We start from the raw sequence: 57,671 nt of genomic DNA on the forward strand, positions 1-57,671 counted from the left end.
TTATAACAGCGAACTGGCTGACAAAATCCATCAAGGGAAAGATGGAATCCAGTATCTGGACTATAAGGTCTTGGTGCAGATACTTGTTGATATGGGTGGTTAAGCCATCTTGGAGATAATCTCTGCGAATCCGTCATTGTCCGCCATGGCAATTTCGGAAAGAATGTCGGAAAAGGTGTCGGATAGCACGCTCGGGTACCTGAGCCCGGTAGAGTATAGGTTGAAAAGGCTGGCCGCGTAAGGAGCCTGCTTAGGCTAGACTTCGAGTTGAGTCAGTTTCCCGTTTTCCTGTTCCGCCTTGAATATGTCGTAGACATAGGGAGAACTTTCAAGGTAAAGTCCGGTTTCCAGGTCAACCAACTTGGCGAATGTTTCAGAAGCGTAGAACCTACGCATAGCCTTGAACTGTTGCGTTTTTACAAGAGTGTAAAAATGTATTATCGTTTCCATTGTGTGGCCTAAAAAAGGGAGATTCACAATGGCAAATGTGAGATACACTCAGGAAAAGCGCATCCAGGTAGCGGAGTATGTCCTAGATGGAAGATATTCCGCCTCGGTCGCCTCGAAAGTTTTCGGGATAGGTGTCAATACTGTCTGTAGGTGGGTGAATAGGCTCTGCGAAAAGCGGGGCCTTCCTTGTTATAGGGCCGAGCGGAAGGGCCGGAGAAGGGAATCGACGCGGGCTCGGCTGAAAGAGTTGGTTCGCCGCAACCGTCGGCTAGAAAAGCAACTTGCCCATGCGAGGGAGACTGCGGAGATTCTCAAGGCCATCCCGGTTCATCTATAATCCACGACCCGGTTCAAGTGCGAGGCCATTCATGAAAAACGGGACTGCTTCCCTGTTTCAAGGATGTGCGAGGCGCTTGGTGTCAGGCTGGCCTCGTATTACCAGTGGATTCGTGCGGAGGCCCGTCGAGCCGAGCGCCGCGAGCGAGAAAGGGCCCTTGCCGATGTGGTTATTCGTGTGTTCGAGGAAAACCGCAGGACATACGGTTGCCGCAGGATGAAGGTCGCCCTTGCAAACGAGGGGGTGGATGTCAGCGAGTACAGGATTCGTCGCATTATGCACGAGAACGGGCTGTATCCTGTGGCCCGAAGGCGGTGGCGGCCCTACCGCAAGGGAACCTGCGACAGCATGTACAGCGAAAATATTTTGCAGCGCGAGTTCTTGCCCGATGCGTTGAACAAGGTCTGGGCGGGAGACATTACCTACATCGCGACGAGCTTCGGCTGGCTTTACCTGGCCGTTGTCATCGACCTGTGCAACAAGGAGATTGTAGGTTATAGGCTGTCGCGCAATATTGAATCTGAGATTGTTGTGGAGGCGCTTGGTTGCGCATTTGCACGGCGTGGCGTTCATGAGGGGCTAGTGTTCCACTCGGACCGAGGGCCGCAATACAGTAGCAGACGGTACCGGACAATGCTTGCCGAGAACAAGGCCGTGCCTTCAATGAGTGCCCCGGGCTGTCCATACGACAATGCTTGCGTGGAGAGCTTTTTCGCTTGCCTGAAAACGGAACTGCTTTACAGGAGAAAGTATTCCTGCATGGAGGAGGTGGAGTCGGACATATTCGACTATATTGAGGCGTTCTATAACCGCAGGAGGTTGCATAGCACGCTCGGGTACCTGAGCCCGGTAGAGTATAGGTTGAAAAGGCTGGCTGCGTAGTTGTCGAGAGTGATTTACTTGTTCTCGCCGAAGAATCCGTGTTCCGAATGCTGAGACCACATTTCGAACATTGTCAAGTAGTTGTTCTTGATGTATTTCTGGATGGTCAGAAGATCCTTGTCGGAAAGAGTACCGCGTTTCTGGACAACGGTGTCGCCGTTTGATTTGATGAAAAGTTTTGCGGAACCGGCTTCAGTCAATTTTGAGTCGCTCGCGTGCGCGTGGATGCATTCGACTATGCAGGCCATGGTAAAATACAGATAGTAGCCGGCGATCTTGAATGGAAAATATTTCGGCATTAGTCGTTCCCGATCAAATCTTTGTTTTTCAGGTAGTAGGCCTGGACGAGGGCTAACTGTGCGTCGCACATGGAAGACTTGATCATGTCTCCATCCTTGTTCAGGACGCAGGCTTGCTCCGGGTTGCTCAAATAGAGAATCTTGACATCGCCGTTGTCCGTAACGGTGAAACTGTAGTTGGCGATAATCATGTCGGCCTTGTCGGCGATTTCATTAAGCTGTTGCTCGGACATTGTCCACCTCGACAGATGTTATCGGTTGCAAGAAAATTTTCGGGTCGATGTAAAGGTCTTCAAGGATAGGGACCAGGTCGATATAGTCCTCGACGAGCTTGTCCTTGTTCTGACTATATACGGCATCGACCACCAGGTAGCCGTTGTCCCATTCCTTCACCTTTGCAATCTTGACAAGGCTATACGGCCCCTTGAACCGTATAGTCCGCCCGTTAAAGGAGAAGGATATGTAACATCCGTCATTTGACAGGATTGCCTTAGAATTGACCATATTTGAAATATAATTTAATTGGCGGGCTTAGTCAATAGCCTTAGGGGTCTGACTAAATGCTCGCTTGCACGATTCCTGTAAAAAAGGTATATTCAATGGTAAAAAGAGGTATATTCTGACCGGGTTTGAAAAATATTTGAAGGATTATTTTGATCGAAAGGAAGCGCTTGCTTACCGTTCAAAGATTATACAGCGTACAGAAAACCTGTTTGAACGAAACGCTTTGTTGGAAGAGTATTATCCATTGTGGGTTCGGTTTATCAGCGATTTTGAGAAAATTAATCGGAACTCTACGGTGCGTGTCGAATGTAAAAGACGATATGGAGAAAAATGCGTAAGGGGGCCGGACATAATAGAGATGTGGGAAAGATATTTTAAGGAAAAATATGTGGCTGTACCAAAGTTGAAAAGATGATTGTAAAGACGCTTAAAATAGAGAATTTTCGAAGAATTCGGAACCTTGAATTGGATTTTGGTGAGTCTAGGATGGTTGCCTTTACCGGGCTAGATTCGGCAGCCAAGTCTGCGGTGCTTACAGCCATGCGGTATCTGCTTTCGTGGTATGTTGCCCGACTGATGAGTCCCATGGGGCGCGGCATACAGATTGAATTGGATGATATTGACGGTGGCGAGGGGTTCGGCTACCTCGAAATGACGGTACAAATACCTGAATTCGAAAATCGAATGGTTCGGTGGTCGCTTTTGAAAAAGCGATCCTCTTGTGACAAAAAGATTGGTAGGTCTGCGAACCGGGGCGAATTGAACGATTTCGTAGATAGCCTGTTGAGGCGTCGAACGGATGGTTCGGAACAGGATTTATCCTTGGTGGCCTTCTATCCTGCCGATCGTGTTGTGAAGGATGTTCCGCTACAAATTCATGACAGCGAAGCGTTGGACCCATTGGATGCCTTTGATGGTTTTAGGCGCGGAACGGAAAATTTCCATTCGCTATTCAGATGGCTTCGCGAACGTGAAGACCTGGAAAACGAGAAACGTCGGGATGCGGGCGAAGGCTTTATGGGGGATGTTCAACTGAATGCATTCCGTACTGCAATTGAAGTACTCCTGCCCGGTTACAGGAATTTTCGTGTAAAGCGGGATACGCTCTCTTTGATGGTTGAAAAGAACGGAACTTTACTGTCATTTGACCTGCTGCTGGAAGAAGAAATGAACTATGTGGCATTGATGAGCGACATTGCTCGAAGATTGACGATGGCGAATCCTGAGGCTTCAAGTCTGTTTGACAAGACCGCGATTGTCATGATAGACGAAATTGAGCTAAACACAAATCCTGAATTGCAATCGGGTTTGGTATCGCGCCTCAAGAAGGCTTTCCCGCAGGTTCAGTTCTTTTTGACTACGCAATCCCCGCGCATAGCAAAGGATTTGGACTGTTGTAGGGATTCTTTGCTTTTTAATCTGGACGGAAAATGTTGAGAAAAATCGTAATTGAAAATCTGGGTGTGTTTACTTTTGGTTGAATTGTTGCCGATAATGTAGATTATGTAAACTAAATATTGAGAATTTAATCAGGGAACGGAGGCTAGCCGCTTCTTGCCACCATTCCCCAGTGAATGTTGAGGATCCAGGCTCAATGGCGGCGTTTTATTTTGAAACCCTCATTTTTTCATACCAACCTTATCGTTTCGAGCTCTTTGAGAAGCAATTTTTTGTCTTTTAAGGCTGATTTTACATATCAAAATGTCTTTTTCCTTCATTTAGTATGTAAAGTCAAAAAAGCCTGCGTTTTCCCCAGGAATCCCCTGCTTTAAATTGGCATAAAATTTGCTAAATTTGGGTCGAAAATGTAAAACAGATGTCCCGTGGGCAATATTCCGGCGGACAATTAAATAGGAACGTATTGAAATGGCAGAAGATTTGAATCAGCAGGAACCGACCGCAGAAGAAAAGGCAAAATTCGAACAGGACGTGCTCAAGGCCGCCGAAGACGCTATGAAGATGGAGGCCGAGGCGAACAAGGCTGGCGCATCTGACCAGGGTGCTGGCGATGCACAGGAACAGCCGGCCGAGAATGCCGACGCTGCCGCCGAACAGCCCGCAGACGTTGCTGAACAGCCCGCGGAACCCGCTGCCGAACAGCCGGCCGAACCTGCCGCGGCTCCGGACCCGACTGCAGCCCTCAAGGCCGCCCTTGCCGATGCAAACGACCGCAACTTGCGTCTGATGGCCGAATTCGACAACTACCGCCGCCGCACCGCCAAGGAACAGCTCGAACTCATCGAGACCGCGAACGGCAAGCTCTTGGAGAAGCTCTCCGAAGTGCAGGACAATTTCGAGCGCGCCTTCGCGAGCGAAAACAAGGCCCAGGACCTGGAAGCCTTCGAAAAAGGCATGCAGATGATTTACAACCAGTTCGCGAAGATTTTGACCGACGCGGGCCTCGAACAGATTGACCCGACCGGCGCGGAATTCGACCCGAACATGCACGAAGCCCTGATGCAGCAGCCTAGCGAGACTGTGCCCGAAGGCCACGTGGTCACCGTGTTCCAGAAGGGCTACAAGCTCAAGAACAAGATTCTCAAGACCGCGAAGGTGATCGTTTCGTCCGGAAAATAAGCCCGCGCGAGACACCCCCGCCCCCTTTGTAAAAATGTCAATGATAAGTTAACCCCGTGGTATTCCGCGGGGCTTTTTTCGATATATCTTTATCTCTGGTGTAAAAAATGTTTGGAGATTAAGATGAAAAATATCTTATTAGTTTCTTCCGTATTGGCCTTGGCTTGTACGGGTTTCGCTCAGAAAATTGTAATCACGACGAACTATACGGCTGACCCGGCGCCCTATGTCCATGGGGATACGGTTTACCTGTACACGACCCACGACGAGGACAATGCCGACGGGTTCATGATGTACGACTGGCTGTTGCACACTTCCACGGACATGGTCAACTGGACCAGCCACGGAGCCGTAGCGAGCCTGGGCGACATCAAGTGGACCTCTAAAACCAACGGGGCCTGGGCAGAACAGGTCATCGAGCGCGACGGCAAGTGGTTCATGTACGTCCCCATTCACGGCAACGGCATTTCCGTCTTGGTGGCGGACAACCCTTACGGCCCTTTCAAGGAACCTTTGAATAAGGCGCTGGTCTGGCAGCGCGAGCACTGGAACGATATCGACCCTACCGTCTGGATTGACGACGACGGACAGGCCTACATGTACTGGGGCAACCCCGAATTGTACATGATCAAGTTGAACAAGGACATGATTAGTACTCAGGGTTCTATTGTCACCTACCCCAAGATCAAGGATTACCAGGAAGGCCCCTGGGTCTATAAGCACGGCAACAATTACTACATGACTTTCGCATCGACCTGCTGTGCCGAAGGTATCGGGTATGCCATGAGCGACAAGATTACGGGCCCCTGGACCTACAAGGGCGACATTATGCCGCATTCTTCGCGCAGTAACGGAAACCACCCGGGTATCATCGATTTCAAGGGGAAATCCTACGTTTTCGGCCTGAATTACGAACTTTGGCGTTACAAGTCCGAGAAGATGGGCCAGAAATACCAACACAAGGAGCGTCGTTCTGTCGGCCTTTCCGAAATGAAGTATAACGCCGACGGTACGATTCAAAAGATTGACTATTGGCCGGACAATGGCGTGGCCCAGCTGGAAGATTTTGACCCGTACAAGCGCGTGGAAGCGGAAACCATGTCCTGGGGCGAAGAAGTGAGGGTCCGTAAGAGCGGTACCGCCGGCAATACGGTCATCACCAATCTTTCCGAAGGAAAATACACCAAGATTAGCGGCGTGGAATTCGGCGACGCGGGTGCGGAAAGCTTCTCGGCATCCGTTCTGAGCGTCAAGAAGGCGTCGAGCATCACCGTGCGCCTGGACAAGGTGGATGGCGAAATCGTCGGCAAGGCGGAATTTAGCGCCGACGGCCTGGTGACGGTGCCGCTGACCGGTGCGGTCGGCAAGCACGACGTGTTCTTCGTGTTCGCGGGCGATTTCGAGGCGGACTACTGGGAATTCGAGGACAGCAAGACTTCCATTCCGCAGGGCCCGTTCTGCAAGGCGAAACTCGGCGACCCCGAGGCAAAATGCGATTTGCCGGTCGTGGGCGCGAAGGTCGAGGGGGCTGCGAACTTCATCGACTTCGAAAACTACGACGTGGGCGGTGCGGGCAAGGCCTACTACGACATGGATACCAAGAACCAGGGCGGCGAATACCGCGAAGACCGCGTGGACATCGTGAAAAACGGCGACGGATTTGCCGTGGGCTACACGCAGAAGGGCGAATGGCTGGAATACACCGTGAACGTGCAGGCGGGCGGGAAACTCCCCTTCGAACTCAGCTACGCCAGCGGCATGGACAACACGAGCGTGCAGCTCTTTATGGACGACGAGCCGATTACCGACACGCTCGCACTCGCAGGCACCGGGGAATTCGACACCTATGAGACCTTCAAGGGCACGACCACCAAGGAACTCACCACGGGCGAGCACGTGCTCAAGGTGCTGGTGACAAGCGACTACGTGAACCTCGACTGGATTGCGTTTGGAGAGAGCGAAGGCAGCGCTGAGGACATCCGCAACGGGAAAACGGGCATTGTGCCGAAAATCGCCCTAAACGGCACCGGAGCCGCGGGCATGGCAAACGCTTTCGCGAGGGCCGCGGGCAGCTACAGGGTATTCGACCTGATGGGCTCCGAGCTCGGGAACATCCGCCTGAACGCCGGCGCGACGCTCACGGATCTCAAGGCCGGACTCAAGACCGCCGGCTTCGGGAGCGGCGTCTACGTCGTCCGCAACCCCGCCGGAAAGACCCTGCGGATTAATTTGGGGAGGTAAGTCCGCGAGACGTTCCCGCGCATCTTAAACCGCGCGGAACTCCCCCATACTTTAAAATACCCCGACCTCTCGTAACGAAGGCCGGGGTTTTTATTATATTCAAATGGAAGCCCCCAAAAAAAGAGGATATCATGGCTAAACTGAAGGAATATTACGGCAAGACGCTGCTTGAAATAGAAGGCGGCAAAATCAAGGAATACTATGGTAAGACTCTTTACGAAATTGATGGCGACAAGGTGAAAGAATATTACGGCAAAAACATTTTCGAGATAGACGGGGATAAAATAAAGGAATATTGCGGAAAGACCCTGCTGGAATTCGACGGGGAAAAACTAAAACGTTATTGCGGCCCCACGATATACGAAGTGGACGGCAACAAAATAAAAGAGTACTGCGGAAAGAACCTGTATGAAGTAGAGGGCTTTTTATCTCGCCGCGAGTGGATGGCCCTGCTGGCGATACTTTTCGCATCCTAGACAAAAGTGGATGCCTCTCCCTCCCCTCATATACGGAGCGTTTTAATATGAAACACGCCTTTTTTGCCCCGGTTTAGGGGCTTTTCTTGTTTCAGAACGAAACAAAATGGGCGTTTTTTGCTTTTGGCACGGGTTTTGCTTATGTATGGGCGTAAAAAATCGCCCCGTTCAGATTGATTCGCGGGCGGCAAGAATTTAAAAATAGGAGACTCATTATGAGCAAGATTATCGGTATTGACTTGGGAACGACCAACAGCTGCGTGTCCGTGATGGAAGGCGGCAAGCCGGTCGTGATCGCTAACGCGGAAGGTTTCCGCACCACCCCGTCCATTGTCGCTTTCGGCAAGAACGGCGAACGTCTGGTGGGCCACGTGGCAAAGCGTCAGGCCATCACCAACCCCGAAAAGACGATTTACTCCATCAAGCGTTTCATGGGTCGCACTGCCGGTGAATGCTCCGCTGCCGAAAAGAACATGCCCTACAAGCTGGTGGGCACGGGTTCTGACCCGGTGCGCGTGCAGGTGGACGACAAGCAGTTCGCTCCTCCCGAGATTTCGGCCATGGTGCTCCAGACCATGAAGAAGATTGCCGAAGACTATCTGGGCCAGCCGGTGACGCAGGCCGTGATTACGGTCCCCGCCTACTTTAACGACTCCCAGCGTCAGGCTACGAAGGATGCGGGCAAGATCGCTGGCCTCGAAGTGCTGCGTATCGTGAACGAACCGACGGCTGCTGCCCTTGCCTACGGTCTTGACTCCAAGAAGAGCGAAAAGGTCGCCGTGTATGACCTCGGTGGCGGTACGTTCGATATCTCCATCCTGGAAATCGACGACGGCATGTTCAGCGTGAAGGCCACCAACGGCGATACGATGCTTGGCGGTGACAACTTCGACGAAGTGATTATCGACTGGATCAACGACGAATTCAAGAAGGACAATCCGGGCATCGACCTGAAGAAGGACAAGATGGCCCTGCAGCGTTTGAAGGACGCCGCTGAAAAGGCGAAGATCGACCTTTCTGCAACGACTTCCACGAACATCAACCTCCCCTTCATCACTGCCGACGCTTCGGGCCCGAAACACTTGGACCTCACGCTCAGCCGTGCAAAGTTTGACCAGCTGACCGCCCACCTGGTGGAACGCTCCATGGAACCGTGCCGCAAGGCTATCGCCGACTCCGGCCTCTCCCTGAGCGAAATCGACGAGGTGATCCTGGTTGGTGGTTCTACCCGTATTCCGGCCGTTCAGGAAGCCGTGAAGAAGTTCTTCGGCAAGGAACCGAACAAGACTGTGAACCCGGACGAAGTGGTGGCTATCGGTGCCGCCGTCCAGGGTGCCGTGCTTAGCGGCGACTCCTCCGTGAAGGACGTGCTCCTCCTCGACGTGACCCCGCTTTCCTTGGGTATCGAGACCCTCGGTGGCGTGATGACCAAGCTCATCGACCGTAACACCACGATTCCGACCAAGAAGAGCCAGGTGTTCTCTACCGCCGAAGACAACCAGCCGGCCGTGACGATTCACGTGCTGCAGGGCGAACGCGAATTTGCCCGCGACAACCGTACGCTCGGCAAGTTCGACCTGACCGACCTCCCGAAGAAGCCGCGTGGCGTGCCGCAGATCGAAGTGACCTTCGATATCGACGCGAACGGCATTGTGCACGTGTCTGCTAAGGACAAGGAAACCGGCAAGGAACAGTCCATCAAGATTACTTCTTCCAGCGGCTTGTCTGAAGACGAAATCAACAAGATGGTGAAGGATGCCGAAGCCAACGCTGCCAAGGACAAGGAACAGCGCGAACTGGTGGACATCAGGAACCAGGCCGAACAGATGGCTTACCAGGCCGAAGGTCAGCTCAAGGAATTTGGCGACAAGTTGCCGGCCGACACCAAGAGCCAGCTGCAGGCTGCCATTGACGACATCAAGGCCAAGAAGGACAACGGCACCAAGGAAGAGATCAAGGCCGCTATGGACAAGCTCCAGGGCATGATCAGCTCCATGGCTCAGGCCGCCGGTGCAAACCAGGCTCAGCCGGGTCCGCAGCCGGGCGCTTCTGAACAGCCGAAGTCCGACAAGAAGGGCGATGGCCCGGAAGTCGTCGACGCGGAAGTGGTTGACTAATTGAATGCGCGGCGGATTCAGACCTGCCGCAAAATCAAACAGGATTCGCCTCTCAAAAGGGGGCAATCCTTTTTGCGTAAATAGAGTAGATGCTTTTTTGGTAGAGAATCGCGACGAAGTGAGCGAATTATGGCTGAAAAAAGAGATTATTACGAAGTTCTAGGCGTCGGCAAGGACGCGAGTGCTGACGAGATCAAGCACGCCTACAAGAAACTTGCCATCAAGTACCACCCGGACAAGAACCCGGGCGACAAGGAAGCCGAAGAGAAGTTCAAGGAGGCTGCCGAGGCCTACGACGTGCTCAGCAACCCCGAAAAGCGTAAACAGTACGACCAGTTCGGCTTCAACGCCCCCGGTGGCGGTTTTGGTGGCGGCGGATTCGGCGGCCAGGGATTCAGTTTCGAGGATATCTTCGCGAACTTTGGCGATATTTTCGGTGGCGGATTCGGTGGTTTTGGCGGCAGCCGTCGAGGCGGTCGCAAGGCCGGGCCTCCGCGCGGAAACGACTTGCAGATCAAGGTGGCGCTCAGCTACAAGGAAATCTTCGAAGGCTGCACCAAGAAGGTTCGCCTGAAACGCTACACGCCGTGTACGGAATGTAACGGCAAGGGCGGTCAGGACATCAAGGAATGCAGCACCTGTCATGGAACGGGTCGTGTGCGCCGCTCTACAGGCGGATTTTTCCAGATGATTACCGAGAGCGCCTGCCCCACCTGTAACGGTACGGGTGAAGTTATCGCGAAACCGTGTAGCAACTGCCATGGCGAAGGCCGTGTGCAGGAAACGGAAGAGATTTCCATCAAGATTCCGGCGGGCGTTGCCGAGGGCCAGTACCTGAACCTGCGTGGCGAAGGCAACTGCGGGCCTCGCGGCGGTGCCTGCGGCGACTTGCTGGCGGTCATTGCCGAAAAGCCCGACGACTTCTACACCCGTGAAGGCGACGATTTGCACTGCGAAATCAAGGTTCCGGTCCACAAGCTGGTGCTTGGCGGAACGCAACGAATCCCGACGCTGGACGGTGGCGAAGTGCAGATCAAGATTGCGGCCGGAACCCAGGCCGGAAGCATCTTGCGCCTGCGCGAACAGGGCCTTTACCCGCTGAACAAGCGCGGCGACCGTGGAAGCCTCTACGTGAACATCGGCGTGGAAATCCCGAAGGATTTGAGCCGCGAAGAGAAGGAACTCTACCAGAAACTCGCGGAACTCCGGCACGACAAGGAAACCGCACAGGAAGAATCCTTCCTCGAGAAGATGAAGAACCTGTTTAAATAGACCCTATCGCCCCCCCCCAATGGGGGCGCTTCAAGGTGACATTAATACTCCCGGGCAGCGATGTCCGGGATTTTTATATTATTTTTAAAATGACATTTGAAGTTTTATATGAAAAAAGTCCTTATTATAGCCCTACTCTTTTTGACGACATCCGCTTTTTGCGATGAATATGGGGTTTATTTATCAGGTGGTTATTCGCAGACATTGACAGGGACCACTCCCGTTGGCGATTTAAGTTACGGATGGCATTCCCAACCATTTGAAAATTATGGTATGGAAGTGGGGATAGATATCTTTCGTTTTCAAATTGGATTCACAGATCGCTTTCAAACTATCTCAGACGAATCCATATTCCAATTACCGTTTTTAGTCCTTGCACTCCCTTTTGCAACTTTAGCAAGAGACTCCTCCTGTACTTCGAAGTGTGGGCTCAATGAGATTGATCTGTACCTACGAATTATAGAAGTGATTGGATTTATATTACATGGGTCGCTTTATTTTCCGGTAGTGCCCAACAATTATTTTGGCTTTGTAAATAAGCATCGTCTTATAACCGAAATGATTACCAAGGGAATCCACAAGGAAAGCTTTACATTCCAAGACGACATTGGTATCCGTCTTCAAATTCACCCCGAAGGCCATTATGGATTTTTCATTGATGGCGGATTCCGATTCGAGAAAAACTTCGACCGTGATTTTGAAAAGAAATGGTTCGTGCAAGCCGCTCTGATCACTACTAATTCTTTTATTTATTTAAGAAAATAAGTAATTAGAAATACACGCCATAATTGGGGCGCGATTTCGGGCTGCGACGCCCGGGATTTTTGTTTTATAGGGTTTCGTTAAAGAATAATCGGGAATCCTTCGCGGTATTCCTTGATAATGTACGGATGCGCTTTGGCGTATTCAAGGATTTTTTCGCCGAGGCCATTCTTTACAAGTTCAATCAGCTCGGGCCGGGGTGTCGCGCCGATGCTTGGGCACGTGGGAGTGAGCGCGATGACGAGTTCGCCATCTTTATTCATAATGCGGAGCGGCCAGATGCTGCAGTCAAAGGGCTTGTCTTCGGGATTTAAAATGCACCCTTTGTGCGGATCCAGGAAGGTGCAGGGAACTTCTTCTTCGGGATCGGCGGTTTTGTATCCACCAAGAATAACTTGACCGTCGCGGAACTCCCCCACCACACCGTATTCGTTGGGCTTGCTGAGTTTTTCGGCGACTTCAGGCGGGAAAAGCGGGGTTTCCCAGAGGCTCTGACGCCGGAAGGAGCAGCAGAACTTGCAGGCGGCGCATTGTTTTTTTGAGAGGATGGAGGAAAGCATCACACCCCCACTCGAACATGCATTTTGTCGAGAATCGTTTGCGGGTAGTACGAGAGCTTTGCCTTGCGGAGGCCTTCGATGTTGATATCCTCTTCGCGGTTGATGAATTTTGCTCCGGCAGCCACGAGGCGCTCGGCGAAAAGCTTGTTTATAATCGCGTACCCGCCATTTTCGGCGTATTCGTCGATGACTTTTTCAAAATGGATATCCCATGCGCCGGGAACTATTTCAGAAGCCATTGTCATGCCGACAGGCTTGCCTTCGACATAGAGCACTGCGCCATTCAAGCCGAGTTTATCGAAGTTTTCCAGCGCCTCCACAATGGCGCAGTATTCTGCCATACGGGATTTTTCATCTTCGGAGCGTTCGGCCCAGGCGGCTTCGCGACATTCACAGGTGCATTCACAGTCGGAATCGCCGGATTCGCCTAAAGATTCCACTTTGAGCCAGCTCTTTTCGACCGCAAGCGCGTCATCAAAGTTCGAAGGCGTAAGCGGGCGGATTTCATAGTCTAAGTAAGTCCTATTGAATCGCGAAATGTGATTGCGTTTTTTGCGGTATTGGTTGCCCGCGAGCGTCGCGAGACCTTCTGCGGAGTAAATGTAATCGCTGTCGCCGCGGTTTTCTTCGAAATGGAGGGCCGTTTCATCGATGTTCGCCCCAGCGCTTGCAAAATATTCCCGCAAAATCTGTGCCCGCGGCTCATCCACCAGGCAAAATTCCAGCGGACGGCCCGATTTGCGGGCATCTTCGACAATCAACTTCAAGGCAGCCTGCGGCTCCCCTGTCCCTAGCGGGAAAGCATAGCCCCGGCGACTCCCCTGCCCATTGTAATAGCGGAACAGGAACCCGTCTTGCATGGCAATCTGTGTGCCATACTTTTGCCGTAACAGGAAAATGTTCGCGAAGCTCGCATCGCTGCCGGTATAACCCGAATCGGCCACGGCATTTGCCGCTGCAGCCCGATCAGAAAGTTCTGGAGCCTTAAGGTTTATCATCTCCCAGAAAATACAATTTTTTACGGCTTAAGGTGCGGATTCATGCTTCCTGCTGCAGCTGCGGGATAATTTCTGCGGACCATTCTTCGAAATCGCCGGCTTCGATGTGGTCGCGGGCCTGTTGCATCAAGTGCAGGTAAAAATGCAGGTTATGGAGCGTCGAGAGCGTCCAGCCGAGGGGTTCCTTGGTCTTGAAAAGGTGACGCACGTAGGCGCGTGTGTAGTTCCTGCAGCAATGGCAGTCACATTCCGGGTCTAGCGGGCGGTTGTCATCGGCGAACTTGGCGTTCTTGTAACGGAGTACTCCCCTGCTGGTGTAAACGAGGCCGTCCTGCGCGTTCTTGGCAGGCAAAATGCAGTCGAACATGTCGACCCCGCGCTTGATGAGTTCCAGCAGGTTCCAGGGCGTGCCCACTCCCATCACGTAGCGGGCGCGGTCGGCAGGCAGCGAATTCGTGCAGAAATCCGCAATCTCGTACATGGTTTCTACGGGTTCGCCAACGGAAAGGCCTCCCATCGCGTAGCCGTCGGGGGCGATTTCCTTGAGGGCGTCGATGGACTTTTGCCGGAGTTCCTTGTGCATGCCGCCCTGCACGATTCCGAAGAAATATTGCGGGTAATCGTGGACCGGCGGATTTTCGCGAAGCCAATCCACTGCGCGGCGGGTCCATTTGAGCGTGTAGTCGAGCGAGTGCGAAGCTTCTTCGACGGTGCTCGGGTAAGGCGTGCATTCGTCGAAGGCCATGATGATGTCGGCCCCGATTTCGCGCTGGGCCTTCATCACCGATTCCGGAGTGAACATGTGGCGCGAGCCGTCCAGATGGCTCTGGAATTCCACTCCCTCTTCGGTAATGTGGCGCAGGTCCTTGAGACTCCAGACCTGGAATCCACCGCTGTCCGTGAGCATCGGGCCGTTCCAGCCCATAAATTTTTGAACGCCGCCCATTTTTGCCACGAGTTCCGTACCCGGACGCAAATACAGGTGGTATGTGTTCGCGAGGATGATCTGCGCCTGCATTTCGTGCAGGTCACGAGAAGAAAGCCCCTTCACGCTCGCAAGGGTGCCCACCGGCATAAAAATCGGTGTTTCCACGACGCCATGCGCCGTGTGGAGCCGGCCACGGCGGGCCTTGCTGTGTTCACTTGTCTTTAAAAGTTCGAAGGGATTGTTGTTCACGGCCATCTAAGATAAAAAATTATATATATTTCATGAGAAACACGGATTGGTGACTTACGATGAAATTGGCTCTCAAAATAGTCTCCCTGCTCATAATTGTATGTGCAACGGTGGTCACGACCGTTTTTGTCATCAAGAAACTGGATGCCCCTGAAAACAAGGGAACGAAAATTACCAGCGCATTCGTGGAACAGCAAATAAACGAAATTTCTGAACTGGCTACCCTACACCATCATTACCGCAAGAATGCGAACTACCAGGATGCGAAAAAGCTCCTGAAGTACATGCCCGAATGGCGGATCAATCAGTCTGTCAAGCAGTTCATGCTGGTATACCAGGGCGACGTGAAGCTCGGCTATGACCTGAAGGACATCAAGATTAATGTCGAACCTCTCTCGAGGACGATATTCATTTACCTTCCCGAGCCGAAAATCTTGAGTCACAGTATCAATTTCGAAAGTATCGATGTCCTATGGGAAAAGAGTGGCTGGCTCAACAACATCAAGTTCGAGGATTTCAAGCAGTTTTTCATTGCTGAACAGAAAAGGTACGAGGAAGAAAATATTGACGAACTGAAACGTAGGGCCCGAGAGCATGCCATGCGTATTATCTTGCTCTATCTTGGTTCCGCAGTCAAGTTGGCCGAACCGGTCGAAGACTCCAAGAAATCGTTCATCAGAAGCTGGCTGCATCCCGACGATGGGTACCACATAAAGCTGGAATCGATGTGATTTTTTTGCATTGCTAGCGCATCCGTCGTTTCAAATCGGATGTTTTACTGCACAAATTGTCACTCTTTGACAAAAATATTTGTTATATTAGGGGCAAAGGGCGGACCGGAGCCGCGAGTCCGGGCAGGTACCGCCAAAAATTCCGCAAATTTTCTTAAAATTGGCGAAAAAAGGCAGTTTTTTAGTTTTGAAAAGGTAAGAAATGGCTGTAAAGTACGACAAGGACAGCATCAAGACTCTAGATTGGTACGAACACATTAGGCTCCGCCCCGGTATGTACATCGGCAAGCTGGGCGACGGACAGAGCCCCGACGACGGCATCTACGTGCTCGCGAAGGAAGTTATCGACAACTCCATCGACGAGTTCGCCATGGGCGCGGGCAAGAAGATTGAAATCGACATGGAAGACCACAGCTGCCGCGTGCGCGACTACGGCCGCGGCATCCCGCTCGAGAAGGTCATCGACTGCGTGTCGAAAATGAATACGGGCGGCAAGTACGACTCCGAAGCCTTCCAGAAGTCGGTGGGCATGAACGGCGTGGGTACCAAGGCGGTGAACGCGCTCTCTACAAAGTTTATCGTACAAAGTTTCCGTGACGGCAAGGTCAAGCGCGCCGAATTCAGCAAGGGCATTCTGGTGAAGGACTTCAAGATTACCTCCACCACCGAGAAAAACGGCACCGAAATCTACTTCGAGCCCGATAACGACCTGTTCAAGAACTTCCGGTTCCTCCCCGCCTACATGGAAGAGAAGATCTGGAACTACGCCTACCTGAACAACGGGCTCACGCTGGTGATGAACGGCAAGGATTACAACAGCCCGAACGGGCTCTTGGACCTGCTCCACAGCCGCACCGACGACACCATCCGCTACCCGGTCATCCACTGCAAGGGCAAGGATATCGAGTTCGCCATCACCCACTCGAACCAGGAAGGCGAACACTACTTCAGCTTCGTGAACGGCCAGCACACCACCCAGGGCGGTACCCACCAGGCGGCATTCCGCGAGGGCTTGGTGAAGGGCGTGCGCGACCATTTCAAGAAGGAATACGACGCTTCCGACGTGCGCAACTGCATCGTGGGAGCCGTTTCCGTGCGCATCCAGGAACCGGTTTTCGAATCCCAGACCAAGACAAAGCTCGGTTCCACCACCACGGCCCCGAACGGCCCCGCACTCCGTACCTGGATTGTGGATTTTGTGGCCCGCGAACTGGACAATTACCTCCACAAGAACGAGGATACGGCCAAGAAGCTCCTGGAACGCATCAACCAGAACGAAAAGCTCCGCAAGGAACTGGCCGGCGTCAAGAAGTTGGCCAACGAGCGCGCCAAGAAGGCGAACCTCAACAACAAGAAGCTCCGTGACTGCAGCGTGCACCTCACCGATGCCAAAAACCCGCTCAAGAGCGAGACCATGATATTCATTACCGAGGGTAATTCCGCCTCCGGTACCATCACTACGGCACGTAACCCCAAGACCCAGGCGGTGTTCAGCCTGCGCGGCAAGCCGAAGAACAGCTACGGCCTCTCCAAGAAGATCGTGTACGAGAACGAGGAATGGAATCTGCTCCAGGCCGCCCTCAACATCGAAAACGGGCTCGAGGACCTGCGCTACGACAAGGTGATTATCGCGACCGATGCCGACGTGGACGGCATGCACATCCGCCTCCTGGTGATGACGTTCTTCTTGCAGTACTTCCCGGAACTCGTGCAGGAGAAGCACCTCTACATATTGCAGGCGCCGCTCTTCCGCGTGCGCAACCGCAAAGACAAGAAGAAGACCTTCTACTGCTACGACGAAGAAGAACGCGACAAGGCCGCGAAGGAAATCAACAAGAAGGATTTGGAAATCACGCGCTTCAAAGGCCTCGGCGAAATGGACTCCGAGGACTTCAAGCTGCTTATCGGCGAAAACATGCACCTGGAGACCGTCACCATGCCGAACGACGCCTCTCTCGGCAAGTTGCTGGAATACTACATGGGCAAGAACACGCAGGCACGCCAGGACTACATCGTAGAAAACCTGCGCACCGAAGCGGTGGAAGAACTTTAATAGGCGCGACAAGGCTAGATCATGGACGAAGAACAGAAAACTTTAGGACTTTCGAACGTAAACCACCTGGAAAAGCTGTACAACGGCTGGTTCCTGGACTACGCGAGCTATACGATTCTCGATCGCGCCGTGCCCTACTTCGAGGACGGCCTCAAGCCGGTGCAGCGCCGCATTCTGCATACCATGTACGAGATGCACGACGGCAGTTTCCACAAGGTGGCGGGTATCGTGGGCGACACCATGCACTACCACCCGCATGGCGACGCTTCCATCTACACGGCGCTCGTGAACATGGGCCAGAAGAACCTGCTTATCGAGCCGCAAGGTAACTGGGGTAACCCGCTTACGGGAGACGAGGCAGCCGCCCCGCGTTACATCGAAGGCAAGCTCAGCGAATTTGCGCTCGACGTGATGTTCAACCCCGAGACCACCGACTGGATTCCGAACTACGACGGGCGTTCCAAGGAACCGGTGACGCTCCCCGCGAAGTTCCCGATTCTCTTGGCCCAGGGCGTGGATGGCATCGCGGTGGGCCTTTCCACCACTATCCTCCCCCACAACTTCAAGGAGCTGTGCCAGGCGAGCATCGACTACCTACGCGGCCGCAAGTTCACGCTGTACCCGGACTTCTACACGGGCGGCATCATTGACGTGAGCGAATACAACGACGGCGAACGCGGCGGACGTCTCAAGGTCCGTGCAAAAATCGAGAAACTCGACAACAAGACGCTCGTCATCCGCGAAATTCCCTTCGGCACCACCACCGACAGCCTTATCGACTCCATCGTGGCGGCCAATGACAAGGGCAAAATCAAGATCAAGCAGATTGTGGACCACACCACCGAAAACGTGGAAATCCAGATCCACCTGCAGGCAGGTTCCGACCCGCAAGTCGTGATGGACGCACTCTACGCGTTTACCGACTGCCAGACGACACTTGCCGCGAACAGCTGCGTGATTATAGACAAGAAGCCGCGTTTCAGCAACACGACCGAACTCCTGAAGCTCAGCACCGACCACACCGTGCACCTCCTGGACTGGGAACTCGACAACGAGCTCAAGCACCTGCAGGACCAGTGGCACATGACGAGCCTCGAGAAGATCTTCATCGAGAAGGAAGTCTACGAGGTCATCAAGAAGGCAAAGACCCACGACGAGATGGTCCAGCTGATTGACGAAGGCTTGAAGCCCTATGTGCGCAAGCTCCGTCGCGAAGTGACCCGCGAGGAAATCCTCAAACTCGCCGAAATCCCGGTGCGCCGCATCAGCCGCTTTGACCGCAAGAAGGCCGACGAATTCCTCGAAGAACTCGACAAGAAAATCGAGGAAGTGAACTACAACAAGGAACACCTCACCGACTACGCCGTGAACTACTTCAAGAACATTTTGAAGAAGTACGGCGAAGGTCGCGACCGCAAGACGGAAATCGCGGAATTCGGCCAGGTGAGCGCCGTGCACGTGGCTCTTGCGAACCAGAAGCTCTACGTGAACCGCAAGGAAGGCTTCCTCGGCACGGGCATGAAGAAGGAAGAATACCTCTTCGACGTCTCCGAGTACGACGACCTCATCGTGTTCAAGGCCGACGGCAGCTTCAAGGTCGTGAAGGTCTCCGACAAGGACTTCGTGGGCAAGAACATCGTGCTCGTGGAAAAGTTCAACAAGGACGACGAACGCCATATCTACAACGTCATCCACCAGGACGGCAAGGAAGGCACGGCCTACATCAAGCGCTTCAACGTGGGCGGCGTGACCCGCGACAAGGACTACTTCATGGGCAAGAACAAGCCCGGTAGCCGCCTGCTTTACCTCTCCAGCAACATGAACGGCGAGGCCGAAGTCGTGGAAGTGACGCTCAAGCCGCGCCCACGCACCAAGCTCAACTTCGAAGTGGACTTCAGCACCATCGAGGTGAAGGGCCGCGGTGCCATGGGCAACATCGTCACGAAGTACCCGGTCAAGAGCGTCAAGCGCATCCGCAAGGGCGTAAGCACCCTCGGGGCGCGCGTGCTCTACTTCGATGCCCCCAGCGGCCTCATCAGCACGCAGAAGAAGGGTGACCGCATCGGCGAATTCGGCGAGAAGGACAAGATCCTTATCGTGAAGGAGAACGGTACGGCCCGCGTGCACGACATGGCAGACCCGATTCTCGTGGGTACTGGCGTGAAATACGTCCACAAGTTCGACCCCGCGCAGGTATTTACCGTGCTCTACTTCGAGGGCGGGAACTTCAACTACATGGTGAAGCGCTTCAACCTGGAAGGCTGCCCCATGACGACGGAATTCAGCCTCATCAGCGACCACAAGGATTCGCAGATGATTGAATTCTTCGCCACCGAGGACGCACGCCAGCTCATGGAATACCAGGTGGGCCGCGAAGTCCAGAAGGAAGAACTGGACCTCACGGAAGTCGCCGACATCAAGAGCTACAAGGCGCTCGGCAGCAAGTTCACCGCCAAGAAGGTCAAGCGCACGAGCCGCATCACTCCGCCGGATACTTTCGACGACGGCACGAGCGACGACGCTGGCGGCGAGCCCGAAGACCCGACGCTGTTTTAGGAGTATAAAAGCAATCCCCGCAGGCATAACCCGCGGGGATTCTCTATCTCTAGTCAATGATTGCGCCGGCACATGGCCGCGCAACTATTATTACACGCCGTAGCGGGAGAACGCTTCGTTCTCGTCGACGACCTTGAAATTCACGATGTACTGTTTCTTCGAAACAGGGTTGTTGTATTCCGTAACTTCAATAACCCAGGCGTTCTTTTCGCACTGGATAAGGAACCCGGTGCGTTCGAGCGTACCAACGGTCTTTGTGCCGAGAATCTCGAAGCCCACAGGCTTGCCATACTGCGCAGAGATGTTCTGGAACACCGTAGCGTATTGCATCTTGAGGTTAGACACGTTAACGTTACCCTTGAGGAAGGGGCTGTCGTCCAAAACCGCATCAAAAGCCTTGTCGTATTTTTCAGCCTTCAGGTGATCGACCATGGCCTTGACGCATTCACTGGAATGCGGGCCAGCAAATGCAAACGAACAGAGCAACAGGGTAAGGATTATCGACTTGATTTTCATGGGGTTCTCCTTATTATTTCTTTTCATAAAACTTGAAAACGTCATCTTCCGTGAATACGCCAAACTCCCAGAAATTGCTTTTGCCTTCTGGTGTAACATATTCCCTAATCATTACGAGCCATGCGGACTTGGCGCAATTAATCTGGTAAACGGTCTCGTCGTGGTTCTTGGCTAGGCGGCGCGTACGTAGTTTTGTATGGTTCAGTACTTTGCCGTGCTGCTTAATGAAGGTGCTGAAATGCCCGGCATATTGTGTAATATCCACATTTCTCTGTTCTTCACCCATCTCCATATAATTCAGCAAGGCGGCTGCAGCCTCTTTGTACTTGGCCTTCTTGAGAGACTTTGTAAAAATGTCCATCTGCTTGTCGGCAAATTCACCGGCATGGCAAACGATAGCCATCAACAAAACATATAAGAAAGAACGCAGGAATTTCATATATAAATTAATATAGTAATTTTTGGCAGTTTGATTATGCAAGGCGGGGCTTACCCGTCCAGCCTAACTTTTCGCGGAGAGCACCTACAAAACCGGTATGGCGCATGCGGATAAACGTCGTCACTGCCTTGCTTTCGCTCAGCACGACCTTCTCACCCACCTTCATTTCGTAGGCAGTACGGCCATCGAACACGAGGTCCAGCGGGCGCTCCACCGCAGAGACAATTTCAAGCTTCTTGTGGGTCAGCGAGAGCACGAGCGGGCGCACCGAGAGGCTGCTCGGGGCCACGGGAGTGAGAACGACCGCAGGAGTGGACGGATGGATAATCGGGCCACCGGCCGCGAGGTTGTATGCAGTAGAACCCGTCGGGGTCGAAATCAGCAGGGAATCTGCCCAATATTCGGTCAAATCGGTGCCGTTGTAAGCCACATTCACGTTCACCATGCGTTCGGGAGCATGCGCACGGATATGTACTTCATTCAATACTGTATGACGCATGACGCACTTTTTGCCGCGAAATACGGAGGCGTCAATCATCATGCGTTCGCGCGTAGAGAAATCACCGGCAATTAAATCGTCAAGCGTTTTCGAAAGGCCCTCTACCCTACTTTCGGCAAGGAACCCCACGCGACCAGCGTTCACGCCCAATATCGGAATCTTGTGCCCAAGCGCGATGTGTGCCGCAGAAAGTACGGTTCCATCTCCACCGATAGCAAGCAACAAGTCCATACTGCGAAGGCCAGCTTCTTTTACCACGCGGATAGGCTTCTGCACAAGCCCGGATAAACTATCGAGCGCAAAGAACTTTACCTGCGGGTGGGCAATCGCCCAGAGTGCAATCTGGTTCAACGCGCATGCCAGATCCGCGCTCTTGTCCTTGAAACCGACAATCCCGATTTTCTTGAAAGTGCTTTTCATATTCCGCCTGCGACGTTGTTCACTTTAAAAATATACTTTATAGCAAATAAACTAGCCTTCAGATTCGGCCTTTTCTGCAACCAAGACTTGCTTCAGTTTCTCGACAATGCCCGGGAACGTGCGTTCCACGCCTTCGATATTGGCAACAGGTTCATCATTTTGGAGCGCAAGCGAGAGAACGCTCAACGCAAGGCCCGCCTGTGCAGAATCTCCGCCGTCAAAATCGCTACCATTCACGATGGTTTCCATTCCGCGGATAACGAGCCCGTCGTCGTACACGCCGACTTCTACGCCGGTCTTGCGCAGGTTTTCGGCCAGGAATTCATTCTTGGTGCGCATTTCCTTGCGGTATTCCTTGGGCACGCGGAGGATTGTTTCCCCTTCGGCGTAGCATGCCGCAACTGCGAGAAGCGGGAATTCGTCCATCGCTGTTGCAATAGTATCTTCGCTAAAGCGGCGGCCCTGCAGGCGTTTGCCCGCGGCGAGCGGGTAAATTTCCACATCGCCATAGACATCGCCGAACTTTTCACGGCGCGTAACGTTTTCGATGTTTGCACCCATGCGCTTGAGGCACGTGAGCGCACCCGCTCGCGTACTGTTCAGGTCCACGTTCAGGAGCCGCACGACGTTTTCTTTAGGCATGTTGCCTATGGTCGCAAGCAAAGCAAATGCCGTTGCCTCGGTCGTGTCGCCGGGCACATAATATTCGCGGCCAGTAATCACGCGGGTCTCGGAGAGTTCGGTAAACTGCGTGCGTTCAATCTTCTTGCCTTGCGCAATCATGAGTCGGCGTTCGAATTCGCTCAACTGCTCCATGCCACGGCCTTCGTAACGCACCGGGACGCCGAAGTACATGAGCATCTTGGTCCATTGGTCATGAACCGTAGAGCGTTCCTCGAAGCTCAGGTATTCCCCGCGCACGAGCGCACGCAACAGGAGTCGATTGCGCATTGCAAAAGGCACGTTCCCGAGGGAATCCTTCTTGAGCGCAGGTTCTTCTACGGCAAACCGGAAGACAATTTTTGCAGGAGAATCCTCTTCAATGTTCAGCTTGAAATACTTGAGCAGGCTTTCCTTGAGGGCGGCGACCTTCGCAATGCCCGCTTCGTCGGGTTCTTCGGCAATGGTAAACACGTGTTCGGGATCCTTGCTCGAAAGCGTCCACAGGAGCAAGTTCTCGTCTTCGGCAAAACCGGAAGGCAGCATTGACGGAAGCGGATACTGGAAGCCCTTGCCGTCGAGTACCAGCTGGTGGCCGTGCTGTTCGTAAACGAGCCCGAATTCAGCGAGTGCGCGGGCGAATTCTTCGGAACCGCTTGCCCATGCGAAATCTTCGAGCACGGTGCGGCCGTTCACCAGGAGCCCCATCACAAGGGTAAGCGCCATGCGTTCGCGGTCTGGATTCAGCGTAAATTCCATCTAGCGTTCCTTTACATCGTAGCCGAGGTAGCGCAAAAGTTTTACAGCGCGGGCAGCCTCGTCGGGCGTCTTGAATGCAAGCAGGAGTGTGCCCGCTACATTCTCGCGGACCTTCATCAGTTCGATGTCGCGAATGTTCAGGCCCTCTTCGGCAAGCGGCTGCATCACGCTCAGGAGAGCGCCCGGCTTGTCCTTGAGCGGCACCGTAATTTCGGAGAAGGCGGCGCCCGCATTGCGGCCAGGCGCAAACAGGCTGGCGCGGCCGTCGTTGCCCGCCTTGAAAATCTTCTCGAGAGCGTCGGAGCGGTCGGCGCATTTCCCGTCAGCAGATTTTTCGCCGGCATTGAACGAACCACCCGCAGGCTTTCCGTCCTTGACGACCTGGAGGTTATTCATTGCGTCGATGGTCTCGTTAATCCCGTCGCGGACTTCTTGCAACGCGCGGACGGTCTCGTCGCGGTTCGTGACAGCAATGTCGTGCCACATTCCCCAACCGCTCGCGGCAATGCGTGTCATGTCGCGGAAGGCGCGGCCAGCGTAATGCTGGTAATTGTGGTCCAGCAGGCGGCCCGGAATGTTCGCAGCGAGAGTGGAGCTGAGCATCTGAGGCATGTGCGAGACCCAGGCCATCGTGCGGTCGTGATGTTCCGGCGGGAACACGACAGGGGTAGCCCCGAGGAACTTCACCAGGTCGAGCAACTCCGCGTACACGTTTTCCGGAGTACCTTCGGGCGGGCACACGAACCAGTAGGCGTTTTCAAAAATTGCAGGATCGTTAAATTCACATGTGCGCTTCTCGGAACCGGCCATCGGGTGGCTACCGACAAAGCGAAACGGCGCGGGCAACTTCACGCCCGCCTTGCAGATTTCGACCTTCGTAGAACCGATATCGCTCACGAGGCACACGTTACAGGTGGCGTTCTTACCTGCAACGTCCTTGACCCAGGAAACGTGCGAAAGCGCATCGATTGTCTTCAAGATATGTAGAATCGGAGAGCAGAGCAAGATAAGGTCGCAGTCCTTGGACCACTCCTCCACTTCTCCGTATTCAAAGAATTCGTCGGCGAGTTCCAGTTCACGGGCGCGCGCAAGCGTCGCGGGCGAACTCACGGCACGGATCTTTGTCGGCCGATTCGCCTGCTTAAGGGCGGAGGCGATTGAACCGGCAAGCAGGCCAAACCCCACTAGCGCAATGCGTTTCATCTACTCCTCCACCTTGCGGGTTTCTTCCATGATAACCTTGAAAATACGGCGCACCGAATCACCGCTAAGCGGGCCTCCGGCCTTCTCTGCCTTTTCGGCAACAGCGGCGAGCACGGCCTCTTCGCGGGCCGTATCCAACACGGGCAGGCCCTTCTGCTTCTTGAGTTTTCCGATTTCAGTTGCGTAGACGGCGCGCTTGTTCAAAAGCGCGATTACCGTATCGGTAAGTTCATCTATACGTGTGCGCCAATCATCAATATCCATGCGGAAAAAGATAGTAATTGAACGGACGTCGTTTCCCCGTAGCCTGCTAATGCATCGTTTTTTCCTTGTTTTTGATACACTTGGTACAGTTTATTTATAATTTATTTTCGCCGTGTTGCGTGCCCTATAAAACGGACATATATTACAGATGTGTATGTTTAGGAGGTATAAATGAAAATCGTAAAAATTCTCTCGGCAGGAACCCTCGCGGTATTGACCATGGCAGCTTCTCTCAGCGCAAAAGACTTTAGCGGTGCTGAACTCTACACAAACAAGGAGTTCACTTACGGCAAGTTCGAAGCCCGCATGAAAATGGCCGCCGCGTTGGGCACCGTGAGCTCCATGTTCCTCTACCAGAACGGCTCCGAACAGGCCAGCGCAGAACGCTGGGTCGAAGTCGATATCGAAGTCCTGGGCAAGAGCCCGAACAGTTTCCAGTCCAACATCATTACCGGCAGGGCTGGCGCGCAAAAAACTAGCGAAAAGCACCACACGGTGAACCCGGCCGCCGACCAGGGATTCCATACCTATGGTATCGAATGGACCCCGAATTACGTCCGCTGGACTGTTGATGGAAACGAAGTCCGCAAGACAGAAAAAGGCGTGAACGACCCCAGTAACCAGGTGGCTAACCTTATCGGTACGCAGGGCCTCCGCTTCAATATCTGGTCTTCTGAAAGTGTAGAATGGGTCGGACAGTTCGACGAATCCAAGCTTCCGCTCTTCCAGTTCATCAATTGGGTTAAGGTCTACAAGTACACTCCGGGCCAGGGCGAAAACGGCAGCGATTTCACGCTTGACTGGACGGACAATTTCGACACCTTCGATTCTGGCCGCTGGAGCAAGGGCAACTGGACCTTCGACGGCAACCGCGTCGACCTGACCCCGAACAACATTTACACCAGGGACGGCATGCTGATTCTCGCCCTCACCCGCAAGGGTCAGGAAAGCTTCAACGGCCAGGTCCCTGTTGACAACGAACCGTCCCCGCAGTCTTCTAGCAGCAGTGTCACGCCGCCCTCTTCGAGCAGCGTCACCCCGCCGAGCTCTAGCAGCATTGAACTTCCGCCGCTTTCCTCCAGCAGCACGGATGCTATTCTCCAGGTTCGCAAGCCGCAACTGCAGGGCAAGGAAACCAGGACCTTCAACGCGAAGGGTGAACGTGTCAACAACGTCCGCGCGAACGATTCCCGCAACCGTTACCGCGTAAATTTCAAGATTTAAGAAAACACCCCCCAAACAACAGAGTCTACGTGGCGAATGTCGCGTAGACTTTGTTATTTTATAGCCATGCGCAAGGAACTCGCCCATATTCTGGAGAGCCTCCCCCACAAGGACGGGGACAGGCTCCCTAGCGTGCGTGAAATCATGAAGGTGTACCGCATGTCTTCGAGTACGGTGCAGGCGGCACTCCGTTCCCTTGAACGCGATGAGAAAATTTGCCGCATTCAGGGAAAGGGATGCTTTTGGACATCGAAGGGCATCGGCATGATATGCTCGAGCGATTCCGTTCCGGCGGTTCGCGAATCTGCCCTGGAAAAGATTGAGCGCCTGTTCCGTGAGGACTGGGAGCGCGGGCAGTTCAAGATAGACGAAGACCTCCCCCTCATGAAGGAACTCTCTATCCGCTACAACATTTCGCAGGCGATTATCCGGAAGTTCCTGACCCAGCAGGAAGGCCGCGGAATCCTGGAGCGAGTCGGCCGGCATTACCGCTTTACCCGCAAGGACGATAAGCCAGCAAATGCCGCCCTGAGTGAGATTATCTTTGTTACACGCTGCAACAGCTGGGGCGGTTTTACTGCCGAGAGCGAGCGCGAAATGGATTTTTTGCGCATGGTCTACAAGAAGGCAGGCGCCGAGCACTACAAGCTTATTCTGCTCGGCCTGAACGAGAAGACCGGAATGCTTATCGACCGGAGCGGCAAGCCCCGTAAGCTGACCGATTTCCGCAATGCCGTAGGCGCAGTGCTTTCTACCCTCCTCGTGATGGAACCGAAAAAACTCCTGCAACTCTTTGCGGAAGTCCCGTACCCGGTAGCCGTATGGTGGGAACATCCCGTGCAGGTGTTGCCGGAGCGATACCTCCACAAGGATAACTGGACCTTCTTCAATTCCACCTTCGGGCCTGGCCCCGGAAAAGAAATGGGCAAGTACCTACTTTCGCGCGGGGTGCACGATGTCGCCTTCTTCTCGCCCTACCACGACAGTTCATGGTCCATTGAGCGCCTTGAAGGCCTGCGGGAAGTAGGCCTGAGTGTTTTGGATTGCACCGACGATGAGTTTGCAAGCCCATGGGACTACAAGCAGATTGCCCGCGGGAAGGTGGAAAAGCATTCGGTGGAATCGTATGCCCGCGAACTCCTGAAGCGCAAGATGATCAGCATTCTGGAAAACCGCGACTACGGGCTAATCCCTATCGTTTGCGTGAACGACGACGTGGCATCGGCCTTGTTGGAACTGCATGAAGAAGGCCGCATTGGCCCGCTGGGGCCGCTCTATGCCTTCGACAATTCCGCAGAAAGTTACCTGCTGAGGCTCCCCTCCTACGATTTCAACACGCAGGCGCTTGTGGACCGCATGTTCTACAGCCTCGTGAACCGGGACGCGTTCCGCATGCAGCATCGCATACAGCAGGTACTCGGCCAAGTCGTCGAGAAATAGTTTTTTTCCAGATTACGGACTAAATACCGCCTGCATGTCATTTAGTCCGTAAAAAATGTGCGTAACGCCGCCATGAATTCCGCTTTTTACGGACTAAACGCCCACCGCATGTCATTTAGTCCGTAAAAACTGAGTGTGACGCAACTTTAAGAGCGTTATTTTACGGACTAAATCGCTGGGGGTCGCAGATTAGTCCGTAAAACTAATGCACGCACACCACGTAAAAACGAATGCAGCGCCGCCACTTAATGCTCGCGACGTTCTAAATCGCAAAAAGAAGCTCGCACGCGCAAAAATCGGTGAATCCAGCTCTACGCCTTAAAGCCAGCGCCATACTGGTACAGCTCCAGCCCGAATTCCGACATGGCCGCAATCAGGTGGTCCAGTATATCTGCCTGGATGCCTTCGAAAACCTCCCACTCGGTGGTATTCGCAAATGCGTAAATCTCGAGCGGAAGCCCCTGCGGGGTTGGCTCCAGCAGGCGCGTCATGAGCGTCATGTTCTGAGCGACAGTCTTGCGCGAACGGAGGTATGCCGTGCAGTAGGCGCGGAACGTGCCGATATTGGTGAGGTGGCGGCTATTGAGCGTGTCCGGATTCTCGGTCCCGGAGGCGACCCCCATCAATTCCGCCTTGGACTCCTCGCCCACAATTTCTTGCGCTTTTGCACTCAGGTACGGCGCAAGGATCTCAATTTTCGACAAGTTCGCAATTTCTTCGGGCGTGAGGAAGCGGACCGTCTTCAAGTCGACATACATCGCCCTCTTGATACGACGCACGCCGGAATCCTGCATGCCACGCCAGTTGCGGAACGAATTCGTGATGAGGTCGTATGCCGGGATGACCGAGATGGTGTTGTCCCAGTTACGCACCTTCACCGAAGTGAGCGTGATGTCCATGACCGTACCGTCGGTATGGTGGCGCTCGATTTCAATCCAGTCGCCTTTACGGAGCAGGTCGGAAATGTTAATCTGCACGCCCGAAACGACACCCAGAATGGAATCCTTGAAAATCAACATCAGCACGGTCGTCATCGCGCCGATTGCAGAGAAGATTATCACCGGGCTCTTGTCGGTGAGCTGGCTTACGATGAATATCGCCGCAAGGCAGAACAAGACAACCTTCACTGCCTGGAAAATACCGTGCAACGGGCGCTTCATGGTGCGTTCGTTGATGCCGTTGAAATGCTCCACTACGTCGAGGACCGAGCAGGCAACAGCAAAAGAAAGCAGTGTATACCAGATATTCGCTGCCCTCGAGCAAAGGTCATAAAGCCAGTCTTCGGTATTGAGAATGCGCGGGATTGTCGATGAAAACGCCGTCGCAGGGATAATCTGCAAAAGGCGCGATGCCACATGCCTTTCGACAAGGAGCATGTTGAAGGTGTTCGGCGTCTTTTTCGCCCAACGCTTGAGCAGTGGGACAAAGGCCGCGTAGATAGCAAGGAAAAGGAAGGCTATCGCCGAAAGCAGTAGGGCGAGATTCACGTATTCGTTGTCGATTGGCATGACCAAATTATAGAAATTAATTTGAGACGGCTATGCCTCGTTCTCGCTCAGGCTCTTGTAGTAGGCTTCCAGGTTTTCGCGGCAGGCGACAAAGCAGTCACGTAGCGACGGATCGTATTGCGAGCCCATTCCCTCGACGATGATCTCGAATGCATCGGCAAAGGACATGGCCTCCTTGTAGCATCGTTTGCTCACTAGGGCATCGTATACGTCGGCAATAGCCATGATGCGGGCCTCGAACGGAATGGCTGTCCCCTTGAGTTTCATCGGGTAGCCGCAGCCGTCGAAACGTTCGTGATGGTAACGGGCAACGTTGCACGCAATCTTCACGAATTCCGGCTCCTCGATGGAGGTTAGGAGGTTTTCGACAATCATGGCCCCCTTCTCGGGATGCGTTTTCATTTCTTCGAATTCCTGCGTGGTAAATTTGCCTGGCTTGCGCAGGATGCGGTCGTCTATTGCGATCTTGCCGAGATCGTGCATCGGCGCTGCCGAAACAAGGCTGTCGTAGAATGAGTCAGGAAAACCGAAGTTCCCCTTTGTACGCAGGTATTCCGCCAGGATAGAGACCACCTTGCTGGTCCGCTTGATATGGCTGCCCGTATTGCTATCTCGGCTTTCGACAATCTCGGCCATGTTGACAATCATCTTTTCCTGGATGAGCCTTATGTGCGAGTCGTTCTTCTTTAGCAGCAGTTCGAGGCGGACGTTGTTCGTGCCAAGCATATTGATGTACCTATGCATGGTTGTCGAGTCCTCGATTCTGAACAAGTGAATCCGGTGGCGCCGGGTGAACGGAAGCTGGCTTAGCCTTATCTTGTAGTATTTGCCGTTGAGGTCAAAACTTTTTTCTACGGGAGCGTCTTTTGCATCTGTTTTGGCATTCCACGAAAGGAGTATGTGGTTTATGGGCGTATCATCGGGCATCGCATAGTCGATACGGCACTTTTCGAAACTGGGAAAAAGCTTGCATGCCATCTCGTTACAGCCGAGGAAAATGTTGCTGGATGTCAGCATCACGTAGCCGTCGGTGTTCTGGGAATCTAGTGCCTGGGCGATAGTCTGGTCCACATTGTAGCGCTTGACGTGGAAGCAGATGTACAGAAGAGCGAACTGGTCGAATATGTAGACTGCCGGCATTACCACGGTATCGCTTTCGAGAATTCTCGAGATGAATAGCGCAGCGATGGAAGCAAGTTCAATAGAGGAAATCGCCATGAGGCTCTTGTACGAGACATTTCGCTTGCGTAGGAAGGCGTAAACGATTAGACCCACGTTTGCAGCAAAGAACCCCATGACCATGAGGTTGAACAGGTCGTGTCCTGGCCCGTAGGTGGCGACGTAATTCCCTATCCCGTTGATGTTGACGTACTCGATAGTCTTGTAATAGATGTCGCTGTAGCCGACAGTGGCTGAGAGTGCGAAAACGAAATAGACAAAAATAGCCAGGAGCGCATGCCCCCAGACGGGGAAACGAACCTTGCATACGGCAAGGCATGCGTCAAAAGTCAGGAGCGGCATGAAAATCGCTCCGATATAGTTCATCTTGTTTGCAAGGATGGCCTGGTCCAGGTTTGTTGACAGGGCTAGGAAAAGGTGACCGGTACAGGCGACAAATACTGCAAAGAATATTAACCGATAAGGGCCATCCTGCCTTGGATTAATACGAATAAGCAGCAAGTTGTTTATTGCTGCTACGATACAGACTATAGTCAAGAAAACGATGACCATACCAATCCACGTAAAATCCTAGACAACGTTATTAATATAACGTTATAAAAATAATACAATTTTGTTAAAAGTGTTACTATTTTTTTAACAAACGCATGGTCCCCTGACGATTAAATTCGGGGGAATCCTTTAAAAATGGGCTTTTTTGCTCACTTCTGAGGGTAAATAGGCCAAAATCGCCCGCATCGACCTCGGTTCCCGACTTGGAGGAAATCCCGTCGACAAAAATGGAGTCGGCGACTGCGGAAAGGATGTTACGTTGTTCGTCGGGCGTGCCGTTCTTGCGGGAAACACACAGATCCGGCAGGTTGAAAACTTCGAGGCCAAGCGTGTAGAGCAGATCTTCGCTTTCCACGAAGTTAATCCACGGGTCCATCGGGAATTCACCGTCGTCAAGTTCCTCACGGAATCCGTCTGCAGTCCATGCGGTACCCGACTGCTGCATGTAAATGCCTGCCGCACCTGCAGAAAGGAATTTCAGTATGGCGGAGTTCACCATCTTGAGGTCATCGGCGCTCTTGAGGGTGCCCAGCAAGAAGATGAGGGACTTGTGCGCATCTATGGATGCGATGTCCGATGCGGAAATTTCCTGGTGCTCAGCGAAGATTCCGGAAAGTCCAGCGACAGGTTCCTTGCGGACCACCTCGAAATTGACGGTACAGCCGGGGACGAGGAGTGTTTTCGCGTCGCCACTGACAGATACCGTATCGGTAATCTGGAAAGCCTCTGCTGCTGTAACGGGTATCGGGAATGCAAGGACAAACCGGTTCATTTTAACCTCGGATGATAAATGTTGTCAGCCAAAGCGAGTCACTACTTTCTTGACTGCTTCTTGGAGAATGTCACTACGCGGGGGCGCGGGTAGCGCCACCTTTTGGCGGAAAGCCTTTTCCAACGCGCCTGCGGAAAGGTCTTGAGCCGGAATGTGCACGGCATAGCCCGCGGAGGCAAGATTCTTTGCGAGCGCCACCTGCTCGTACTGCCCCGGAGTCGGGACGAATATGCTGCGCGCTCCTAGGTAGGCCATATCCATGACGGTACTGTAGCCTCCCCTACTTATGACCCAGTCGGCCTTTTTTACGGCCCTGGAGAATTCTTCGGTCGGCAAGTGGCTGTGGAACTCGATGTTACCCTCGGTCCAGGTGCGTACGCCTGATTGCGGTTTCCCTAGTATCATCACGTGATGGCCTGGAATCTGAGCTAGGGTTTCGCGAAGGTCTTTCTCGAAGCGGGTCCGGGCGGGTTCGACCCCCGAGACTATCGCGAGGATACTTGGGCCGCTTTCGCTAGACTTTGAAGTCTCGCTTCCGCAATCCGAAAAGGTTCTCGCATCTGAATCGGCAAACCGCGAAAGGAGTCCCACGTACTGGAGCGGAACCGGGCTTCCGTCTACGTGCGAAAGCGTTCCCGCATATCCGGGAAATTCTTCTATGTCGGGTACCCACACCTCGTCGAAATGCTTCATCAGGGATTTGTGCCAACGGATGCCTATGCCTTCTAGCGCGGCGAATGCTTGCGGGAATGCGATACGTCGTTGGTGCGTCATGTAGATGCTGTAGGCCTTTCTGGAGTAGAACCCGAAACGGTTGTCCGAGAACACGATGTCGTAGCCATGGCGTTCGACCATCTCTTCGGCGTATCGGTGCTCGTAACGGATAATGGCGTTCAGGTGAGAACTCTTCTTGAGTAGCCAGAGCGCCATGTTGAATCCGTGCTTGGGGTATACGATATTGTAGCCTGGAGCAATACGCTGACGCACTTCCGGGAACACTTCTCGGAAAAAGGCAGCATTTGCGGGTACTACCGCAAGCTCGACCTCGGCTCCGTTACGGATAAATTCCTTTACGACGGGCACGCAACGTGTCGCATGCCCTAGCCCCCAATCCAGAGGGGCTACAAGTACTTTCACCGGGCCTCCAGCCAGGCATTCGCCCAGTCGCCATGGTCGCAGTCCTTGTTGTCGCCCATCTCGATTTTCAGGTTCAGGTGGTTTACACCCTTTATATCGACATCGAGTTTCTGCTTTTCCATCGAATAGAGTTTCTTGGAACGTGCAAGTTCACGGCCATCGCCGTTTACGACAAAGTAGGCGCCGTCACCGCAGGCGCTTTCATCATCCAGGCCGACAACCGCATGGAACATGTCGAACCCGCGCAGGAGAGTGTATTCGAGACTCGAATTCGCGTGGCTGCCGATACCGTAGCGGAACGGTTCTCCGTCGAGAGTAAGCCTGTGATGTTCCACGGATTCGTTCAGCTGCGGGTCGCCCCAGTCCTGCGAGAACCTGTCTATCTTGAGTGTCGAAAGGAGTATCGCGCGGTCGGAATCCATAAAGAAATCCCTGTAGATGACTGCCGTGTCGCCATCGGGCATGGAGCAGGTAAATACCGCACGGTTCATGCCATTCCTGATTTTCTGGGAATCCAGGCGAAGCGTGTCCGCATCCACGGTCACGATGGCATCACCCTGCTTTTCGTCATTGAGCGTGTATTCGCAGGCGATTGTCTCGGGGAATCGCTTGTTCAGGATAATCGTGCCTTCCTTCTGTTCGGAGACGGTGAAGTTCTGCGCGTACTGCGAGACGCCCTTCTTCGAGAGGATCTTGTAGATGACCAGCGGGTAGCCAAATTTTTTTGCATCGACGAGCATACGCTCGTGCTTATAGCTGTCGAGAATCTTGTCAATCTGGTCGGTTGTCTTGAAACCTACCACGCGGCTATCGCGATTCACCTTGCCGTAGCCGTCCTGACCACGTACCAGATAGATGTTTCCGCCGGATTTCTGCATCCAGTCGGCAAATACGTCGGTACTCCAGCCTTCGAATGTGCGTTCGCTGAAGGCGCTGTGCCCCTGGGCCAGCATCTGCCAGGGCCTGGAGTAGATGAACACGGAATTCGCAGGGTAGCCCGCCAGTTCGTTGTTCAGGAATTCCTCTTCGCCAAGCAACTTGTTCTTGTAATAGAGCATGTTGTTGCGGTAACTCGGGGCATGGTACACCATGAGCCCGAGCGTAAGGAGGCACGCAAGCCCCATCACGATAGATGCTGCTGCATCTTCGCGTATCTTGGACTTGAACAGGCGTGAGCCCGTGAATTCGAATGCATCGTACAGGCCAAGTGCCATCAGGAGCGCAAACATCGGGAGCGCCACCAGCACGTAACGCTGGTTGATATCAATCGTGAACGTACCCGACACGTTGAACATGATGACGAAAATCTGGAGGCAGAAGAATATGCCGAGGATAAATCCGCGGATATAACGGCGGAAGACGAGCATGCGGACAAGGAGCCACACGGTCGAAGCAAGCAGGATGATGGTGAACGTCGTGTAGAACGGATTCATCATGATGCCGCCGAATGTCGGGTCTGTATCGAGATTCAACATGGTCTCGATGTTCGTCTTGAGATTGAACCACAGATTTTCGAACGAGTGCGCCGCATGCTCGCCACCCTGGAAATCGTAACCGCGATAGGCCGCCATGTTGTTGACGCTAGGCCAGCTCACTGCAATCACCGAAGCGATAAAGGCAGGCAGGCGGTAGGGTTTCTCGAGGAAATAGCGGTAGTAATATAGCGCAAACGGAATGAAAGCAAAGACCGTCTCCTGGCGGGTCTGCGCGAAGAACCCGAGCAGCGGGACCGTCAGCAAGAAGTGCTTCCAGGTCACCTTATTCGTAGGTACAAACGCGTACCACGCCATGAGGAACGTGAGCAGGCAAATGTAGAGCACCTCGGTAGAGGCGGAGCGTGCCTGCAGCAGGTATATGGGCATGCCGCCCAGGAATGCTGTTGCCGCCAGGGCGAGCTTGCTGCTCTTGAACCACTTGGATAGCGCGAGGAAGAATGCTAGCAAGCTCAGAATATAGAATGGATAGTTGACGAGTAGCGCCGTGTCACGGTCGGGTTCCATGAAGTTGAACACGAGAGAGTACACGAAACCGAGAGCCTTGCCTTTGAAGTTGTTCACTTCCGTCTTGCAGTCGAGAACGCCATCGGTCCACACGCCTTCGTTACAGATGCCGCCCGTATGCTGGAAGTACATCTGCAGCCCCATCGATTCCCAGCTAGTTTCGTCACTCAGCACGCGGTGCGTGTTGCTGATGTTTCCGAACATGAACACCGAGAAGAAAATCATCAGCAGGGCAAGCCCGCAGAAACTCTTGCCGCTCGGCAGGAATCCCTTCACGTTCTTCGCCACGAAAGGCAAGTTCACGATGATGCCAGCAATAAGCAGAATGAATGTCGACAGGATGGAGTAATAGCCCCAGTCGATATCCCAGCGCCGTGCATACGAGACAGAAAGGTTGTTGAAAATCAGGAACGCGGCAAGCATTACCACGACAGAGACCGCGGCCATGACGGCCTGCGGCTTGCCCAGGTGCAGGGAGTCAACCCACTCACGCAGGGATTCCGCCAGCGATTTCCGTTCGACTTTATTCTCAACTATATCTGTTTTTTCCTTCTTTGTGTTGCTCATAATTCAATATTGTCTAGTTATGGTTTTATTGAACGATTACCCCGTGATTCCGAGGCGTTCCATTGCAATTTTCTTGCCGGTCTGTACGTCACTCTTTCCACTGCCGAGCTTCGGGAGTACATCGACCTTCACCACTGCGCCCGGGAGCATGAGCGGCGGGAGGCCCACCTGCTTGAGCATATCCTTCACTTCGTCTTCGGACTTCTCGCCCGCATAAACGAGCACAATCTTCTCGCCCTTGCTGCCGTCGGGGACGGCAACCGCAAAGTGGTCAATCTCGTCAAACAGAGAGCATTCCGAAATCTTGAAATCGACGGACCCGAGACTAACCATCTCGCCACCGAGTTTTGCGAATCGGCTGTAGCGGTCCACAATCGTGAGGTAGCCGTCCTCGTCCACGTGGCCCTTGTCGCCCGTCTTGTACCAGCGCTTGCCGTTGATAACCGCAATCGCCTGTGCTGTGCGTTCAGGATCCTTCAGGTAACCCTTCATGATCTGTGCACCGCCAATCAGGATGAGGCCATCCTCGCCCACGGCAAGTTCTTCCATGGTGTCGGGATCTACGATGCGGATCTGCGTTCCGGGCAGCGGAGCGCCGACGGTACCGGGCTTGTTGCCCTCGATGACCGTCTTGTAGTCGTCCATGAGCACGTCCTTCGTGTTTACCGCCGCCACCGGAGTCGTCTCGGTACAGCCGAATCCCTCGAAAATCTCGAGCTTGAACTTGTTGCGGTAAAGCTGGCGTACGTCCTCGCGGATCTTCTCGGCGCCGGCGTAGATGGCTCGGACATGCGAGAACATAAGCGGGTGCACGGCGCGGTTCAGACCCCACATACGCAGGAACGTGCCCGTGGCCACCATGATGGAGACCTTGAACTGGGCGCACATGCGCGAAACGAGCCTTGCGTCCGTCGGGTCGGGGCAGGTCGCCACCGGAACGCCTTCCACGAGGCAGAGCATTGTCGTAATCGAGAAACCGAACGCATGGAATAGCGGGAGCGAACCGAGGAATACATCCTCTGCGCTCGGCAACAGAACGCTTTCGCACTGCTTGATATTGCCAATTAGGTTCTGGTGCGTGAGTTCCACACCCTTCGGGCGGCCCTCTGAACCTGAACTGAATATGATGGTAGCCACGTCGTCGAGCGTCACCTTCTTGAAGAAGCGCAGTTCCAGGTACCATGCCGGCAGGATCAGTACGCGCAAGAAGTTCTTCACGAGTGTGGACTTGTGGAGCTGCTCCTTGAGGTCTTCCATGTAGTAGACCTTGTAGTTGTCGAGCAACTTTTCCATCGGGAGGCCCTTCTGCTTGAGTTTCTCGATGAACACGCGGGCCGTAATGAGGGTCTTGACGTCGGCTACGCCGCAGCAGTAGTCCATTGTCTCGGGAGTATTCGTGTAGTTCAGGTTGTAGACCGTCTTGCCCTTGATGAGGCAGGCCATGTTCACGATTATGCCCGGGCCAGACGGCGGGATGAGTACGCCCACCTGCTTCTCGCCCTTCGTAAGTTTGTCTATGATTCCTGCGAACGAGAGGGCTGCTGTTGCAAGAGCATTTGCCGAGAGATGGTTGCCATCGGGGCTATAGACCGAGGGGCCGCTCCCCACATGCTTTACCGTGCGGATCCAGGCGGAAGCTACTGGGCGAAGCGAGCGGATATAGGTTGTCCATGCGGTAATCGAGAGTTCCTGCACGGCGCGCTTTACCATCATCGGACTGGAGTCGAGCGGCAGCTCCTCGCCGAAGGCGACCGTGACGATACGTCCACCGCTATGTACAAGGTCCTTGAAGCCGGCATCGGCCATGGAGTAGCTACTCCCCCACAGGCCCTGGACGTAGAAAGGCAGGAGTTTCACGCGGGGAACGTCCTTGATAGCCTTGGAGTAGTCGAGGCGGAAGCGGCTCATGTTGCCGGTAGATGTCATCGCGTTTTCGGGGAACATCACCACGGCTTCCCCACGCATGAGGGCCTTGCGGGCCTCCTCCATCGCGGGTCCCGGGTTTGAAATGTCGAGGTCGATCGTCTCCATCTGCGAAAGCAGGAGTTTCACGTACCATTTCTCGAAGGGCCTGCGTGTAATCACGAAGCGCATCGGGCGCGGGCTTGCCATCTGGATCATTGCCCAGTCGATATACGAGATGTGGTTACCGACTAGGAGCACTGGGCCTTCCCACGGGATATTCTGTACGCCGTTCACGAGGAACTTGTAGTGGACGGAAAGCACGGAGCGCAGCAACTGACGGAGCAGTGTCTGCGGCATCGCCCAGAGGGCCCATACCGTGCCCACAAGGCAGACGATACCGAGGATGAAGAACAGGTTCATCCGGTCGAGGGCCAGATAGCGGATGGCGACAATCGCGAGAATGTCGAACACGATAATGCTGAGGTTCTGGACCACGTTTGACAGCGAGAGCACGTGGCCTGCCGACCTAGGTTTCGTATTGTAGAGCATGGTCGCAAACATCGGGAGCGCGAAAATGCCGCCGCAGAACCCGAGAAGCGCGAATGCAATGGAATTGTATGGACGCGGAATAAACGGAATGAGGAAAATGAGTATGGAGGCACCGGCTGTCCCCATCGGGATTAGGCCAATCTCGATAAAGTTCCTGGACATGCGCATCGCAAAGAAGAACCCTGCGACAAGTCCGATGCCTGTACCGAAAATGGCATAGTTTGCGAGCGAATCCTTGTCAAAGAGCGAACCCGAACTGAACTGGTCCTGAATCACGAATACCATAAGGAATATCATGACCCAGAACATGGCCTGGCCGACAATCGACTGGCGAAGTGCCCGGTTCTTCCATGCCTTTGCCATCTTGCGGCGAGCGTACTTGGATGTCCAGTAATATTTCCAGGGGAACTTGAGTTCCTTGTCGTAGGCGCCGATGGACGGGAGCCTGAGTGCAAAGATGAAACCGAGGAGCTGCAGGGCACCGAGCGTGTAGAGCACCGGCTGGACAAGGTCCTCGCGTACGGCGAAGGCGAGCGCCACTCCGGCAAAGAACATCGCGCAGAAAGTGACGATCATGAGGGTCCCGCTTCCGCTTGCCAGGAACCTCACCCCCATGAGTTCCTTCATGAACCCGTTTTTCGCGGGACTCTGGAACGCCTGAAGGATGAAGAACAGCCCGACGCCTCCCATCATCATGTAGAGGTTTCCGAGATAGGCGCCTGCACAGAACAGCCCTACGACGGGGAGCGAGAGTAAAGTAGTCCACAGGAGTATTCGCTCCTTGGGGTACTTGTCCGACATGAACCCTGCAGGCGTGAGGAGCAGTACGCAGGGCAGCAGGAAGAGCAGGTGGAGTACATAGAACTGCCAAGAACCGGTCGGGGTGTATCCCATGCGGTTCAGGATGAGTTCCGCGTATGCGATAAGCGCGGTAGAAACAGCCACCTGGGTGAATGCCAAACCAAAAAACGAGAAAAAGCCTTTGACTTTTTTCATCTTCTTTCCTTTGTGAAACCATACGGCAGGCTTACGCCTTGCCTCATGGTAAATATAGCAAGGAGAGACATATATATAAGAACGGCTCCCCAAAGGGAGCCGTCCTAATAGGTTCTAGGCGCGATCTAGCCTAAACAGACTTACTTCACTTCGAAGTAGTAGGTCTGGACCGTCTTGCCGTCCTGGGAAAGCTGGATAATCTGCTTGCCCTTCGGGAGGTCGCCCGTGATGCGGAAGAGGTTTTCGGCAACGTAGGTGACAGTCAGGTCGGTAGACTTGCTCTTGTCGGCGAAGATGCCCTTCTTTTCGTAGGCCTCGAAGCCCTTGCAGTCCTTGTGGTTTGCAATGTTGTCTTCAATTGCGGCGAAGGATTTCGCGACGAGCGGAGAAGAAACGGAGTTTGCGTTCACGAAGAGGACGTTGATCTTGCTGTCGACGACGAGCGGAGCCTTGAGGGCGTTCATCTTTGCGGCCGGAGCAGCGGCAGGTGTCGGAGCGGCAGCCTTCTTGCCCTTCTTACCCTTCTTGCCCTTCTTGTCCTTCTTGTCGGCCTTCGGCGGGGTCGGCGGGAGCTTGGCGCCTTCGGTAACGGCAGGCATCTCGAGACGGTAGCCGGCGATAGATTCGGTGCACTGCGTAGAGAACAGCACCCATTCGTTGTTGATCTTGGTCGGGGCCTTCTCGCCCGTCTTGTACAGACCCGGGTTCACCTGGTCACTGTAGATGTAAAGCTTGACCTTGAGGTTCGGTTCGGCCTCGGAAGTCTGGATCGGGTTACGGCTCTTGATGTACTTGGAACGGCCGGCAAGGATGCGGTAGCTTCCAACGGGAACCTTCTGGAACTTGAATTCGCCCTTCTGGAGTTCTTCCTTAAACGGGTACTTTTCCTTGGTGGTCGTGTAGATAGTGGAGTCCATCCATACGGTCGGCATCGGAACCGGCTGTTCGGTGAACGGATCGAGCACAACGCCTTCGATAGTACCGGTCTTGTCGCAACCGGTCATGGCCATGGCGATGAGTGCCGTAGCGCATGCAGTAAGAATTTGTTTCTTCATCTTGTTTTCCTTGTTTTTGAAACCGAGTTGAATTTAAAAAAAAATGCCCCCCGCAACGTGGAGGGCATCGAAAATAGCCTGAAATTAAGCTTCTTCTTCGGCCTTTGCGGGTGCAGCCTTGCGGGTCTTGCGCTTTGCACCAGTGATGTTGCCGGCGAAACGCTTGTTGAAGCGGTCGATACGGCCAGCCGTATCCACGCGGTGCTGCTTACCCGTCCAGAACGGATGGGTATCAGCGGTGATTTCCAGGGAAATCACGCTATGTTCAACCCCATCGATAGTCTTCTTTTCGGCGGAAGACTTCGTGGAGCGGGTGATGTATTCTTTACCCGTATTCGCATCGACAAACACGACCGGTTGATAGTTAGGGTGGATACCTTCTTTCATTTTTCAAATCCTATTGAAGTGAATATTTGGAGTTGCAAATTTAGCAGATTTTGCGAATTTTGGCAAGATACGGGCGCTTTTTTTGTATTTTTAGGGCATGAAATCGCTGAAATGCCTACTTGCCGCTCCCCTTTTCGCGGGTCTTGCCTTTTCTCTGTATGCCTGTAACGATGAACGCCCGCAGGCAAAAATCATCGTGGTGGACCAGAAAATGCCCCTGATCGAGTGGCCCGACAGCATTTACGTGAACTCGCTCGACTCCATCCTGGCGCTCGAACCGGTCAAGAAGAAAGACCACAAGGAAGACGTGAATCTCACGTTTAATTCCAAGAATGCGCCCGTTTTCAAGCTGCCGAGTTCCGTGACCGGGAAGAAGGATTCGCCCAAACAGCCCGATAAGGCGGCAAATCTCAAGAAGCCCGCCACCGACAAGCCGGCGGGTGAATCAGGCAAATCGGCCGAAAATTTCGCCTCGAAGTTCATGAATGCGATGAGCGCGCTACAGTCTGACCCGAACAACACCTCGCTTTACCGCATGGTCGAGGTCCGCGATGGCGAAGACCTGCCCAAGTTGCTGCGCCGGACCTACGGTGCAGGTTCGCAGGCCCTCCCCGGCTTTTTTGTCAAGTCCGCCCTGCAGACAGTAAACCCCGGCAAGGATGTCGACAACCTGAACGCCGGGGATAAAGTGAAAGTGCCGAAAATCTAGGGATTAGCGGTTTATGAGGACACGCCTGAACTGGCGGCTCCCGTTTTCACGAACAACGTAAACGCCACTTTGGAAGCCAGCGGCACGCAATGACGCCTGCATATCGCCGTTGAACGCGGCGTGTCCGAGCATCTTCCCGTTCATGTCAAAGACTATCAACGTAGCCTGCGCGGAGAACAATGCCGGTGCGGAAGTGTGCGGAAGTGTCGGAACAGCCTTCACCGTACCTACCGAATCGTCCGCGACCGCATACCAGCGTGCCAAATCTAGGCTCGCCGTCGCATCCGTTGGTGGCGTCGTGAGGTTCGCGCCGTAATTTGCGTTATTCAGCATGCCGTCGTCGACCATGCCATAGAACACGCCCTTCGTAAGTTCCTTCGTGAAGTTGTTCTCGAGGTCGCCGCGAAGCTGTGCCGTGCCGGAAAGTTTCTTGCCGTTTACCGCCCACATCACGCCATAGACCTGTGCGTAGTCCGTCACGGTGGTGTTCACGATAATCGAAATCGCCCCCACCTTCGCGTGCCCGCTAATTGTGCCACTCACGAGCCAGGCGTCTTCTTCGAGCACGGCATCGTCGGAAATTGTACCCGCAGTTACGAGCGCACGCCCGCGGACAGTCGCATTCCCGCTAATCGTCCCGCCGTTAATGACCGCGAAATCCTCGATTCGCGCGTTTCCGGAAATCGTCCCGCCGTTCACGACCGCGTCGGGGCCCACGTACACGCTCGCATCGACCTTCGCCTTGCTGCTCACGAGGCCACCGCCGTTGCTATGCTGCTTGTAGCCGCTCGCATTCGCGGGCTTCCAGAAATCCTTGTTGTAGCCCTCGGGAGCGCCGTTTTCCACCTCGATCATGTACGGGTAGCGGAAAATGCTGTAGTAGAACTGGTCCCAGAGAATCGTCTGCATCTCGGTCGGCGTTGCGGTAACAGCCAGCCACAATGCCTTGTCGCTATCCTTCGTCTCGATTTCCAGGTTGAATCCCGTACCGTGCTTCATCTCGCTGTAACGCGGCGTGCCATCGCTGCCTTCCGCAACAAGGCCGACTGTCCATCCCGAAGCCGGGTTCGGCAACGCATCCGGCGCGTAGTTGCACCACCTGTACGTCTTGCCCATGTAGTAATCCGTATTGTCGCCAAAACAGGTGTAACCGTTCACGGTCGGCTTGTCCTGCACGATTCCGCGGAACTTGACCGTGACCTTCCCCGCCTTTTCGGGGTAGATGCGCACTAGGTTATAGCCCCAGCGCTGCGGAGCCCAGTAGCTTGGCGAAATGTAGCGGTCCGCGCACGCCTCGCCAGCATTCCCGCCAGCAGCCTCGCCCGTCGTACATTCCATCTTGTTCAGCATGGTCACGCGCGGGTGCCTGCGGTAATTGTCGCCCCAGCCCGAAGATTCGCGCCTCGTCGCAAATTCGTAATCGCCCCAGGACTTCTTGTACAATGTCTTTTTCGCGGGCGCATACTCGAGCGTCGCGTTCTTCATCGCGAACTTGCCGAACTGCTGGTTCAGGCTATCGAGCGACCAGCCGAAAACCTTCATCATGGCCGTAAACGGCGTCTGCTCCATGCGACCGCTTTCCCCGTCGCGGATAGATTCCATCCAGATGCGGTTCACCTCGTGCGCACCCTTGTTGCCACCGCCGAATTCTTCCTTGAGGTGCTCCAGGAATTGCCAGTTGCAGTAGCGGTCACGCGTGGAGCCGTAATACAGGTACGGGAAGTTGATGAGGTATTCCGCGCAGTGGGCATCGTTCGGATTATATTGGTGGGCCATCCAGTTCGCATGGCTCTCGGCGAACCAGCCCGAATGGCTATTGTTGCCCATCCAGCCCGCCACTCCCTGCAGGCCGTGCGCAAACTCGTGCGAAGTTCCCCAGTAATCCTTGAGGGAACCCACGCCAATCCACATGCCGGGCCCGTATTCGCCATTCAGGCCCTTCACGTAGTCCTGCCCGCCGTAGAGCGCCGCCATCACGGAGTTGTCGAACACGTAGATGTTGCTCTTGAGTTTCTTATCCGGACTGCTCGGGAACGGCAGCATCCAGCCAAGCGAATCGATGTAGAACGAAAACACCTTCTCGAGCGACTGAAGCACGCCCTGCGCATCCGCATTCGGAATCGAAACATTGTTCGCCTGCCCGTCATCCGTCGTAGGCTTCTTGCAGACCTCGAAATGCTCCGATTCGGCAATCAGCGTAAAGCCGTTGCTTGCGCACTGGTTCACCCACTCGATGGCCGCGGCGTTCGAAACCAACCCCGCCACGGCAAACCCAACCAACATCCTGTTCAATTTCATTGCGTACTCCAATTAATACTGCACAAAAATCCCGACACACCCGCATCGGCTACTAGTGAATTTATCCTTTTTTCGCAAAAAAAGAAGGGCTCCGGCATATTCCGGGCCCAAAAGCGTGTAAAATCCGTGCAGAAACCTAGCGCCCCAGTTTCTTGAAGTCGGGCGTGAGCCTTGCACAGGCGCTGTCCTTCGGGGCGCTGCGGTACAGCACGAGTTCCTTCTCGAAGATGCCCTTTGTGGAGGCGCTTACCATCCACTTGGTTCCTGCCGGGCAGTTCTCGAGCGGAACCTTTGACACAGCCGTAAAGCGGCCGCCTGTTATCTTGTATTCAAATGTACTTGTCGAGAGCGAATCGGGTATCTGTAGCGCATTCGCATTGCCGATGACCTTCCCCTTGGCGAAGAAGGCTCTCTGTGCGTTCATGTATTCTATTGCCTTCTGCTGCATCTCGTCGATGGAATCCGTTATTGACGCGGCCTTCACCTTCTCGTGGCAGCTTGAAACGGCAAAGAAGGCTACAACGATCGCGAGCACGACTGCGAACGGAACGGCAATCTTCTTGAGCGGGATGTTCCCGACTTTCGTAAGAACTTCGCGTAAGGATTCATTCGCGTCTTCCGATGCTGTATCGCCAGTCTCCCACTTGAGCAACTTGAATGCTACGAGCACATGTATGAAGGGCCGGGGCATGGCAAATCCTGCAAGAGCGATGGCGAACAGGATGATGGATATTACCAGGAAAACGGTCAGCGCTGTTTCGGCACTGGGCAGTAGGTTCTGGACTTCCTTGAGCAGGTTGAGTAACTGCTTGTCTTCGGCAAAGTTCTGCGACGCGAACCGCCCCGTAAAGTTGTTATAGCGTGCGAGGCCGAGCTTAACACCGTCCGCAGCCATGACGAGGACTGCCGAAAGTAGGCGTTCCAGGAATAGGAAAACCATACCCACCAGGGCAATCACGGAGGCGATTAGCCGAGCTGTCCTTACCGGAGTCAAGCCGTTCATTTAGAGACTCCTGCGAGTTCCTTAGCGATTTTTTTCGCTGTGGTAAAGTCGGCCTTTCCGGTACCGAGCTTCGGCACCTTCTCCACCGCAAACGCCACCGCAGGCAACATAATCGGCGGGAACCCGCTCGCGCGCAGTTCCGAAAGCACATCCTTCGGGTCCTTTTCACCCTGGTAAAGGAGCACAATCTTCTCGCCCTTCGCGGAATCCGGAATCGAGGTCACCACGTAGTCGCAACCTTCGAGCACCGGCGTGTCTTGAATCTTCTTCTCGACGGCACCGAGGCTCACCATTTCGCCGCCAAGCTTCGCAAAGCGGCTGTAGCGGTCCACAATCGTAAGGAAGCCGTCCTCGTCGAGGTAGCCCTTATCGCCCGTGCGGTAGTAGCGCTTGCCGTTAATATTTACGATGACGCTCTTGGTGCGTTCCTCGTCCTTGAGGTAGCCCACCATCACCTGGCAGCCACCGATAAGGATCATGCCCGCCTCGCCCGTAGGCAAGGGTTCGTTCGTATCGGGGTCCACAATCAGGAACTGCGAACCCGGGAGCGCCATGCCCACCGTACCCGGCTTGTTGTTCACCTGCATGGTCATGTAGTCGCTGTGCAGGTTGTTCTCGGTATTGATACTTGCCACCGGGGCCGTTTCGGTACAGCCGTAGCCTTCGTAGATTTCCTTACCAAACTTGAGGCGGAACGCAGTAGCAAGTTCGGGGCGCAGGGCTTCGGCACCGGCGATAATCAGGCGCACATACTTGAGCGCCATCGGGTGTACGTAGCGGCTAATAGTAAACGCACGCAGGAACGTCGGGGTCGCCACGAAGGCAGACACGCGGAACTCCGCACACACGCGGGCCATGGTCTTCACGTCGGTCGGGTCGGCCACGGTCACAATCGGGCAGCCTTCCGTGAGGTTCAAAAGCGTCGTCACCGTAAGGCCGAAGCTGTGGAACAGCGGGAGTTCCGAAAGCATAACGTCGGCGCGGGTCACGTTAAAGATACAGGCAAGCTGCTGGATGTTGCCCATGAGGTTCCTGTGGCTCAGCATCACGCCCTTCGGGGTTCCTTCGGAACCCGAACTGAACATGATGGCGGCAATGTCATCCAGCTTGACATGCTTGCGGAAGCAGAGCTTGATGAGCCAGCACGGTGACACGATGCAGAACACGATAAAGAACGCAATCTTTGCCTTCGGGATAACCTTCATGAAATCCTCGGCATAGAACAAGCGCAAGTTCTCGCTAGCAATCTTCGAGTAGTCGTTGCCGCGGCCCTTGAGCTTTTCGATAAACTGGCGGCTCGTTATAACGGTCTTCACGTCGGCACGGGCGGCACAGAACTTCACGTTGTCTACAGAAGAGGTGTAGTTCAGGTTCACGTTCGTCTTGCCCAGGAGCCAGAGCGCCAAGTTCACGATGACTCCCGCCGGAGAAGGCGGCAGCATTATACCCACATTCTTTTCTTCGGGGCCAAGAATTTTTTTGAGGTGCCTGCTGAACGCAATGACAGCGCCCATCAACTTGAAGCCGGAGAAGTGACCGCCGTCGGGATTGTAAATGGCAGGTCCGTGCTTCACGAACTTCTTGTAGGTGCGTATCCAGCTGTCGCCAACGGGCTTCACGAACGAAACCGCATAGTCCCAAGCCGATATCGAGATGTTGCGGATGATGGTTCGCACCTCGTTTGCGGGCGTCGTTGCGGGAATGGAGTTCCCGAAGGCAACCGTCACCGTACGTTCGGCCGAGGCTCCATACATGTTGGAACCGCTATAGCTGTAGTTCGAGCCCCAAAGTCCCTGGATGTAGAACGGCACTACCTGAGCGTCGGTGCCCTCCACCGCCTTCGAGTAGTCAATGCTGAACGGTTCCACGTGCGGGGACCTCGAAACTTCGCCCGTCGGGAAAATGACGACCGCGTGGCCTGCCATAAGGCGGTCATGAATCTTCTTCATCGCCTCTTCGGGGTGGCGATTGTCGATGCGGATGCTCCCCAGGCGCTTGAGCAACGAACGCAGGTACCACTTTTCGAAATGGTCCTTGTTGCCGGCAATGCAGAGCGGGCGCGGGCAGGCCATCTGCAGCATAGCCCAGTCTATAAAGCTGTGGTGGTTACCAACTAGGAGCACCGGTCCATCGTTCGGGATATTGCCCACGTTGAGCACGCGTATCTTGTAACGGCTGAACACCAGGCGCAACAGCGAGCGGACAAGCGCCTGCGGAAGGTTCAATATGGACCAGTAGAACACGCCCACCGAAATGACGGAAAGCCCGATGAAGTAATAGTGCGGGCGGAGGTCCGTGTACTGCATGATAATGGTATACACGAACAAGAACACCACAAGCACGAGGGCCTGGATAAGGTTCGCAAGCGCAATCACCCAGCCGGAATTGTTCGGGCGTGTGTTGTACAGCAAAAGCGCATTCACCGGCACAAGGAACATGCCGCCAAAGATACCGATAGCCGTATACAGAATAGAAAGCGGTACAGGATGCACGAAGAACGGGATAAGGAACATGCCGATAGATGCCCCTATCATGCCAAGCGGGATAAAGCCGGTCTCGATGAAGTCCTTGGAATTACGTGCAGAGATGATGGAACCGACCATGAGGCCGACAATGGTGAAAGCGAGGTAGTTCTGGAGCGTATTGACGGTCTGAGAACCGGAAACGTCCTGGAACATGAGCGTAAAAACCTGCGCCATCGCCCAGAACATCGAAAGCGTGATGATGGTCGCGCGCAGCGTGCGGTGGCGCCAGCCAAAGCTCAGACGGCGACGGGCTACGGAGAACTTCACGTTCTTGTCTTCGTACTTGACCTTCGGCACGAGGAAGCTCGCGACTGTACCCAGCACGCTCACGCCGGTCAAAATCCAAGGAATGACGACGGACTTCGAAAGCAAGAATCCCACAGCCTCGTAGCTGACAAGAGATTCGAGGTCGATTAGGTTTATGCCCACGATAGCAAGCCAGCTCGAGGCCATCACGCCGATAAGCGAGAAAATCTGCAGGAATGCGTTAGCATAGCTCAGGTTGTGCACGCCGAACATTTCGCGGATAAGCGCGTACTTGGCTGCACTGTGGACGGCAAAGCCGGAAGAAAGCCCTATGGCAAGCCAGAAGGCGACTCGCGGGCAGTTGCAGGTCACGAGAACCGCCTGCGCAATGACAAACGCCGTCATGAACAGCGAGGACCACGCCAGCACCTTGTTCTTCGAGAACCTGTTGGTGAAGAACCCCGCAGGCCAAATCATCAGCACATAGGGGGCGATGAAGAACACCTGGAGCATGAAAGTCTGCCAAATCTGACCACTGTCAGAATCGGAGAACGATCCAGAAAGAATTTTCTGGGCATAAATAAAGACGCCACACTGTACGAAAGTCGTCGCGAGAATGGACAGGAAATAACGGACGGAGCCTTTAACTTTCCACATTTATCATTCCTTGTAAAACAAGCCTACCATTAAGACTTGCGTGCAAATCTAGAAAAATAGATGCTTCTTATCCGCGCATCAATTTCTCGATTTCGGCGATTTCTTTTGGAATTTTTCTCGAAATGTTTACAAAACCGCTTTTTGTAATAAGCAGGTCGTCCTCGATGCGGATGCCGATTTTAGCCGTAATCCGTCTGCCTCCGAATATGCCCGAAAACTTGCCGTATAGGCCTGGCTCGCACGAAATGAGCATGCCCGGTTCGAGCACAACGTCGAGCGAACGCGAGCCGGGGTCGCCCTCGTGTATCTGCTCACCGATGAAGTGGCTCACCCCATGGGGGCGCCTGTCGTATAGTAACTTGTATGTGCCCCTCGCTCCCTTCACGAGGCGTTCTTCGAGGGCGGTGAGGATATAGTCCCACGGGATCTGCCCGATTTCTCGCAGCGAGACACCGGGTTTCACGGATTTCTGGTATTCCCTGCCTGCATCGAGCACTATCTGGTACAGGAGTTTCTGAAGAGGGTCGAACTTGCCATTTGCCGGGATGGTGCGCGAGATGTCGCTATGGAGCGTCCCGATGCGTATCCCGAAGTCCAGGAGCACGAGATCCCCTTTTTTAATTTGTTCATCCTTTTTCACGTAGTGCAGGCAGCAGGCGTTCTCGCCGCCGGCACATATTGTCGGGAATGCGAGGTCGCCATCGCTTCTGCGCAGCATTTCGTAGTCGAGCCGCAGCGAGAGTTCTCGCTCGTTCTTGAAGCTGTGCACTAGCGGCAATACGGTGCGGAAGGCGCGGTCTGTCACCTGTTGAGCGGTCTCGGCGTCCCTAATGCGTTCGCGTTCTAGCGGGAGGCGCAGCTTCCAGTGCAGCGAGGCAGCACTCCGCAAAGAAATTCCCGTGCCACGCAGGGCGTTGCTCATCGATCTCCTGAACCGGTCGTTGTGGTCATCCTTGAACTTCTCGAAGTAGTAGGCGTAGGCATGGGAGCCTTTCGGAAGTCTCGATGCGCGCATGGCGACTTCGTCCCAGAGTTCGCCCGCACTCCTTACGTCGGTTATACCCGTAATCCTCTTCACCTCTTCCCCATTTCCGCTGTAGCCCAGGCGCTTCCCGTTCCAGAATTCCCTGAAAGGGTCCTTGGGCTGTACGAACAGGATTTCCTCCCCCGTCTTGGGGTCGAGCAGCAGGTAGCAGCCCGCCTGGTTTATGCCCGTGAGGTAGAGGAAGGCCGGTTCCTGGACCATTTTGTTCCATATCTGCACAAAGGCCTCTTCCGTGCCCGGGTCAGCCGGCATTCCGGCGACGACACAGAACGAATCTAGCGCATCTAGCATGGCCTTGCGGCGTTTTTTGTACAAATTCTTGGAATTGTAGCGCGGGGATTCGATGAAAACCTGCGAATACGGCCTAGAAAATGCTCTTGCTGCCATTTTTTCCTCTGAAAAAGTAAAATTTCGCTATAAATTTACCATTTTCGCTATCGTTCCACATTAAAATATTATAGATTTTAGGCATCACAGACTAGAATGGAGCCTGATTAAAATGTCTCTTACAAAAAAATGGAAACTTATCCTCGCCTCTCTCTCCTTTGCATTCTTTACCGCATGTGCCGGCGGATCTAACGGCGGCAGCGACGATGCCGGCTACGCCGGTGATGACGATACGGAAGAAGTCTCTGGCGGCGGTAGCAGCAAGAAGAAGGCTTCTGCCCCGAAGGAAGTCATTGACGAGAACAAGCTGAAGAAGACTGAAGACGAAGCTATGGCTGCAAACGAAGAAAACCACAAGCTCCGTAAGGAAATCTTCGACGCCAAGAACAAGTTGGGCATTCCTGTGGAACGTCCCGACGCCGAGTAGGCAGTTTGGAACATTATTCCATCTCAGATAACCTGAAACGCATAGTTTCAGGTGAAAACGAAACGGTTTTCCGCTTATTGGAGAGCCGTTTTTGTGTTGAGATACAGACCAGACTCCCAGGACTGTCGGTGAAGACGACTGACAAGTCGGATGTCCATGGCCTGTTTTCCGTATTGGACCAGCTGAAAATTACCGCAAAGCGTGGCGGAGTGCTCAGTGCCAAGGAGGTCGAGCGCCTCCTCGGCCCGAAGGAGCCGGGTGATGTCGTTGATCTCGACGGCTTGCCGACGGCGCCCATCCTCCGCAACCGGTTCGGTATTGCCATCACGCCAAAGACCCGCTCGCAGGCCGAACTGGTCAAGGCGGTCGAAAAGAACGATATCATCTTCGCGAAGGGCCCCGCCGGCACGGGAAAGACTTTCCTTGCCGTGGCGCTTGCTGTCGCAAGCCTCGAAAACCACGAAGCCGAGCGCATCTGCCTGGTGCGCCCCGCAGTCGAGGCCGGCGAATCCCTCGGGTTCCTGCCGGGCGACCTCAAGGAAAAAATCGCTCCGTACCTGCGCCCCATCCACGACAGCCTCTCCGAACTCCTGCCGACAGAAAAACTCCGCCGCTACGAGGAGACCGGGGCCATCGAGGTGGCGCCCCTCGCCTACATGCGCGGCCGCACGCTCAAGCGTGCCTTCATCATTTTGGACGAGGCGCAGAACACCACCAGGGCGCAGATGAAGATGTTCCTCACCCGTCTCGGGCCCCACAGCAAGGCTATCATTACCGGCGACACTTCGCAGGTGGACCTCGCGAAGGGAGAGGAATCGGGCCTCAAGCATGCTATGCGCATTCTTTCGGGTATCCGCGGCATTGCGCAAATCGAATTCGACAAGACGGATGTCCTCCGCCATCACCTAGTCAAGGATATCCTACAAGCATACGAAAACAAGGAAAAGTGATATGAAGAAGAAACAGAAAAGAATCCATCTCGCCATCGGGTGGATACTTATCACGGTAATCGCCATTCTCCTTTTCCCCGACAAGAACATCGCCTTGCAGGCGGAGCACCCGCATTTGGGCCAGTTGAGCACGCGCACCATCGTGTCGACGCTCAAGTTCGATATTCCCAAGTCCAAGCAGGAAATCGAAATCGAACGCCAGCGTGCCGAAGAGAAGGTAAACGCCATCTTTGGGTACAATACCGACGAGACGAACCGCATCAGCGAGGACCTCAAGCAGTACATGCAGAAACTGGCGCAGTACGGCTACCTCCAGGCGCAGATCAGTGCGAATGGCGGTGCTTCGGCCGAAGGCAACGATTCCCTGCAGCGCAAGGTGCAGCAGGCCAGCCGCATTTATGAAACGTTGAAGCAGCGTATCTCTGTTACCGCCATTCGCCCGCTGAGCCAGAACTCCAAGGCGCGCGACTCCCTGCTCGCCACTTTCAACCGTATGCTCGAGAAGGGTGTTTCCAATACGCTTATCGCGAAGACCGAGACTGAGGTCCAGCTGTTCAGCAACAACTACAACCTGCAGAACACCAAGGCCATCATCTACAACAAGCCTACCGTTTCGCTTATCAAGGATAGCGAGGAGAACACGCTTGAGGTGAGCGAGATCCAGCCCATCCAGCGCCGCATCGAGGAGGCCTTCAGCCAGCTGCAGCGCGCGTTCCCTTCTGAACAGGGGCTCCAGAGCGCCTTCTACGAAATCCTGTACGTCTTTACGCTCCCCAACGTGTTCTATCTCGAAAAGGAGACGCTTGCCCGCAAGCAGGAAGCTCGCGACAAGGTCACCCTCATCAAGGGTATGGTCCCGCGCGGTGTTGAAATCGTGACGCAGGGAACCCCGGTGACCAAGGAAATCCTCGAGAAACTCGAGGCGTTCCAGCAGGCACAGCAGAAAGAAGAGAACGCCCGTACGCTTACGGCCCCCTATGGCCAGGCGCTCGTGTTCTTCGTCTGCATTACCATACTCTTCTGCTTCTTCGCGTTTTCCGCATCTACCAAGACCTTGCGTACCCCGCGCCAGCTTTGGAGCCTGATGGCGCTCCTCGCCCTGCAGCTCATTGCGTTCTGGCTCATGCACAACTTCTCGGATAGCCTCAACAAACTCAACGTGATGCCTCTCCCTGAGGGAATCGACATCATGTGGCTGTACCCGTTCGCCATAACGCCCGTCATTGCGATGGTGCTTTACGAACAGCGCATCGGTATTGCCTTCGAGGCCTTCTCCTCCGTATTCTTTGGCATTCTCAACGGCTACGACCTGGCTGCCATGGTGACTGTATTCGGGGTTCTCTCCGTCCTCACCTACCCGTTGGTCCGCATCCGCTACCGTATCCAGTTCGTGTGGTCCATGATGGCGGGCGTGCTCGGGCTTGCCGGTGCCATTTGCATCATGTTCCTGCTGCGCAACCGCATGGGACTCGTCCCCTTCTACCAGACGCTTATAGCGGGCTCCGTGAACATCATGATCTGTACTGCTGTCGCGTCGGTGTTCTTCATTCACCTTGTCGAGCGTATCTTCGGCATCACGACCGTCCTTACGCTCATGGAAATGTCCGACTTCAACCGCCCGGCGCTCAAGCGTATTTCCGAACTTTCTCCCGGTACCTTCCACCACAGCATTCAGGTCTCGAACCTTGCCGAGAAGGTCGCCGACAGCATCGGTGCAAACTCTCTGTTGGTGCGTGTTATGGCGCTCTATCACGATATCGGCAAGACCATGCGACCGGAATACTTTACCGAGAACCAGAAACAGGGCGTGAATCCGCACAACAACATCGATCCGGAACATTCCGTGAAGATTATCGTGGGCCATGTGGAGCAGGGCAACGTACTTGCCAAGGAATACAAGCTCCCCGACCTCGTTATTGCGGGTATCAACGAACATCATGGGACGACGCTTATCCAGTACTTCTACCACAAGGCGGTCGAGAAAGCGGCTGCCGAGGGTAAGACCGTGAACGAGGCGGATTACCGCTACAAGGGGCCGAAACCGCAGACAAAGGAAACGGCTATCCTGATGCTTGCAGACATCATCGAGGCCACGAGCCGCTCGATGACCGACCAGAACCAGGAAAACCTGGCCGACATGATCCACAATACCATCCAGGGCCGTTTCAACGAAGGGCAGTTTAGCGAGTGCGACCTTTCCATCAAGGAACTCTTCAAGCTCGAGAAGGCCTTCCTGCACAGCCTGGACGGCACGTTCCATACGCGAGTCAAGTATCCCGGCCAGAAATAATGTGGCATGCCAAACGCGCATTATTTTTCAAAAAAAAGCCGATTTCCACTTGACAGAATGCAAAAACCTTTATATATTTGGCTCGTTGACTGAGAAATCGGTCAAAACCACTCTGGGGTGGTAGCTCAATTTTGGTTAGAGCACCGGCCTGTCACGCCGGAGGTTGCGAGTTCAAGCCTCGTCTATCCCGCGAAAAAAGCCTCTCGAAAGAGAGGCTTTTTCGTTTATCGAGCGTAGCGAGATAAACCAAATGCCGCCTCTCGAAAGAGAGGCTTTTTCGTTTATCGAGCGCAGCGAATACGGAACACGTCCGCAGCGCTTCATGAGCATTGGCAAATTATTCTCGATATACATTTCTCTAGATACAGAAAAACCCGCGCCATAAAGCGCGGGTTTCAAAGTTCGCATTACTGCCTAGGGGCTACCTTTTCTTCTTTTTCTTTTTGCCCTTACGGTCTTCCTTGGCGGGCTTTTCTTCTTCCTTCGGTTCTTCAAGCTTCGGAGCCGGCTTCGGAGCGTTACCGCGCAGGTCCTTCATCTTGAAGGTGACGTTGACTTCGGCAGTCTCGACCTTGGAGTAGACTCCACCCGGGTCCTTCACCTTGAAGGTGAATTCGTCGAGGCCGGAGAATCCGCGGTTCGGCGTGTAGGTGAAGCTACCGTCGCGTTCGTTCAGGTCGATCTTGCCGTTGCGCGGGCGCTGCACGAGCTGCACGGCCACGGGCTTCTCGCCATCGGCATCGAATACGCCGGCCATCAGGCCTTCAGATGCGGGCACCTTGAGTGCTTCGCCTTCCTGGGTCATGTAGGTCTGCGACTTCGCGATCGGCGGGTCGTTCACGGGGATTACCGTGAAGGTGGCCGTCTTCTGGGCCTTGGCGCCTTCCGGGTCGGTGACCGTGAACGTGATGCGTTCCGGCTTGCCGTTCCAGTTTTCGTGCGGCTGAGAAACGGTGAGGATCCTCTTGAACTTGTCGTACTTCACCTGCAGGAACTTGTTGCCAGTCCAACTCCACTTGAGCTCTTCGGGCCTGTGGTCCTTGTCGCGGGCGTACTGATCGGTCTTGATGGTGGCGATTACGCCGTCATTGTCGTCTTCCCTGATGGTGAAGTCCTGAATGTCACGCATCACCGGAGCGGCGTTCACGTGCTTCACGACGAACTTCACGACGGTCTTGTCCATTCCGCCGGCCGGGTCCTGAGCCATGAACACGAGCGTTTCTTCGCCGAACCAGTCCTGTCTCTTGGGCTTCACGACGGCTTCGCGGCCACCGGAAATCATCACGTCGAGGTTCTTGGCTCCCGTGACCTTCCACTTGATTTCGTGCGGCTTGTGGTCGGGGTCGGATACGTACTGGTCGAGCTTGATGGGCTTGAAGGACTTGCCTTCGAGCGTTTCCTGGCCCGGGATTTCCTTCACGACCGGCGGGTCGTTCACCGGCTTCACGGTGAACTTCACGTTGACGGAGGCCTTCTCGCCTGCCGGGTCGAACACGTTCACCGTTACGGTTTCGGTACCGTACCAGTACTTGTTCGGGGTTTCGCAGGTCAGCACGCCCTTGTCGCTGATGCTGAAGATGAGTTCATGCTTCACAGGAGCGGCTTCGGGTTCGGACTTGCCCTTCTTGCCCTTCTTGCCCTTCTTGCCCTTCTTGGCAGGGGCTTCCTTTGCATCGGGCTTGTCGTTGTCAAGTGTCCACCTGAGTTCGGAGAGCTTGTTGTCCGGGTCGTTCACGACCTTGCTGAAGTCGAACGGCTGGAACTGTCTCTTTTCTTCGATGACGAACGGCTGCACCGGCTTGAGGGTCGGCGGATCGTTCACCGGGGTCACCTCGAAGGTGGCTGTCTTGGATGCAGATGCGCCGGACGGGTCCTTCACGGTGAACGTAAGGGTTTCCTTGCCGAACCAGTTCGGGTTCGGGGTCACCACCATGGCGCGGCTGCCCTTGATGTCGACCTTCAGGTCCTTGTTGCCGGAAACAGACCAGCGGAGTTCGGCGGGCTTGTTGTCCGGGTCGGTCGCAGCCTTCGAGAGGTCGATTGGTTCGAACCTTTCCTTCTCCTTGATCTTCTGGCCCGGGATGGCGTGGACGACCGGCGGGTCGTTAACCGGGGTCACTTCGAAGGTAATCTGCACGGATGCCCTAGAACCTTCCGGGTCAAATACGTCGAGTTTCACCTTTTCGGTACCGCTCCAGAACTTGTCCGGAGTCGTGACCACGAGTTCCTTCTTGCTGTTCACGGAAGCCTTCAGGGAGCGGGTAGAGCCCACTTCGAACTTGAGAGAACCGAATGCATGGTCAGGGTCAGACACGAACTGAGAAAGGTCGATCGGCTTGAAGTGTTCCTTTTCCTGGATAGACTGGATAGGAATCGGCTTGATGACCGGAGCGTCGTTAACGGATTCCACGAGGAAGTTGACCGTCTTGGAGGCCTTTGCGCCTTCGGGGTCGTTAACCGTGAAGGTCACGTTACGTTCGCCATGCCAGTACTTGTCGGCAATCTTGATATGCGCGATGTTCCTGTTGTCGATTTCCACCTGGAAGTCGTCAGCAGGTACCGGAGCCGGTTCTGCCTCTTCTTCCTTCTCTTCCTTGGCGCCCTTCTTGCCCTTCTTCGCGGGCTTCTTCTTTTCGGCCTTTTTCGGGGCCGGAGCAGCGCCGCCAGCCTTGGCGACCGTAGCCGTCCAAGTGAGCTGTTCGGCCTTGTGGTCCGGGTCACGCACGAACTTGTTCAGGTCGATTTCCTTGAACTGGCCCTTTTCCTTGATCTTTTGGTTCGGAATGTCCTTCATTTCGGGAGAGTCGTTCACGGAGGTAATCTCGAAGGTCACGGTCTGCGACGTTTCGGCACCGTCCGGGTCCTTCACGATAAGTACCATCGTTTCGGGTGCGCACCAGAAGTACTTGTCCGGAGCAGAAACGGTGAGGATGCGGCTCGGCGAGATTTCGGCCTTGAGCTGCTTGTTGCCCGAAATCGTCCAGCTGAGTTCGTTCGGCTTGTTGTCCGGGTCCTTCACGTATTCGTCGAGCTTGATCTGCTTGAAGGTTTCCTTTTCCTTGATCTTCTGGTCAGGAATCTTCTTGGCGAGCGTCGGCGGGTCATTCACGCGGGTGACTTCGAAGGTCATCTTGTGGTTGGCGGATGCGCCTTCGGGGTCGGTGACCGTGAAGGTGAGCATTTCGCGGCCGGACCACTGCGGGTCAGGCACGGCGACAATGACCGTGTTGTCCTTGCGGATATCGACCTTCAGCTGCTTGTTGCCCGAGACTGTCCACTTGAGGCTGGATGCCGGGTGGTCCGGGTCCTGAGCGAGGCTTGCGAGGTCAATCGTCTTGAAGCGGCCGCCTTCGCGGATGGTTTCACCCTGCGGCGCTCTTTCGGAAATCTTCGGCGAGTCGTTGATGGAACGCACTTCGAAGTGAGCGGTCTTCGAGACCTTCGCACCTTCCGGGTCGGTCGCCGTGAACGTGATGTTCGCTGCACCGTTCCAGAACTTGTTCGGAATCTCGATGGTCGCAACCTGGTTGCCGTCCACCTTGACCTTGAGGGTCTCGCCGGCAGGAGCTTTCTCTTCGGCCGGCTTCTTGCCCTTCTTCGGGGCGGCCTTCTCGGCACCGCCAGCCTTCGCCGGCTTCACCTCGAAGCTCCATTTGAGTTCGGAGGTCTTGTGGTCCGGGTCCTTCACGAGGTCGGCGAGCTTGATTGTCTGGAACTGCTTCTTCTCGTCGATGGACTGGTCCTTGAGTTCGCGCACGAATTCAGGAGCGTCGTTCACGGATTCCACGGTGAAGGTCACGTTCCTGCTGTCGGTAGCGCCTTCCGGGTCGGTCACAGTGAACTTGATGGTCTCGGAACCGTTCCACTGCGGGTTCGGCTGCGTGACGGTCACCTTGTGGCTGCCGTCCATCTGCACCTTGAGTTCCTTGGCGCCTTCGATCTTCCACTTGAGCTTGTTCTTCGGATGGTCGAGGTCGTCAACAAAGTTGTCGAGTTCGATAGGCTTGAACTGGCCCTTTTCCTTGATGGTCTGGCTTGCGATATCCTTCATGACCGGCGGGTCGTTGATGGATTTCACCGTGAAGGCCACCATAGTCTTGGCAGAAGCGCCTTCCGGGTCGGTCACGACGAAGGTGAGCTTCTCTGTGCCGTTCCACATCTTGTTCGGAGCCTTGACAGTAGCCTTGCCGTCCTTGGAGATGTCGACCTTCAGTTCCTTGTTGCCGGTAACTTCGATCTTCAGCTTTTCGTACGGATGGTCCGGGTCCTTGATGATAGCGGCAAGGTCGATCGGAGTGAATTCCTGCTTCTCTTCGACGGTCTGGTCGTTAATCTTGCCAATCGTCGGGGCATCGTTCACGGAGGTCACGGTGAAGAGTGCCGTGCAGGTAGCCTTGCCACCTTCCGGATCTTCGACCTTGAACGTAATTTCTTCAGCACCGTTCCAGTTCTTGTCCGGAATGATGATGCGTGCCATGCGGTTTTCGACCTTCACGGAGAGCTTCGGAGTGTAGCCCTTCGGAGCGCCCTTCGCACCCTTCACATCGAAGCTCCAGGTGAGCTGTTCGGGCTTGTGGTCCGGGTCGGTGACGATGTCAGCGAGGTTGATAATCGCAAATTCGCGCTTTTCGGGAATGGTCTGGTCCTTGATGGGCTTGGTGAACACCGGCAGGTCGTTCACGGATTCCACGGTGAACTTGACCTTGCGGGAATCGGCAGCGCCTTCCGGGTCAGTCACGGTGAACGTGACGGTTTCTTCACCATGCCAGAACTTGTTCGGAGCGGTAACGGTCACGACATGCTTGCTGTCCATCTGGACCTTTAGGTCCTTGTTGCCGGAGAACGTCCACTTGAGCTTGGAGTTGTCGTGGTCCTCGTCCTTCGCGAAGTCATCCAGCGCGATGGTCTTGAACTGTTCCTTTTCCTTGATCTTCTGGCTCGGAATGTCCTTCATGACCGGCGAGTCGTTGATGGACTTCACGGTGAACACAGCGTCGGACTTGGCAGAGGCGCCTTCCGGGTCGGTTACGGTGAAGGTCACCTTTTCGGAACCGTTCCACTTCGGGTTCGGAGTCTTGATGGTCGCCACACCGGACTTGTCGATATCGATC

Annotated in this window: 45 protein-coding genes and 1 tRNA gene (2 of these 46 only partly in view); 20 read left to right on the top strand and 26 right to left on the bottom strand. The window is 54.4% G+C overall.

All coding sequences use genetic code 11. The features are described from left to right. Positions 1 to 103: the final stretch of a hypothetical protein gene (locus B7994_RS08815; RefSeq protein WP_073054022.1), read on the top strand. It extends 113 nt beyond the left edge of the window; the window shows 103 of its 216 coding nt (coding positions 114-216); the start codon falls outside the window, past its left edge; its stop codon occupies positions 101 to 103. Between the two features lie 152 nt (positions 104 to 255). Here B7994_RS08815 and B7994_RS08820 read toward each other — a convergent pair whose 3' ends face one another. Next, the gene (locus B7994_RS08820; RefSeq protein ID WP_198957842.1) at positions 256 to 396 is read right to left on the bottom strand and encodes a hypothetical protein; all 141 of its coding nucleotides are present in this window, start codon (positions 394 to 396) and stop codon (positions 256 to 258) included. Between the two features lie 82 nt (positions 397 to 478). Between B7994_RS08820 and B7994_RS14460 the strand changes: the two genes are divergently transcribed. Together B7994_RS14460 and B7994_RS08830 are read left to right on the top strand one after the other, a co-directional pair. Beyond that, positions 479 to 787 (top strand): helix-turn-helix domain-containing protein, encoded by a 309-nt coding sequence (locus B7994_RS14460; protein ID WP_088638090.1) that lies wholly within the window; start codon positions 479 to 481, stop codon positions 785 to 787. A gap of 27 nt (positions 788 to 814) precedes the next feature. Next, positions 815 to 1,669: an IS3 family transposase gene (locus B7994_RS08830; RefSeq protein ID WP_144063817.1), complete on the top strand. Its 855-nt coding sequence runs from the start codon at positions 815 to 817 to the stop codon at positions 1,667 to 1,669. Positions 1,670 to 1,683: 14 nt separating this feature from the next. Here B7994_RS08830 and B7994_RS08835 read toward each other — a convergent pair whose 3' ends face one another. Genes B7994_RS08835 through B7994_RS08845 form a run of 3 tightly spaced genes read right to left on the bottom strand, consistent with a single transcriptional unit; the run spans position 1,684 to position 2,472 of the window. After that, entirely contained in the window at positions 1,684 to 1,968 is a 285-nt protein-coding gene (locus B7994_RS08835; RefSeq protein WP_088638092.1) for a DUF4160 domain-containing protein, read from the bottom strand. Beyond that, a complete protein-coding gene (locus B7994_RS08840; RefSeq protein ID WP_072813118.1) occupies positions 1,968 to 2,201 on the bottom strand; it encodes a hypothetical protein in 234 nt (77 codons plus the stop codon). The genes B7994_RS08835 and B7994_RS08840 overlap by 1 nt, the downstream gene beginning before the upstream one ends. Further along, positions 2,182 to 2,472 (bottom strand): hypothetical protein, encoded by a 291-nt coding sequence (locus tag B7994_RS08845; protein ID WP_072813196.1) that lies wholly within the window; start codon positions 2,470 to 2,472, stop codon positions 2,182 to 2,184. Before B7994_RS08845 ends, B7994_RS08840 begins: the two co-directional genes overlap by 20 nt. A 411-nt stretch (positions 2,473 to 2,883) precedes the next feature. Between B7994_RS08845 and B7994_RS08855 the strand changes: the two genes are divergently transcribed. The 7 genes from B7994_RS08855 to B7994_RS08885 all read left to right on the top strand — a co-directional run bounded on the left by B7994_RS08855 (position 2,884) and on the right by B7994_RS08885 (position 11,920). Then, on the top strand, positions 2,884 to 3,909 hold the full coding sequence (locus B7994_RS08855) for an AAA family ATPase (protein ID WP_088638094.1): 1,026 nt from the start codon (positions 2,884 to 2,886) through the stop codon (positions 3,907 to 3,909). A 429-nt stretch (positions 3,910 to 4,338) separates the two neighbouring features. Then, positions 4,339 to 5,049, top strand: coding sequence for a nucleotide exchange factor GrpE (gene grpE, locus B7994_RS08860; RefSeq protein ID WP_088638095.1), 711 nt, complete (start codon positions 4,339 to 4,341; stop codon positions 5,047 to 5,049). Between the two features lie 123 nt (positions 5,050 to 5,172). Beyond that, positions 5,173 to 7,290: a family 43 glycosylhydrolase gene (locus B7994_RS08865; protein ID WP_233143134.1), complete on the top strand. Its 2,118-nt coding sequence runs from the start codon at positions 5,173 to 5,175 to the stop codon at positions 7,288 to 7,290. Between the two features lie 131 nt (positions 7,291 to 7,421). Next, positions 7,422 to 7,766, top strand: coding sequence for a hypothetical protein (locus B7994_RS08870; protein WP_088638096.1), 345 nt, complete (start codon positions 7,422 to 7,424; stop codon positions 7,764 to 7,766). A gap of 215 nt (positions 7,767 to 7,981) precedes the next feature. Then, the gene (gene dnaK, locus B7994_RS08875; RefSeq protein ID WP_088638097.1) at positions 7,982 to 9,883 is read left to right on the top strand and encodes a molecular chaperone DnaK; all 1,902 of its coding nucleotides are present in this window, start codon (positions 7,982 to 7,984) and stop codon (positions 9,881 to 9,883) included. Positions 9,884 to 10,012: 129 nt separating this feature from the next. Further along, positions 10,013 to 11,155 carry a molecular chaperone DnaJ gene (gene dnaJ / locus B7994_RS08880; protein WP_088638098.1) on the top strand — a complete coding sequence of 381 codons (1,143 nt, stop codon included), beginning with the start codon at positions 10,013 to 10,015 and terminating at the stop codon, positions 11,153 to 11,155. Between the two features lie 108 nt (positions 11,156 to 11,263). Next, on the top strand, positions 11,264 to 11,920 hold the full coding sequence (locus B7994_RS08885) for a hypothetical protein (protein WP_144063818.1): 657 nt from the start codon (positions 11,264 to 11,266) through the stop codon (positions 11,918 to 11,920). Positions 11,921 to 11,997: 77 nt separating this feature from the next. On the opposite strand, the gene B7994_RS08890 is transcribed toward B7994_RS08885, so the two are convergent. The 3 genes from B7994_RS08890 to tgt are packed head-to-tail and all read right to left on the bottom strand — an operon-like array spanning position 11,998 to position 14,658. Next, the gene (locus tag B7994_RS08890; protein ID WP_088638100.1) at positions 11,998 to 12,477 is read right to left on the bottom strand and encodes a hypothetical protein; all 480 of its coding nucleotides are present in this window, start codon (positions 12,475 to 12,477) and stop codon (positions 11,998 to 12,000) included. Then, on the bottom strand, positions 12,477 to 13,475 hold the full coding sequence (locus tag B7994_RS08895) for a DUF2156 domain-containing protein (RefSeq protein WP_088638101.1): 999 nt from the start codon (positions 13,473 to 13,475) through the stop codon (positions 12,477 to 12,479). The genes B7994_RS08890 and B7994_RS08895 overlap by 1 nt, the downstream gene beginning before the upstream one ends. Positions 13,476 to 13,515: 40 nt before the next feature. Next, entirely contained in the window at positions 13,516 to 14,658 is a 1,143-nt protein-coding gene (tgt, locus tag B7994_RS08900) for a tRNA guanosine(34) transglycosylase Tgt (protein ID WP_088638102.1), read from the bottom strand. Between the two features lie 53 nt (positions 14,659 to 14,711). On the opposite strand from tgt, the gene B7994_RS08905 reads away from it, so the two are divergent. From B7994_RS08905 to B7994_RS08915, 3 genes are all read left to right on the top strand, one after another. Further along, positions 14,712 to 15,383 carry a DUF4230 domain-containing protein gene (locus tag B7994_RS08905; protein WP_088638103.1) on the top strand — a complete coding sequence of 224 codons (672 nt, stop codon included), beginning with the start codon at positions 14,712 to 14,714 and terminating at the stop codon, positions 15,381 to 15,383. A 202-nt stretch (positions 15,384 to 15,585) separates the two neighbouring features. Further along, positions 15,586 to 17,436 (top strand): DNA topoisomerase IV subunit B, encoded by a 1,851-nt coding sequence (locus B7994_RS08910; RefSeq protein ID WP_088638104.1) that lies wholly within the window; start codon positions 15,586 to 15,588, stop codon positions 17,434 to 17,436. Positions 17,437 to 17,457: 21 nt separating this feature from the next. Next, entirely contained in the window at positions 17,458 to 19,992 is a 2,535-nt protein-coding gene (locus tag B7994_RS08915; protein ID WP_088638105.1) for a DNA gyrase/topoisomerase IV subunit A, read from the top strand. A 90-nt stretch (positions 19,993 to 20,082) separates the two neighbouring features. Here the strand turns inward: B7994_RS08915 and B7994_RS08920 are convergent, their stop codons facing one another. The 6 genes from B7994_RS08920 to B7994_RS08945 all read right to left on the bottom strand — a co-directional run bounded on the left by B7994_RS08920 (position 20,083) and on the right by B7994_RS08945 (position 24,752). Further along, positions 20,083 to 20,508 (bottom strand): hypothetical protein, encoded by a 426-nt coding sequence (locus tag B7994_RS08920; protein WP_088638106.1) that lies wholly within the window; start codon positions 20,506 to 20,508, stop codon positions 20,083 to 20,085. Positions 20,509 to 20,521: 13 nt separating this feature from the next. Continuing rightward, positions 20,522 to 20,911, bottom strand: coding sequence for a hypothetical protein (locus tag B7994_RS08925; RefSeq protein WP_088638107.1), 390 nt, complete (start codon positions 20,909 to 20,911; stop codon positions 20,522 to 20,524). A gap of 70 nt (positions 20,912 to 20,981) precedes the next feature. Continuing rightward, entirely contained in the window at positions 20,982 to 21,866 is an 885-nt protein-coding gene (locus B7994_RS08930) for an NAD(+)/NADH kinase (RefSeq protein WP_088638108.1), read from the bottom strand. 51 nt (positions 21,867 to 21,917) lie between these two features. Beyond that, positions 21,918 to 23,285: a 3-phosphoshikimate 1-carboxyvinyltransferase gene (locus B7994_RS08935; protein ID WP_088638109.1), complete on the bottom strand. Its 1,368-nt coding sequence runs from the start codon at positions 23,283 to 23,285 to the stop codon at positions 21,918 to 21,920. Next, positions 23,286 to 24,488 (bottom strand): prephenate dehydrogenase/arogenate dehydrogenase family protein, encoded by a 1,203-nt coding sequence (locus B7994_RS08940; protein ID WP_088638110.1) that lies wholly within the window; start codon positions 24,486 to 24,488, stop codon positions 23,286 to 23,288. Further along, entirely contained in the window at positions 24,489 to 24,752 is a 264-nt protein-coding gene (locus B7994_RS08945; protein ID WP_088638111.1) for a chorismate mutase, read from the bottom strand. Between the two features lie 171 nt (positions 24,753 to 24,923). Here B7994_RS08945 and B7994_RS08950 point away from each other — a divergent pair, with 171 nt between their 5' ends. Both B7994_RS08950 and B7994_RS08955 read left to right on the top strand, forming a co-directional pair. After that, the gene (locus B7994_RS08950; protein ID WP_088638112.1) at positions 24,924 to 25,976 is read left to right on the top strand and encodes a family 16 glycosylhydrolase; all 1,053 of its coding nucleotides are present in this window, start codon (positions 24,924 to 24,926) and stop codon (positions 25,974 to 25,976) included. Positions 25,977 to 26,042: 66 nt separating this feature from the next. After that, positions 26,043 to 27,416, top strand: coding sequence for a GntR family transcriptional regulator (locus B7994_RS08955; protein ID WP_088638113.1), 1,374 nt, complete (start codon positions 26,043 to 26,045; stop codon positions 27,414 to 27,416). A gap of 311 nt (positions 27,417 to 27,727) precedes the next feature. Here B7994_RS08955 and B7994_RS08960 read toward each other — a convergent pair whose 3' ends face one another. From B7994_RS08960 to B7994_RS08995, 8 genes are all read right to left on the bottom strand, one after another. Continuing rightward, a complete protein-coding gene (locus B7994_RS08960; protein ID WP_088638114.1) occupies positions 27,728 to 28,924 on the bottom strand; it encodes a mechanosensitive ion channel family protein in 1,197 nt (398 codons plus the stop codon). A 30-nt stretch (positions 28,925 to 28,954) separates the two neighbouring features. Beyond that, entirely contained in the window at positions 28,955 to 30,655 is a 1,701-nt protein-coding gene (locus B7994_RS08965; protein WP_088638115.1) for an HD domain-containing phosphohydrolase, read from the bottom strand. 76 nt (positions 30,656 to 30,731) lie between these two features. After that, on the bottom strand, positions 30,732 to 31,427 hold the full coding sequence (locus B7994_RS08970) for a hypothetical protein (protein ID WP_088638116.1): 696 nt from the start codon (positions 31,425 to 31,427) through the stop codon (positions 30,732 to 30,734). A 24-nt stretch (positions 31,428 to 31,451) separates the two neighbouring features. Then, the gene (locus B7994_RS08975; RefSeq protein WP_088638117.1) at positions 31,452 to 32,564 is read right to left on the bottom strand and encodes a glycosyltransferase; all 1,113 of its coding nucleotides are present in this window, start codon (positions 32,562 to 32,564) and stop codon (positions 31,452 to 31,454) included. Beyond that, positions 32,561 to 35,131: an NPCBM/NEW2 domain-containing protein gene (locus B7994_RS08980; RefSeq protein WP_088638118.1), complete on the bottom strand. Its 2,571-nt coding sequence runs from the start codon at positions 35,129 to 35,131 to the stop codon at positions 32,561 to 32,563. The genes B7994_RS08975 and B7994_RS08980 overlap by 4 nt, the downstream gene beginning before the upstream one ends. Before the next feature lie 36 nt (positions 35,132 to 35,167). Beyond that, complete coding sequence (locus tag B7994_RS08985) at positions 35,168 to 38,581, bottom strand: MFS transporter (RefSeq protein ID WP_088638119.1); 3,414 nt, start codon at positions 38,579 to 38,581, stop codon at positions 35,168 to 35,170. A gap of 140 nt (positions 38,582 to 38,721) precedes the next feature. Further along, on the bottom strand, positions 38,722 to 39,636 hold the full coding sequence (locus B7994_RS08990) for a hypothetical protein (RefSeq protein WP_088638120.1): 915 nt from the start codon (positions 39,634 to 39,636) through the stop codon (positions 38,722 to 38,724). An 84-nt stretch (positions 39,637 to 39,720) separates the two neighbouring features. Continuing rightward, positions 39,721 to 40,023: a type B 50S ribosomal protein L31 gene (locus tag B7994_RS08995; protein ID WP_072811229.1), complete on the bottom strand. Its 303-nt coding sequence runs from the start codon at positions 40,021 to 40,023 to the stop codon at positions 39,721 to 39,723. 97 nt (positions 40,024 to 40,120) lie between these two features. On the opposite strand from B7994_RS08995, the gene B7994_RS09000 reads away from it, so the two are divergent. After that, positions 40,121 to 40,732: a hypothetical protein gene (locus B7994_RS09000; RefSeq protein ID WP_088638121.1), complete on the top strand. Its 612-nt coding sequence runs from the start codon at positions 40,121 to 40,123 to the stop codon at positions 40,730 to 40,732. Between the two features lie 3 nt (positions 40,733 to 40,735). Here B7994_RS09000 and B7994_RS09005 read toward each other — a convergent pair whose 3' ends face one another. The 4 genes from B7994_RS09005 to B7994_RS09020 form a co-directional block, all read right to left on the bottom strand. Continuing rightward, entirely contained in the window at positions 40,736 to 43,030 is a 2,295-nt protein-coding gene (locus B7994_RS09005) for a DUF6055 domain-containing protein (RefSeq protein WP_088638122.1), read from the bottom strand. A 136-nt stretch (positions 43,031 to 43,166) separates the two neighbouring features. Then, positions 43,167 to 44,033, bottom strand: a complete 867-nt coding sequence (locus B7994_RS09010; RefSeq protein ID WP_088638123.1) for a hypothetical protein — start codon at positions 44,031 to 44,033, stop codon at positions 43,167 to 43,169. Continuing rightward, the gene (locus B7994_RS09015) at positions 44,030 to 47,461 is read right to left on the bottom strand and encodes an MFS transporter (RefSeq protein ID WP_088638124.1); all 3,432 of its coding nucleotides are present in this window, start codon (positions 47,459 to 47,461) and stop codon (positions 44,030 to 44,032) included. Before B7994_RS09015 ends, B7994_RS09010 begins: the two co-directional genes overlap by 4 nt. Positions 47,462 to 47,528: 67 nt before the next feature. Further along, the gene (locus tag B7994_RS09020; RefSeq protein WP_088638125.1) at positions 47,529 to 48,893 is read right to left on the bottom strand and encodes an aminopeptidase P family protein; all 1,365 of its coding nucleotides are present in this window, start codon (positions 48,891 to 48,893) and stop codon (positions 47,529 to 47,531) included. A gap of 112 nt (positions 48,894 to 49,005) precedes the next feature. Between B7994_RS09020 and B7994_RS09025 the strand changes: the two genes are divergently transcribed. From B7994_RS09025 to B7994_RS09040, 4 genes are all read left to right on the top strand, one after another. Then, a complete protein-coding gene (locus B7994_RS09025; protein ID WP_088638126.1) occupies positions 49,006 to 49,320 on the top strand; it encodes a hypothetical protein in 315 nt (104 codons plus the stop codon). 128 nt (positions 49,321 to 49,448) lie between these two features. Further along, positions 49,449 to 50,270, top strand: coding sequence for a PhoH family protein (locus B7994_RS09030; RefSeq protein ID WP_233143135.1), 822 nt, complete (start codon positions 49,449 to 49,451; stop codon positions 50,268 to 50,270). Position 50,271: 1 nt separating this feature from the next. Continuing rightward, positions 50,272 to 52,560, top strand: a complete 2,289-nt coding sequence (locus B7994_RS09035) for an HD family phosphohydrolase (RefSeq protein WP_088638128.1) — start codon at positions 50,272 to 50,274, stop codon at positions 52,558 to 52,560. A 114-nt stretch (positions 52,561 to 52,674) separates the two neighbouring features. Then, positions 52,675 to 52,750, top strand: a tRNA-Asp gene (locus B7994_RS09040). Positions 52,751 to 52,981: 231 nt separating this feature from the next. Here the strand turns inward: B7994_RS09040 and B7994_RS09045 are convergent. Beyond that, positions 52,982 to 57,671 carry the 3' portion of a tandem-95 repeat protein gene (locus B7994_RS09045; protein WP_233143136.1) on the bottom strand. The gene runs 2,660 nt beyond the window's last position, so only the last 4,690 of its 7,350 coding nucleotides appear in the window; the start codon falls outside the window, past its right edge; its stop codon occupies positions 52,982 to 52,984.

It is taken from the genome of Fibrobacter sp. UWR2, assembly GCF_002210285.1.
Classification (GTDB): domain Bacteria; phylum Fibrobacterota; class Fibrobacteria; order Fibrobacterales; family Fibrobacteraceae; genus Fibrobacter.

Excerpts from the sequence above, each read along its gene's own strand:
- B7994_RS08820 (WP_198957842.1), bottom strand. The coding sequence starts at position 396 with ATGCGTAGGTTCTACGCTTCTGAAACATTCGCCAAGTTGGTTGACCTG.
- B7994_RS14460 (WP_088638090.1), top strand. The coding sequence starts at position 479 with ATGGCAAATGTGAGATACACTCAGGAAAAGCGCATCCAGGTAGCGGAG.
- B7994_RS08835 (WP_088638092.1), bottom strand. The coding sequence starts at position 1,968 with ATGCCGAAATATTTTCCATTCAAGATCGCCGGCTACTATCTGTATTTT.
- B7994_RS08840 (WP_072813118.1), bottom strand. The coding sequence starts at position 2,201 with ATGTCCGAGCAACAGCTTAATGAAATCGCCGACAAGGCCGACATGATT.
- B7994_RS08845 (WP_072813196.1), bottom strand. The coding sequence starts at position 2,472 with ATGGTCAATTCTAAGGCAATCCTGTCAAATGACGGATGTTACATATCC.
- B7994_RS08855 (WP_088638094.1), top strand. The coding sequence starts at position 2,884 with ATGATTGTAAAGACGCTTAAAATAGAGAATTTTCGAAGAATTCGGAAC.
- grpE (WP_088638095.1), top strand. The coding sequence starts at position 4,339 with ATGGCAGAAGATTTGAATCAGCAGGAACCGACCGCAGAAGAAAAGGCA.
- B7994_RS08865 (WP_233143134.1), top strand. The coding sequence starts at position 5,173 with ATGAAAAATATCTTATTAGTTTCTTCCGTATTGGCCTTGGCTTGTACG.
- B7994_RS08870 (WP_088638096.1), top strand. The coding sequence starts at position 7,422 with ATGGCTAAACTGAAGGAATATTACGGCAAGACGCTGCTTGAAATAGAA.
- dnaK (WP_088638097.1), top strand. The coding sequence starts at position 7,982 with ATGAGCAAGATTATCGGTATTGACTTGGGAACGACCAACAGCTGCGTG.
- dnaJ (WP_088638098.1), top strand. The coding sequence starts at position 10,013 with ATGGCTGAAAAAAGAGATTATTACGAAGTTCTAGGCGTCGGCAAGGAC.
- B7994_RS08885 (WP_144063818.1), top strand. The coding sequence starts at position 11,264 with ATGAAAAAAGTCCTTATTATAGCCCTACTCTTTTTGACGACATCCGCT.
- B7994_RS08890 (WP_088638100.1), bottom strand. The coding sequence starts at position 12,477 with ATGCTTTCCTCCATCCTCTCAAAAAAACAATGCGCCGCCTGCAAGTTC.
- B7994_RS08895 (WP_088638101.1), bottom strand. The coding sequence starts at position 13,475 with ATGATAAACCTTAAGGCTCCAGAACTTTCTGATCGGGCTGCAGCGGCA.
- tgt (WP_088638102.1), bottom strand. The coding sequence starts at position 14,658 with ATGGCCGTGAACAACAATCCCTTCGAACTTTTAAAGACAAGTGAACAC.
- B7994_RS08905 (WP_088638103.1), top strand. The coding sequence starts at position 14,712 with ATGAAATTGGCTCTCAAAATAGTCTCCCTGCTCATAATTGTATGTGCA.
- B7994_RS08910 (WP_088638104.1), top strand. The coding sequence starts at position 15,586 with ATGGCTGTAAAGTACGACAAGGACAGCATCAAGACTCTAGATTGGTAC.
- B7994_RS08915 (WP_088638105.1), top strand. The coding sequence starts at position 17,458 with ATGGACGAAGAACAGAAAACTTTAGGACTTTCGAACGTAAACCACCTG.
- B7994_RS08920 (WP_088638106.1), bottom strand. The coding sequence starts at position 20,508 with ATGAAAATCAAGTCGATAATCCTTACCCTGTTGCTCTGTTCGTTTGCA.
- B7994_RS08925 (WP_088638107.1), bottom strand. The coding sequence starts at position 20,911 with ATGGCTATCGTTTGCCATGCCGGTGAATTTGCCGACAAGCAGATGGAC.
- B7994_RS08930 (WP_088638108.1), bottom strand. The coding sequence starts at position 21,866 with ATGAAAAGCACTTTCAAGAAAATCGGGATTGTCGGTTTCAAGGACAAG.
- B7994_RS08935 (WP_088638109.1), bottom strand. The coding sequence starts at position 23,285 with ATGGAATTTACGCTGAATCCAGACCGCGAACGCATGGCGCTTACCCTT.
- B7994_RS08940 (WP_088638110.1), bottom strand. The coding sequence starts at position 24,488 with ATGAAACGCATTGCGCTAGTGGGGTTTGGCCTGCTTGCCGGTTCAATC.
- B7994_RS08945 (WP_088638111.1), bottom strand. The coding sequence starts at position 24,752 with ATGGATATTGATGATTGGCGCACACGTATAGATGAACTTACCGATACG.
- B7994_RS08950 (WP_088638112.1), top strand. The coding sequence starts at position 24,924 with ATGAAAATCGTAAAAATTCTCTCGGCAGGAACCCTCGCGGTATTGACC.
- B7994_RS08955 (WP_088638113.1), top strand. The coding sequence starts at position 26,043 with ATGCGCAAGGAACTCGCCCATATTCTGGAGAGCCTCCCCCACAAGGAC.
- B7994_RS08960 (WP_088638114.1), bottom strand. The coding sequence starts at position 28,924 with ATGCCAATCGACAACGAATACGTGAATCTCGCCCTACTGCTTTCGGCG.
- B7994_RS08965 (WP_088638115.1), bottom strand. The coding sequence starts at position 30,655 with ATGGTCATCGTTTTCTTGACTATAGTCTGTATCGTAGCAGCAATAAAC.
- B7994_RS08970 (WP_088638116.1), bottom strand. The coding sequence starts at position 31,427 with ATGAACCGGTTTGTCCTTGCATTCCCGATACCCGTTACAGCAGCAGAG.
- B7994_RS08980 (WP_088638118.1), bottom strand. The coding sequence starts at position 35,131 with ATGAGCAACACAAAGAAGGAAAAAACAGATATAGTTGAGAATAAAGTC.
- B7994_RS08985 (WP_088638119.1), bottom strand. The coding sequence starts at position 38,581 with ATGAAAAAAGTCAAAGGCTTTTTCTCGTTTTTTGGTTTGGCATTCACC.
- B7994_RS08990 (WP_088638120.1), bottom strand. The coding sequence starts at position 39,636 with ATGAAGAAACAAATTCTTACTGCATGCGCTACGGCACTCATCGCCATG.
- B7994_RS08995 (WP_072811229.1), bottom strand. The coding sequence starts at position 40,023 with ATGAAAGAAGGTATCCACCCTAACTATCAACCGGTCGTGTTTGTCGAT.
- B7994_RS09000 (WP_088638121.1), top strand. The coding sequence starts at position 40,121 with ATGAAATCGCTGAAATGCCTACTTGCCGCTCCCCTTTTCGCGGGTCTT.
- B7994_RS09005 (WP_088638122.1), bottom strand. The coding sequence starts at position 43,030 with ATGAAATTGAACAGGATGTTGGTTGGGTTTGCCGTGGCGGGGTTGGTT.
- B7994_RS09010 (WP_088638123.1), bottom strand. The coding sequence starts at position 44,033 with ATGAACGGCTTGACTCCGGTAAGGACAGCTCGGCTAATCGCCTCCGTG.
- B7994_RS09015 (WP_088638124.1), bottom strand. The coding sequence starts at position 47,461 with ATGTGGAAAGTTAAAGGCTCCGTCCGTTATTTCCTGTCCATTCTCGCG.
- B7994_RS09020 (WP_088638125.1), bottom strand. The coding sequence starts at position 48,893 with ATGGCAGCAAGAGCATTTTCTAGGCCGTATTCGCAGGTTTTCATCGAA.
- B7994_RS09025 (WP_088638126.1), top strand. The coding sequence starts at position 49,006 with ATGTCTCTTACAAAAAAATGGAAACTTATCCTCGCCTCTCTCTCCTTT.
- B7994_RS09035 (WP_088638128.1), top strand. The coding sequence starts at position 50,272 with ATGAAGAAGAAACAGAAAAGAATCCATCTCGCCATCGGGTGGATACTT.